Annotated in this window: 33 protein-coding genes and 2 pseudogenes (1 of these 35 only partly in view); 20 read left to right on the top strand and 15 right to left on the bottom strand. The window is 61.0% G+C overall.

From position 1 onward, the window contains the following. The first annotated feature begins 464 nt into the window (after positions 1-464). Entirely contained in the window at positions 465-680 is a 216-nt protein-coding gene (locus BFP95_RS07585) for a DUF6124 family protein (RefSeq protein WP_065879846.1), read from the top strand. 130 nt (positions 681-810) lie between these two features. Here BFP95_RS07585 and trxC read toward each other — a convergent pair whose 3' ends face one another. The 6 genes and pseudogenes from trxC to BFP95_RS30280 all read right to left on the bottom strand — a co-directional run. Further along, a complete protein-coding gene (gene trxC, locus BFP95_RS07580) occupies positions 811-1245 on the bottom strand; it encodes a thioredoxin TrxC (RefSeq protein ID WP_065909722.1) in 435 nt (144 codons plus the stop codon). Positions 1246-1457: 212 nt separating this feature from the next. Next, positions 1458-2921, bottom strand: a complete 1464-nt coding sequence (gene selO, locus BFP95_RS07575; RefSeq protein ID WP_065875285.1) for a protein adenylyltransferase SelO — start codon at positions 2919-2921, stop codon at positions 1458-1460. A gap of 48 nt (positions 2922-2969) precedes the next feature. Next, complete coding sequence (gene mscK, locus BFP95_RS07570; protein ID WP_065909720.1) at positions 2970-6353, bottom strand: mechanosensitive channel MscK; 3384 nt, start codon at positions 6351-6353, stop codon at positions 2970-2972. Positions 6354-6406: 53 nt separating this feature from the next. Next, positions 6407-8149, bottom strand: a complete 1743-nt coding sequence (locus tag BFP95_RS07565; protein WP_065909718.1) for a potassium/proton antiporter — start codon at positions 8147-8149, stop codon at positions 6407-6409. Between the two features lie 243 nt (positions 8150-8392). Then, positions 8393-8992 (bottom strand): annotated as a pseudogene (locus BFP95_RS30285) (methyl-accepting chemotaxis protein); the annotation flags it as partial. 303 nt (positions 8993-9295) lie between these two features. After that, a pseudogene (locus BFP95_RS30280) lies at positions 9296-9952 on the bottom strand (MCP four helix bundle domain-containing protein); the annotation flags it as partial. A 342-nt stretch (positions 9953-10294) separates the two neighbouring features. Between BFP95_RS30280 and BFP95_RS07555 the strand changes: the two are divergent. Both BFP95_RS07555 and BFP95_RS07550 read left to right on the top strand, forming a co-directional pair. Further along, the gene (locus BFP95_RS07555) at positions 10295-10525 is read left to right on the top strand and encodes a hypothetical protein (protein WP_049710369.1); all 231 of its coding nucleotides are present in this window, start codon (positions 10295-10297) and stop codon (positions 10523-10525) included. After that, complete coding sequence (locus tag BFP95_RS07550) at positions 10522-10815, top strand: cell division protein ZapA (protein WP_065875281.1); 294 nt, start codon at positions 10522-10524, stop codon at positions 10813-10815. The genes BFP95_RS07555 and BFP95_RS07550 overlap by 4 nt, the downstream gene beginning before the upstream one ends. Here the strand turns inward: BFP95_RS07550 and BFP95_RS07545 are convergent. Together BFP95_RS07545 and putA are read right to left on the bottom strand one after the other, a co-directional pair. After that, positions 10812-12614: an acyl-CoA dehydrogenase gene (locus BFP95_RS07545; protein WP_065875280.1), complete on the bottom strand. Its 1803-nt coding sequence runs from the start codon at positions 12612-12614 to the stop codon at positions 10812-10814. The genes BFP95_RS07550 and BFP95_RS07545 overlap by 4 nt on opposite strands. Before the next feature lie 214 nt (positions 12615-12828). Continuing rightward, a complete protein-coding gene (putA, locus tag BFP95_RS07540) occupies positions 12829-16782 on the bottom strand; it encodes a trifunctional transcriptional regulator/proline dehydrogenase/L-glutamate gamma-semialdehyde dehydrogenase (protein WP_065909714.1) in 3954 nt (1317 codons plus the stop codon). Positions 16783-17243: 461 nt separating this feature from the next. On the opposite strand from putA, the gene putP reads away from it, so the two are divergent. The 3 genes from putP (at position 17244) to BFP95_RS07525 (ending at position 21619) form a co-directional block, all read left to right on the top strand. Next, complete coding sequence (putP, locus tag BFP95_RS07535; protein ID WP_065875278.1) at positions 17244-18728, top strand: sodium/proline symporter PutP; 1485 nt, start codon at positions 17244-17246, stop codon at positions 18726-18728. A gap of 203 nt (positions 18729-18931) precedes the next feature. Continuing rightward, positions 18932-20908, top strand: coding sequence for a type VI secretion system Vgr family protein (locus tag BFP95_RS07530; RefSeq protein ID WP_065875277.1), 1977 nt, complete (start codon positions 18932-18934; stop codon positions 20906-20908). Positions 20909-20935: 27 nt separating this feature from the next. Next, positions 20936-21619 (top strand): DUF4123 domain-containing protein, encoded by a 684-nt coding sequence (locus BFP95_RS07525; RefSeq protein WP_065875276.1) that lies wholly within the window; start codon positions 20936-20938, stop codon positions 21617-21619. Here BFP95_RS07525 and BFP95_RS07520 read toward each other — a convergent pair. Beyond that, positions 21605-22882 (bottom strand): O-acetylhomoserine aminocarboxypropyltransferase/cysteine synthase family protein, encoded by a 1278-nt coding sequence (locus tag BFP95_RS07520; RefSeq protein ID WP_065875275.1) that lies wholly within the window; start codon positions 22880-22882, stop codon positions 21605-21607. The two genes, BFP95_RS07525 and BFP95_RS07520, sit on opposite strands and share 15 nt — an antisense overlap. A 174-nt stretch (positions 22883-23056) precedes the next feature. Between BFP95_RS07520 and BFP95_RS07515 the strand changes: the two genes are divergently transcribed. Then, positions 23057-23893: a 23S rRNA (adenine(2030)-N(6))-methyltransferase RlmJ gene (locus BFP95_RS07515; RefSeq protein WP_065889131.1), complete on the top strand. Its 837-nt coding sequence runs from the start codon at positions 23057-23059 to the stop codon at positions 23891-23893. Between the two features lie 171 nt (positions 23894-24064). Here the strand turns inward: BFP95_RS07515 and msrA are convergent, their stop codons facing one another. The 4 genes from msrA to aceE all read right to left on the bottom strand — a co-directional run bounded on the left by msrA (position 24065) and on the right by aceE (position 32122). After that, positions 24065-24712: a peptide-methionine (S)-S-oxide reductase MsrA gene (gene msrA / locus BFP95_RS07510; protein ID WP_065875274.1), complete on the bottom strand. Its 648-nt coding sequence runs from the start codon at positions 24710-24712 to the stop codon at positions 24065-24067. A 72-nt stretch (positions 24713-24784) separates the two neighbouring features. Beyond that, positions 24785-27469 carry a putative bifunctional diguanylate cyclase/phosphodiesterase gene (locus BFP95_RS07505; RefSeq protein WP_065875273.1) on the bottom strand — a complete coding sequence of 895 codons (2685 nt, stop codon included), beginning with the start codon at positions 27467-27469 and terminating at the stop codon, positions 24785-24787. Between the two features lie 316 nt (positions 27470-27785). After that, on the bottom strand, positions 27786-29465 hold the full coding sequence (gene aceF / locus BFP95_RS07495) for a dihydrolipoyllysine-residue acetyltransferase (protein ID WP_065909712.1): 1680 nt from the start codon (positions 29463-29465) through the stop codon (positions 27786-27788). 11 nt (positions 29466-29476) lie between these two features. Further along, positions 29477-32122 carry a pyruvate dehydrogenase (acetyl-transferring), homodimeric type gene (aceE, locus tag BFP95_RS07490; protein WP_065879860.1) on the bottom strand — a complete coding sequence of 882 codons (2646 nt, stop codon included), beginning with the start codon at positions 32120-32122 and terminating at the stop codon, positions 29477-29479. Between the two features lie 383 nt (positions 32123-32505). Between aceE and glnE the strand changes: the two genes are divergently transcribed. The 8 genes from glnE (at position 32506) to BFP95_RS07450 (ending at position 42615) form a co-directional block, all read left to right on the top strand. After that, entirely contained in the window at positions 32506-35445 is a 2940-nt protein-coding gene (glnE, locus tag BFP95_RS07485; RefSeq protein WP_065875269.1) for a bifunctional [glutamate--ammonia ligase]-adenylyl-L-tyrosine phosphorylase/[glutamate--ammonia-ligase] adenylyltransferase, read from the top strand. A gap of 220 nt (positions 35446-35665) precedes the next feature. Further along, on the top strand, positions 35666-36700 hold the full coding sequence (gene waaF, locus BFP95_RS07480; RefSeq protein WP_065879862.1) for a lipopolysaccharide heptosyltransferase II: 1035 nt from the start codon (positions 35666-35668) through the stop codon (positions 36698-36700). A 1-nt stretch (position 36701) separates the two neighbouring features. Beyond that, on the top strand, positions 36702-37763 hold the full coding sequence (gene waaC, locus BFP95_RS07475) for a lipopolysaccharide heptosyltransferase I (protein WP_065879864.1): 1062 nt from the start codon (positions 36702-36704) through the stop codon (positions 37761-37763). Then, complete coding sequence (locus tag BFP95_RS07470) at positions 37763-38887, top strand: glycosyltransferase family 4 protein (protein WP_065879866.1); 1125 nt, start codon at positions 37763-37765, stop codon at positions 38885-38887. Before waaC ends, BFP95_RS07470 begins: the two co-directional genes overlap by 1 nt. Then, positions 38884-39690, top strand: coding sequence for a lipopolysaccharide core heptose(I) kinase RfaP (gene rfaP / locus BFP95_RS07465; RefSeq protein WP_065909710.1), 807 nt, complete (start codon positions 38884-38886; stop codon positions 39688-39690). Before BFP95_RS07470 ends, rfaP begins: the two co-directional genes overlap by 4 nt. Next, positions 39690-40424, top strand: coding sequence for a lipopolysaccharide kinase InaA family protein (locus BFP95_RS07460; protein ID WP_049710351.1), 735 nt, complete (start codon positions 39690-39692; stop codon positions 40422-40424). Before rfaP ends, BFP95_RS07460 begins: the two co-directional genes overlap by 1 nt. Next, positions 40421-41173 (top strand): lipopolysaccharide kinase InaA family protein, encoded by a 753-nt coding sequence (locus tag BFP95_RS07455; protein ID WP_065875264.1) that lies wholly within the window; start codon positions 40421-40423, stop codon positions 41171-41173. Before BFP95_RS07460 ends, BFP95_RS07455 begins: the two co-directional genes overlap by 4 nt. Next, positions 41173-42615 (top strand): lipopolysaccharide kinase InaA family protein, encoded by a 1443-nt coding sequence (locus BFP95_RS07450; RefSeq protein ID WP_065909709.1) that lies wholly within the window; start codon positions 41173-41175, stop codon positions 42613-42615. The genes BFP95_RS07455 and BFP95_RS07450 overlap by 1 nt, the downstream gene beginning before the upstream one ends. 133 nt (positions 42616-42748) lie before the next feature. On the opposite strand, the gene BFP95_RS07445 is transcribed toward BFP95_RS07450, so the two are convergent. Together BFP95_RS07445 and BFP95_RS07440 are read right to left on the bottom strand one after the other, a co-directional pair. Beyond that, entirely contained in the window at positions 42749-44137 is a 1389-nt protein-coding gene (locus BFP95_RS07445; protein WP_065909708.1) for a hypothetical protein, read from the bottom strand. Between the two features lie 75 nt (positions 44138-44212). After that, complete coding sequence (locus tag BFP95_RS07440; RefSeq protein ID WP_065909706.1) at positions 44213-46300, bottom strand: TonB-dependent receptor family protein; 2088 nt, start codon at positions 46298-46300, stop codon at positions 44213-44215. Positions 46301-46497: 197 nt separating this feature from the next. Here BFP95_RS07440 and BFP95_RS07435 point away from each other — a divergent pair, with 197 nt between their 5' ends. The 5 genes from BFP95_RS07435 to BFP95_RS07415 form a co-directional block, all read left to right on the top strand. Next, positions 46498-46854 (top strand): YceK/YidQ family lipoprotein, encoded by a 357-nt coding sequence (locus tag BFP95_RS07435; RefSeq protein WP_065875260.1) that lies wholly within the window; start codon positions 46498-46500, stop codon positions 46852-46854. Between the two features lie 142 nt (positions 46855-46996). Then, positions 46997-48754: a carbamoyltransferase family protein gene (locus tag BFP95_RS07430; RefSeq protein WP_065875259.1), complete on the top strand. Its 1758-nt coding sequence runs from the start codon at positions 46997-46999 to the stop codon at positions 48752-48754. Then, positions 48738-49868: a glycosyltransferase gene (locus tag BFP95_RS07425; RefSeq protein WP_065909704.1), complete on the top strand. Its 1131-nt coding sequence runs from the start codon at positions 48738-48740 to the stop codon at positions 49866-49868. The genes BFP95_RS07430 and BFP95_RS07425 overlap by 17 nt, the downstream gene beginning before the upstream one ends. Beyond that, a complete protein-coding gene (locus BFP95_RS07420; protein WP_065875257.1) occupies positions 49868-50764 on the top strand; it encodes an antimicrobial resistance protein Mig-14 in 897 nt (298 codons plus the stop codon). The genes BFP95_RS07425 and BFP95_RS07420 overlap by 1 nt, the downstream gene beginning before the upstream one ends. After that, positions 50761-51779, top strand: partial view of a PIG-L deacetylase family protein gene (locus BFP95_RS07415; RefSeq protein ID WP_065909703.1) — the 5' portion only. The gene runs 367 nt beyond the window's last position; the window shows 1019 of its 1386 coding nt (coding positions 1-1019); its start codon is at positions 50761-50763; the stop codon falls past the right edge of the window. The genes BFP95_RS07420 and BFP95_RS07415 overlap by 4 nt, the downstream gene beginning before the upstream one ends.

Raw genomic sequence — 51779 nt, 5'->3', positions numbered from 1 at the left:
CTAAAGCAGTTACACGGAGTACAGCCGTGGGAGCGTTGCCGCCTCTGGAAAAAATGGCTTGATGAAAACCATCAAGACAGTTGCTCCCACATTTGCATTGCATTCCTGCAGGGGGATTTGGATTTGTCCCACAGAGGCTGTAGGAAGGGTCTGGCAATAGGGGGGGTGCCTTGTAACGTTGCCTACAGGTAAGCCAGAATCGCCCGGCTCGTGCGTCTGGATGGGCGTCTCTAAGGTTCTCGGGCCGCTGAATTCTCAGTGGCCGGGTTTAGTAGCCCAAACAGACGAAAGTATGTGCACTGCTCCTAAAGCATGGCGTTTTCTCGCCTATCTGATGGTGGCTGTGCGCAGGGCACCTTCGGGTGCGCCGGTTTTTGCTTTCGTTCCCGGTCTACTAACCTGCGTACAGCTGCCGCCCTCGTTTAGTAGCGAATAGGTGGTGGCCCTATCAGAGAACGAAAAGCATGTTATTCACCGTCACCCCCAACCTCCCCACCGAAACCCTCGTCCTCAACAGCTACGAAACCTTCTCCTCCGTCCGCACCCTATTACTCAACCTGTCCAACGACCTCAGCGGCGAACACCGTGACGTAGCCCTGGCCATCCACCAATTGAGCGAACTCGGCGTAATGCTCGTCGGCCAGATGATCGACCGAGAAGCACCCGTGGCCTCAAGGTAAAACGCGATCCAAATGTGGGAGCGGGCTTGCTCGCGAAGGCGGTGGTTCAGTCAGCTAATGCAGCGACTGACACACCGCCTTCGCGAGCAAGCCCGCTCCCACATTGGCCGGTGATGTTTTGACGATTTGGTTATACCCCCTGGCTACGCAACCAACTCATCAACTGCGGCAACGGAAACGCCCCGCTCTGACGCGCCACTTCGCGGCCATTCTTGAACAGAATCAGGCTGGGAATCGAACGAATCCCCAACTGCGCCGACAACTGCTGATTGGCCTCGCTGTCGAGCTTGGCCAACCGGCACTTGCCCTCCAACTGCCCAGCCGCCTGCTCAAACACCGGCGCGAACGACTTGCACGGCCCGCACCAGTCGGCCCACACATCCACCAGTAACGGCAGGTCGCCCTTGATCTGGCTGGCATAGTCGCCCTGCTTCAGCTCGAAAGGCTTGCTCAACAACACCGGCTGCTTGCAACGCCCGCATTTGGGCGCGTCACTCAGGCGTTCGCCGGGGGTGCGGTTGAGGCCGTTGCAATGTGGGCAGGGGATTACAAGCGATTCGGACATCAGGGGCTCCTAGGGTGTGGCCAATGGGTTCAATCTGGAGCCGGCGCTGACGTTTATCAAGGTAAGCGCAGGCCTGTAGTGAGCGGGCTTGCCCCGCGCTGGGCTGCGAAGCAGCCCTAAACCCAAGCACCGCGATCTTCATGAAACACCGTGGCGGCTCTATTGGGGCGGCTTCGCCACCCAGCGCGGGACAAGCCCGCTCACTACAGTGCTTATGAGGAACAGCTGATTTCCAGGTGTTTGCCCCAATCCGGCGGCCGCTGCGCGTATTGCTCCATCCCCGCTTGCTCCTCGAACGGCTTGGACAGCACCTCATGCAGCCGCCGGACTTCGCTGTAATCGCCTGACTCGGCGGCGGTGATGGCGTTCTGCGCGAGGTAGTTGCGCAGGATGTACAGCGGGTTCACCGCGTGCATCCGCTCACGGCGCTGTTCCTCGCTGTAATCCCCGTCCCGTTCAACACGAGCCTTGTACAACTCAGCCCAGGCATCAAACCCGGCCAGGTCGACAAAGTCGTCGCGCAGTCGTGCCACGGCCAGCGCCGCCGACTCATCTCCCAGGCGGCGGAAGAACAGCGTGTAGTCAACGCCACTGTTCTGCATCAGTTGCAACAAGCGCTCCACCAGCTTCTGGTCATCATCTTCGGCGGTGGTCAGCCCGAGACGGCGGCGCATCAAATCCAGGTAGTTCGCCTGATACAGCGGCAGGTACAAGCCCAGCGCTTCTTTCAACGCATCGACGCGGATAAACGGCGTCAACGCCTGTGCCAATGCACTGAGGTTCCACTGCCCAATCGGCACTTGGTTGCTGAAGGAGTAACGTCCTTCATGGTCGGAGTGGTTGCAGATGAAGTGCGCGTCAAAGTCATCCAGAAACGAAAACGGCCCGAAGTCGAAGGTGATGCCCAAGATCGACATGTTGTCGGTGTTCATCACGCCGTGGCAGAAGCCATACGCCTGCCACTTGGCGATCAATTCGGCGTTGCGCTCGACGATTTCGCGGAACATGGCCAAGTAAGGCTCTGGTTGTTCGCGGCACTCGGGGTAATGCAGGTTCAATACGTGTTCAGCCAAAAGTGCCTGCTGTTCGGGCTTTTTGGTGTAATAGAAATACTCGAAATGCCCGAAGCGGATATGGCTCGGCGCCATGCGCAGCAGCATCGCGCCTCGTTCCTGCTTCTCACGCCACACCGGGGTGTCGGAACCGATCACGCACAGCGCGCGGCTGCTGGGGATACCCAGCGCGTGCAGCGCTTCGGAGGCTAAAAACTCGCGGATCGAAGAGCGCAACACGGCGCGCCCATCGCCCATGCGCGAGTAAGGCGTCATACCGGCGCCCTTGAGGTGCAGGTCCCAGTGCTCGCTGGCCTCGTTATACACCTCACCCAGCAACAGCCCACGGCCATCGCCCAGTTGCGGGGTGTAGCCGCCGAACTGATGCCCGGAATAGACCATCGCCCTCGGCTCTGCCTCGGCCCACAGCTTGTGCCCGCCAAACAGCTCGGCAAACACCGGCGTTTCGGCCACGGCCGGGTCGAGGTCGAGCAACGCCATGGCAGCGTTACTCGCCACTACCAGGCGCGGTGCGTCGAGTGGTTCGGGCAGTACGTGGGTTGAGAACGCGTCGCCCAGGCGTGCGAAGCGGTTGTCGAAGGTCAGTTCGTCGAGGGCTTTCACCGGCCATCTCCAGCAGAATGTCCGAGCATTCTGCTGGGGATAGCGGCGTTAGTCGAGTTTGCTCGGCGGAGGCTCCGGCGCATCTTCGACTTTGGCGGCTGGCGGCTCGGGGGTGTCCTGCTCAGGGGCCGGCCCGACGATGGTCTTGCGCTCGTCTTCGACCGGCACCAGCTTGTACTCCTGGCCGTGCATGTTCTTGAGGTACACCTCCATCTGCCGGAACGAGATGTTGATGTGCTGCTTCTTGAACTCACGGTTGATGTAGCGGTTGACCTCATCCAGCACGGGGTTGCGGTCGCCCAGGTCGCGCACGTGCATGCGCAGCTCGTGGTCGAGGGTGCTTTCGCCGAAGTTGAGGAAGTACACCAGCGGTTCCGGTTCCTTCAACACGCGTGGGTTTTCCCTGGCAGCCTTGAGCAACAATTCCTTCACCAGGTCCAGATCGGAGCCGTAGTCCACGCCCAGCTTCAGGGTGACCCGGGTGATGGTATCGGTCAGCGACCAGTTGATCAGTTGCCCGGTAATGAAGGTTTTGTTCGGGACAATGATGTCCTTGCGGTCAAAGTCGGTGATCGTCGTGGCGCGGATGCGGATCTTGCTCACCGTGCCCGACAGGTTGCCGATGGTGATGGTGTCACCGATGCGCACCGGGCGTTCGAACAGGATCATGATGCCGGAGATAAAGTTGGCGAAGATCTCCTGCATACCAAAGCCCAACCCCACCGACAGCGCCGCCACCAGCCATTGCAACTTGTCCCAGCTCACGCCGAGGGTGGAGAGGGTGGAGACAAAACCGATGCCGGCAATCACATACGACAACAGCGTGGTCGTCGCGTAGGCGCTGCCCTGGGCCAGCTCCAATTTGGACAGCACCAGCACCTCGAGCAAACCGGGCAGGTTGCGCGCCAGTGCGAAGGTAATGCCGATGATGATCAACGCGCCGAGGAAATCGCCGATGCTGATCGGCACCATGCTGATATTCGCTCCGGTGCCGCTGGTGTATTCGTACAGGGTGACGTTGTCCAGGTAGGAAAATACCGAGATCAGGTCCGACCACACCCAGTACAGCGCCGCGATGAAGCCGCCGAGCAAGGCCAGGCGGATCAGGCGCATCGACTGCTCGTTAACCTGCTCGATGTCCAGGGTCGGCTCTTCGATCACCGCTTCGCCATCACCGGCTTCCTTGGCGGCCTGGCGTTTAGCCAGTGCCCGCGCATAGGCCAGTCGCCGTGCCGCAACACCCAGGCCGCGTACAAAGGTGGCTTCGATCACCAGCCAGAACATCAGCAGGTACAGGGTGTTGATCAGGCGGTCGCTGAGCTTGAGCGCGGTGTAGTAATAGCCAAAGCACACGGCGATAAACAGGGCGACGGGCAGGGCGGTAAACAGCAGGCCGATCGCCTTGCGAAACAGTGAGGCTTTTTCATGGGTTGGGCTGTTGAGCAGCAGGCGACCCAGCAACCAGGCCATCAGCGCGTAGCACGTGAGCACCACGCCAATGCCCAGCACATCGTCCGCCAGCGCCGCCGGCTGGTGCTCGGCGATCGCCACAACGGCCACCAGCGCCAGCACCACCAGCCCGAGCTTGCGTATCCAGCCTTGCAGGAATTCGACCTGGGGTTTTTCCCAGCGGAAGTGCAATTCCGCCACGCCACCCGGCGCCAGGATGCGATAAGCGGTGTAGAACACCAGCCAGGCCTGGGCGATTTGCAGCAACGCAGCGCCGAGGTTGGCGTTCTGCCCACGGGCGTCGATTTGCAGTGCATAGCCGCACAGCGCCAGGCCCAGTGCTACCGGCATCGCCAGCAGGATGTTGATCAGGATGGCCTGCGGCGTGTGCCACTGGCTGTCGCGTTTGAAGTGGCCGATATCCAGGTGGACCTTGCTCAGGCGCTGATACAGGGCTTTACGTCGCCACAGCAGGGCACCGATCACCAGCAGCAGCGGCAGGAACAGCAACGGGCGCTGGGTCAGGCCGTCATACAGTTCGCTGACGCTGGAGGCCCAGGGCAGGGTGGCGACTTGCTTGCTCAAGTGCGCCGGGACGGTTTCCAGCCACTCGGTGTCGAGCGGCTTGTTGCTCGGGATCCAGAACATCTGCTCATCCAGCGTCGCCCGTAGGGTGGTGGCGGTGCTGAGCAGTTGTTTCTGGTTCAGTTGCAACGTGATGGATTCATTCAGCAGCGAGCTCAGCTCTCGGCTCAGGCGCTCCAGCAGGTCGCTGCGGGTGATGGCCAGTTCCAGCAACGTGCGGCGCAGTTGCGGGGTGACATCCTCCGGCGCCTGGTTGGCCAGCAAGTTATCCACATAGGCACTGGGCGAGCTGATCAGCTCGCGCTGCTGGTTGACCTCAAACTGGTACAGGCGAATGTTGGCGATGTCATCCGCCAGGTCGCGGTCTACCGTCAGGCGCGGCAAGGCCTGCTTTTGTTTATAGAGGATCTTGGACAGCAGCAGGCTGCCCTTGAGCACGTTGATCTGCTCGTCCAGGGCAGAGTCGCTCTGGGTCACCATGTCCAACTGCTGCTTGGTTTGCAGGTTTTTCTGGGTCAGGTCGTTAAGGCGGTCAGTGCTTTTGAGCAGGTAGTCGGACAGCTTAAGGTTGGCCGCGCTTTCCGTGGCCAGCAAGCTGCTTCCGCCAGCTTTTTGCGCTTCGATGGACTGTTGGGTCACGGTCTGCTGGGATTGGGCCAGGCGCTTCTGGTTGATCAGGGTTTGCAGGTCCTGGATTTCTTGCTCCAGACGCGCGGTTTTTTCCTGGATCAGGTCGTGCTGGCTGTTGCCCAGGTCTTGCAGTTGGCTGTTGCCTGCCAGTTCCTGGCGGCGTAAGGGGATCAGCGCGTTCAGGGCGGCAAGTTCGGCATTGAGTTGGTTGCGCTGGTCGCCGCTGAGGGTTTTACCGTTGTCTTTGCCGGCCTTGAGGGTCGAATTGATCTGCAGGATGCGCGTCTGGCTGCTGCTGATTTCGGTCTGGGCACGCTCGGGGCGGGTTTGTGCGGCAATGGACAGGCTGTTGGCGTCGGCCAGTTCTTTCTGCAGGTCGCCCTGCTGGGTGCTGCGCTGCACCAATAGTTGCTCAAGCTGCGGCACCGGCAACGTGGCGTAGCGCTGGGCGACCGGGATGATCTTGGTGGCCTTGAGCCGGGTCAGCTCGCGCTGGTTGTCGATGGTCTGTCGCGGCGCGTCTTCCAACTGGCGTTTGAGGTCGACCAGGCGCTGCTCGTAATCCTGTTTGTTGCCCAGGTACGTCAGGGTCTGTTGCAGGATCGTCTGCAATGCCTTCATGTCAGCGTCGGGCAGCTTGCGGTCGGGCAGCTTGTCCAGGGTTTGCTGGATGGCGTCGGCGCTGGGCGGGTCGGCGGCGTGGACGGTGCCGACACAGAGGGTCAAGCCCAGCAGGGCAGTGGCGAGAAATGTGCGCAGAGTTGGCATAGAGACCGGTCGAGCGAAATGAAAAAAAAGGGGGCGAACTGTCGCCCCGCAGTTTAGAGGAAGAGTCCGGGGCCCGGGCGACTTCCTTCGGGGAATCTGACGCCGACTTTGCCGATCTTGTTCCCGTCCATGACCGCGACGGTCCAGATGGTGTTGTTCCACTCCACCTGGTCGCCTACGACTGGCGCACCGCCGACTTTCTGGGTGATGAAGCGGCTCAGCGGCATGTCCGGGTCAATGCCCTCCAGCTTCAAGCCGTACAGGGCGGAAACCGCGCCCAGCTGGGCGTCGCCTTCCAGTACGAAGTCGCCGAAGAAGCGCAAATCCAAACCGCGTTGCGGTGCCTGGCTGAACAGCTTGCCCAGGGCCGGCAGGTTGTGTTCGTGGCCGATCACGCAGAGCAGATCGCCAACTTCCAGCACCGTACTACCCGACGGATGGAGCAGTTGCTGGCCACGGAACAACGCCGCGATCCGCGTACCTTCGGGCATTTTCAGCTCACGCAGGGCGGCGCCGATGCACCATTTTTCTGCGCCCAGGCGGTAGACGAACAGCTCCCACTCGCTGGTGACATGCACTTCCAGGGCCGCACGGGAGATCGGCGCCGGGTCCGGCGGTACGGTGACTTTGAGCAGCTTGGCCACCCACGGCAGGCTCGTGCCCTGCACCAGCAGCGAGACCAGCACGATAAAGAACGCCAGGTTGAAGTACAGCTGTGCATGGGGCAGGCCGGCCATCAGCGGGAACACCGCCAGAATGATCGGGACCGCGCCGCGCAGGCCGACCCAGGCGATAAAGGCTTTTTCGCGGCCATGAAACGCCTTGAACGGCAGCAAGCCGACCATCACCGACAGCGGCCGAGCAAACAGGATCATCCACAGTGCCAGGCCCAACGCCGGCAGGGCAATGGGCAGCAAATCATGGGGCGTGACCAACAGGCCCAGCACCAAGAACATGCCGATCTGCGCCAGCCACGCCATGCCGTCGAGCATATGCAAAATGCCATGACGGCTACGCACCGGGCGGTTGCCGATCACCAGGCCGCACAGGTACACGGCGAGGAAGCCGCTGCCGTGCAGGGCGTTGGTCAGGGCGAAGACGAACAGGCCGCCGGCAATCACCAAAATCGGGTACAGGCCGTTGGCCAGGTTGATGCGGTTGACCATCTGCAGCATCAGCCAGCCGCCGCCCAGGCCGACGATACCGCCGATGCCGAACTCGCGGAGCAGGTGAGTGAGCAGGCTCCAGTGCAGGCCGGTCTGGCCACTGGCAATCATGTCGATCAACGTGACCGTGAGGAACACGGCCATCGGGTCGTTGCTGCCGGATTCAATTTCCAGGCTGGCGGTCACCCGTTCGTTCAGGCCCTTGCCGCCGAGCAGCGAAAACACCGCGGCGGCGTCCGTCGAACCGACGATGGCGCCAATCAACAGGCCCTGGATGATATTGAGGTCAAACAGCCAGGCCGCAGCCATACCGGTGAGGCCGGTGGTAATCAACACCCCCACCGTGGCCAGCGACAAGGCCGGCCAGAGTGCCACGCGGAAACTCGCGACCCGGGTGCGCAAACCGCCGTCGAGCAGGATTACGGCCAGGGCGAGGTTGCCCACCAGGTAGGCGGTCGGGTAGTTATCGAAGATGATGCCCCCGCCATCCACGCCGGCGACCATGCCCACGGCCAGGATGATCACCAGGATCGGAATACCCAGGCGGGACGAAAGAGAACTCACCAGAATGCTCGCACTCACCAGCAACGCGCCGATCAAGAACAGGCTGTTGATGGTCGTCGCATTCAAAGGCAGTACTCCATGAGCAAACAAGACAGGGCGCAAACTGACCATGCAGTCTGCGTGCCAGCGATTCTAACCTGTTGAATTGCTGCGCTGTCAAAAAGGTTTTTCTGATTTTCGCAAAGCCAAATGTGGGAGCTGGCTTGCTTGCGATGGCGGCGTGTCAGGCGCTAGAGGCGCTGGCTGACACATTGCTATCGCAGGCAGGCCAGCTCCCACAGGGATAGGCGTCGTCAGGCGAATCTTATTTCAGAGACGGAACCGCCCCACCATCCCATTCAAATCCACCGCCAACCGTGACAGCTCATTGCTCGCCGCACTGGTCTGGCTGGCGCCGGTCGCTGATTGCACCGACAAGTCGCGGATGTTCACCAGGTTGCGGTCCACTTCACGCGCCACTTGCGCCTGTTCTTCCGCCGCGCTGGCGATCACCAGGTTGCGTTCGTTGATCTCGATGATCGCGGTATTGATGGTATCCAGCGACATCCCCGCGCCTTTGGCGATGTTCAGCGTCGACTCAGCGCGTTCGGTGCTGTTGCGCATCGAATCCACCGCATGCTCTGTACCCGCCTGGATACTTCCGATCATCCGCTCGATTTCGCTGGTCGACTGCTGGGTACGATGGGCGAGTGCGCGTACTTCGTCGGCAACCACCGCAAAGCCTCGTCCGGCTTCACCGGCGCGCGCCGCTTCAATCGCGGCGTTAAGGGCCAGCAGGTTGGTCTGGTCGGCCAGGCCGCGAATCACGTCGAGCACCTTGCCGATATCGCGCGACTCATTGGCCAGGTCGCCGATCAGCGTGGCGGTTGCCTGTACGTCGCCGCTCATGCGTTCGATGGCGCTGACGGTTTCCTGCACCAAGTCACGGCCATCACCGGCGGAGGTGGTGGCGTTGCGCGAAGCTTCGGAGGTGCTCACCGCATTGCGTGCGACTTCTTCGACAGCGCTGGTCATCTCATTGACCGCAGTGGCGGCTTGTTCGATTTCGTTGTTTTGCTGGGTCAGGCCACGGGCGCTTTCGTCGGTGACCGCGTTCAGCTCTTCGGCAGCTGACGCGAGCTGGGTAGCGGAACCGGCGATGCGTTGCAGGGTGTCGCGCAGCTTGTCCTGCATCTTGGCCATGGCGGCCAGCAGGCGCCCGGCTTCGTCGTTGCCGTCGACTTTGATCGGGCGAGTCAGGTTGCCTTCGGCCACTTCTTCCGCCGCTTCCAGTGCCTGGGAAATGGGCAGGGTGATGCTGCGGGTCAGCAGCCAGGCGAACAGGAGGGTCAGCAGCGTGGCGATCACCAAGAGGCTCACCACCATGTTGAAGGCCATTGTGTATTGGTCTTCCGCCTCCTTGTTAGTCGCCAGGGCCATCTTGTTATTGATGTCCAGCAGGCGCGTGAGCACGGCGTTGACCTGTTCGGAGTTGCTCAGCAATTCGTTATTGAGCAGGCTGCGCAGCTCTTCCACCTGATTGGCCCGCGACAGGCTCTTCATGCGTTCTTCAATCTGATGGTACTGGCCAAGCAAGCGCACGTAGTCGTCGTAGGCCGTACGCTCTTCGCTGCTCTCGATCAGTTTTTCGTAGATGCCCTGGGCCGTGCGAATCTGCTGATTACGCACTTCAAAGGCTTCCAGCGTCTTTTGCTGAACCTCCGGCTCACGGTTAGTCAGCAAGCGGTACGACAGCACCCGTAGGCGCAACGTCAGTTGGGTGAACTCATCGAGGGCGCGAATGCTCGGCACGCTGGCCAGGGTGATGTCTTCGGTAGCGGCTCGTATCTTGCTCATCTGGTTCAGGGCGAACACGCCAAGAAACAACATCAACGCGCCGATAAACGCGAAGCCGAGGAAGGCCCTCGGAGCGATATTCATATTACGAAGCGACATGGGGGAATCCTGGGGGAGAGCGCGATCCGTGCGGCCATGAGACGGTGTGTCCCTCTCTATCGGTCGTACGACTAAAGTCTAAAGGGGCGTGTGCGTTTTTGTCGCACCTGACGAGGGGCTTGGTCGATTCAGGAACCAGATCGGGTAAATGCAGTCACTAAGGCTCGAAAGTGCGGCCCGGCCCTTAAAAATCGGGCTGCGCGCCAGGGATAACCCTGGCATCCGAGGTGAATTTTCTTTATCGTCACCGCCCTTTGAAAAGCCAGAGAAATCAAAATGTTAGAAGCATCCCTCAGCCAATTGGAACAACTCGTCAGCGACTTGGTACAACAAAATCAGGATCTGCTGGGCACCAACGAATCCCTCAAGGCGGAATTGGCCCGCGCCAAGGATGAGAACGACAGCCTGCAACTGAACCTGATGGAGCAGGAAGAAAAGCACGGCGCTACCGCCGCCCGTATCCAGGCGCTGGTTGAGCGTGTGAGCGCAGGGCCTGTCAGCGCATGAGTGAAGGGATAAAGGTCGTTTCGATTCTCGGAGAGGATTACTCGATCAAGGCACCGGCCGGGGAAGACAAAACCCTGATGCACGCCGTGACCCTGCTCAAGGCGTCCCTTGCCACCACCAAGAAAAAGTACCCGACCCTGATCGGTGACAAATTACTGGTGCTGGCGGCGCTGAACCTGTGCGCCGAGCAGATCGAAATGCAGCAGGCTCACCAGCAGGAACTCGACCGTTACCAAGAGCAAGTCAGCGCCACGGTCGATGTGATTGCCAAGGCGATCGGAACGCCTTAGAACCACTCATCCTGCATGCCGAGGCACGTGTCATCGCGTGCCTCCAGAATTGCCAGTTCATGATGGCAGCTCGGTACTTCCCAGGTCAGGAAGTACCGGGCGGCCTGGAGCTTGCCTTTATAAAAGGCCACATCCGCCGCATTGCCCCTGGCCAATCCTTCTTCGGCGCGAATCGCCTGCTCCAGCCAGCGCCAGCCAATCACCGTATGCCCGAACACCTTCAAGTACAGCGCCGAATTTGCCAGGCTGCTGTTGACCTTGCCTTGGGCGAGATCCGTCAGCAGGCCGATGGTGACGCTTTGCAGGCGGTTGACCAACTGTTCCAGCGGTTCCCTTAGTGCGGTCAGGCTTGGGTATTCCTGCGCCCGTGCACCGGTTTCGGCAATCAGTCGTATGAGTTGCTTCAACCCCGCGCCGCCGTTCTGCGCGAGCTTGCGCCCCAGCAAATCCAGGGACTGGATGCCGTGGGTGCCTTCGTGGATCGGGTTCAGGCGGTTGTCGCGGTAGTACTGTTCCACCGGGTACTCGCGGGTGTAGCCATGGCCGCCGAGAATCTGGATTGCCAGTTCGTTGGCCTTGAGGCAGAACTCCGAAGGCCAGGATTTGACGATGGGCGTGAGCAGGTCCAGCAGTTCGTGGGCGTGCTTGCGCTCGGCTTCGGTTTCCAGGGTGGTGGTGTCGTCGAACAGTCGTGCAGCGTAGAGGCCAAGGTCGAAGGCGCCTTCCACGTAGGATTTTTGGGTCAGCAGCATGCGCTTTATATCCGCGTGCTGAATGATCGAGACCGGCGCCGTTGTGGGGTCTTTGCTGTCGGGCAGGCGACCTTGTGGGCGTTCGCGGGCGTATTCCAGCGAGTAGAGGTAGCCGGCGTATCCGAGCATCACCGCACCCATGCCGACGCCGATGCGTGCCTCGTTCATCATCTGGAACATGCAGCTCAGGCCCTGGTGCGGTTTACCCACCAGATAGCCGACGCAACTACCGTTATCGCCGAAGTTGAGCGCGGTGGATGTAGTGCCGCGCCAGCCCATCTTGTGGAACAGCCCCGCCAGCAGCACGTCGTTGCGCTCGCCCAGGCTGCCATCGTCGTTGACCAGGAACTTGGGCACGATAAACAGCGAAATACCCTTCACCCCGGCGGGCGCATCCGGCAGCTTGGCCAGCACCATGTGCACGATGTTTTCCGACAGCGGGTGGTCGCCACCGGAGATGAAAATCTTGTTGCCCTTGAGCCGGTAAGTGCCGTCCGCCGCAGGTTCTGCGCGCGTACGGATATCCGACAGCGACGAGCCCGCATGGGGTTCGGTCAGGGCCATGGTGCCAAAGAAGCGGCCGTCGATCATCGGTTGCAGGAAGCGTTGTTTCTGATCGTCGGTGCCGAAGCTTTCGATCAGGTTGGCGGCGCCCATGGTCAGGAACGGATAGGAAGTGGACGCCGCGTTCGCTGACTGGAAATGCGCAAAACACGCTTGAGAGAGCAGGGTGGGCAGTTGCATGCCGCCCGCTTCAAAGCTTCGGGCTGCGTTGAGAAACCCGGCCTCAAGGAAGGCATCCACCGCCGGTTTGACTTCTGGAATCAGGATGGCTGCACCGTTCTCGTAGCGCGGTTCGTTCTCGTCGTTCTTGCGGTTGTGAGGGGCGAAATACTTTTCGGCGATGTTGCGCGCGGTACTGATGGCCGCATCGAAGGTTTCGCGGTTGTGCTCGGCAAACCGCTCGCGCTGGGTCAGGCCCTCGGCATCGAGGACTTCGTACAGCTCGAAAGCCAGATTGCGGGAACTGAGCAGCGTCTCGGACATGGCGGCTTACCTTTGGAGGAATTGGCCTGAGTCTAAGTGCGCGAATGGAGGCTGGATAGCAAGATTGATCTGGGTGATGGAGGGGCAAAACAACAGCGCAAGGCGTGCACAGTCCATGTGGGAGCTGGCTTGCCTGCGATGGCATCGCTGCGGTCTGTCAGTAGCACCGCGTCGCTTGCATCGCAGGCAAGCCAGCTCCCACAGGGGGAAGGGTTTAGCCGATGGTCATCAAACTGGCGTTACCGCCCGCTGCAGCAGTGTTGACACTCAGCGCACGCTCAATCACCAAACGCTCCAGCGCAATCGCCGTTTCGCCTTGCGACAAACCATGCACCCCAACAATCGCGCCACCACGCTGGGCCACTTGCTGGCACACCGCACGCAGCTGGTCGGAATCACCGTGATGCAGAACCGCGTCAAACACCACTTCATCCTTGGTCCAGTCGGCCACGCGCTTGATCTTCGCCTGAATTTCTTTAGGCAGGCGTGAGAACAACGCCTTGGTCAGCTCGGTTTCCGGCCATACCGCCGAACCGCCCACCGCCAATACCGCCGCCAGTTGAGTCAACAAATCGCCTTCCACGTCCGCCAGGCACAGTACGTGCTCGCGGGGCAGGATGGCGTAGCTGTTGCGCTCGCCGGTCGGCCCGGCCAGTTGGCGGGTGATACCGCTTTGCGATTGCGCGGCGTACTGGCTGCACAAGGCACTCAGTTCGCTGAACTTATTGCTGTCGGCCCAGGTTTTCAGGGCGGTCAGCGGCTGGCTCATGGCGTCGCGCAGGCGCACGTCCGGTGCAGCCAATGCGTCGCCACGTACGAAGGATTGCTCGATGGCATCCGTAGGACGCATTGACAGCAGGCGGTACAGGTACAGTGGGCCGCCGGCTTTCGGGCCAGTGCCCGACAGGCCTTCGCCGCCGAAGGGTTGCACGCCGACCACAGCGCCAACGATGTTGCGGTTCACATAGACGTTACCGGCATTGACGTTGTCGATCACCTTGGCGATGGTCTCGTCGATACGCGTGTGCACGCCCAGGGTCAGGCCATAGCCGGAAGCGTTGATCTGGCCGATGAGCTGGTCGATCTCTTTGCGCTTGTAACGCACCACGTGCAGTACCGGGCCGAAGATCTCGCGTTGCAGCTCGTCGAAGCTTTCCAGCTCGATCAGGGTTGGCATCACGAAGGTGCCGCGCTTGATTTCTTCGCCGTCGGCAATCGCCACTTGGTAAACGTTGCGACCTTTGTCGCGCATGGCCTGGATGTGTTTCTCGATGCCGGCCTTGGCTTCGGCGTCGATCACCGGGCCGATGTCGACGGACAGACGTTCCGGGTTACCCAAGCGGCATTCCGCCATGGCGCCCTTGAGCATTTCGATCACACGGTCTGCCGAATCTTCCTGCAGGCACAGCACGCGCAGGGCCGAGCAACGTTGGCCGGCGCTGTCGAAGGCCGAAGACACCACGTCGATGACCACTTGTTCGGTCAGCGCCGAGGAGTCGACGATCATCGCGTTCTGGCCGCCAGTTTCGGCGATCAGCGGGATCGGACGGCCCTGGGCATCCAGGCGACCGGCGACATTGCGTTGCAGCAGGCGCGCCACTTCAGTGGAGCCAGTGAACATCACGCCTTTGACGCGATCATCACCGACCAGGCGCGCACCCACGCTCTCCCCCTGACCCGGCAGCAATTGCAGCACGCCTTCCGGAATACCGGCTTCGAGCAGGATGCGCACGGCTTGGGCGGCCACCAGCGGCGTTTGCTCGGCAGGCTTGGCCAGTACCGGGTTACCGGCGGCCAAGGCCGCGGCGACTTGGCCGCTGAAAATCGCCAGCGGGAAGTTCCACGGGCTGATGCACACCACCGGGCCCAGTGGGCGGTGGGCGTCATTGGTGAAATCGTTGCGCGCCTGCACGGCGTAGTAACGCAGGAAGTCCACGGCCTCGCGTACTTCGGCGATGGCGTTGGCGAAGGTCTTGCCGGCTTCGCGAGCCAGCAGGCCCATCAGCGGTTGGATCTCGCCTTCCATCAGGTCGGCGGCGCGTTCCAGGATCGCGGCGCGTTCGGCGGGCGGGGTGGCCTGCCAGATCGGACCCGCGTTGATGGCGCACTGGATAGCGTTGTCGACGTCTTCGACAGTGGCTTCCTGCACATGGCCGACCACATCACGCAGGTCGGACGGGTTCAGTACCGGTGCCGCTGCTTCATTGCTGGAAGCGCAACCGAGCATCGGCACCGCTTTCCAGTTGTTGTGAGCGGTGGCCAGCAGGGCGCAGGACAAGGAGGCCAGGCGATGTTCGTTGGCCAGGTCGATACCGGCCGAGTTGGCGCGGTCGCTGCCATACAGGTCACGCGGCAAAGGGATGCGCGGGTGCGGCAGGCCGAAGCCGCCTTCCAGCGTAGCCATTTGCTCGATGCTGGCCACTGGATCGGCCACCAGCTCCTGAATCGAGATGGACTGGTCGGCGATACGGTTGACGAACGAGGTGTTCGCGCCGTTTTCCAGCAGGCGACGTACCAGGTAAGCCAGCAATGTTTCGTGGGTGCCGACTGGTGCGTACACGCGGCACGGACGGTTCAGCTTGCCTTCGGATACTTTGCCTACAACCTGCTCGTACAGCGGTTCGCCCATGCCGTGCAGGCATTGGAACTCGTACTGGCCGGGGTAATAGTTCTGACCGGCGATATGGTAGATGGCCGACAGCGTGTGGGCGTTGTGCGTGGCGAACTGCGGGTAGATGACTTCCGGCACCGACAGCAGCTTGCGTGCGCAGGCAATGTAGGAAACGTCGGTGTAAACCTTGCGGGTGTACACCGGGTAGCCTTCCAGGCCTTCAACCTGGGCGCGCTTGATCTCGCTGTCCCAGTACGCGCCTTTTACCAGTCGGATCATCAGGCGATGGCGGCTGCGGCGTGCCAGGTCGATGACGTAGTCGATCACATACGGGCAACGCTTCTGGTAGGCCTGGATCACGAAACCGATGCCGTTCCAGCCGGTCAGTTGCGGCTCGAAGCACAGGCGCTCCAGCAGATCCAGCGACAGCTCCAGGCGGTCGGCCTCTTCGGCGTCGATGTTCAAACCGATGTCGTATTGCTTGGCCAGCAGCGTCAGGGACAGCAGGCGCGGGTACAGCTCATCCATCACGCGTTCGTACTGCGCACGGCTGTAACGCGGGTGCAGTGCCGACAGCTTGATGGAAATGCCCGGGCCTTCATAAATCCCACGGCCGTGGGACGCTTTGCCGATGGAGTGAATGGCTTGTTCGTACGAGGCCAGGTACTTCTGCGCATCGTGCTCAGTCAGCGCGGCTTCACCGAGCATGTCGTAGGAGTAGCGGAAACCCTTGGCTTCGAACTTGCTCGCGTTAGCCAGGGCTTCGGCGATGGTTTCGCCGGTGACGAACTGCTCGCCCATCAGGCGCATGGCCATGTCGACGCCCTTACGGATCATCGGCTCGCCGCTTTTGCCGATGATGCGGCTCAAGGACGAGGTCAACCCTGCTTCGTTATGCGTGGCGACCAGTTTGCCGGTCAGCAACAGGCCCCAGGTGGCGGCGTTGACGAACAGCGATGGGCTGTTGCCCAAGTGCGGGTGCCAGTTGCCGGTGCTGATCTTGTCGCGGATCAATGCGTCACGGGTGCCTTTGTCCGGGATACGCAGCAGCGCTTCGGCCAGGCACATCAGCGCCACGCCTTCTTGGGAAGACAGGGAAAATTCCTGCAGCAGGCCCTGAACAATCCCGGCACGGCCGCCGGCACTTTTCTGGTTACGCAGTTTTTCGGCGATCGAGGCGGCGAGCTTGTTGGTGGCTTCGGCCATCGAGGCCGGCAGGCGAGCCTGCTCGATCAGCATCGGCACCACTTCCGGCTCAGGGCGGCGGTAAGCGGCGGTGATCGAGGCGCGCAGTACGGACTGCGGCAGGATGCTCTCGGCGAACTCAAGGAAGCACTGGTGGGCGTGGTCGTTCTGGACCTCGCCTGCGTCGTCTGCCTCCTTGCTGCTCAAGCCATTGAGTTCAGTCAGGGTTGCACCACCCTCCAGTTTCTCCAGGTAATTGAAAATCGCCTGCTTGATCAGCCAGTGCGGCGTGCGATCAATGGAGGTCGCGGCAGCCTTGAGGCGCTCGCGGGTTGGGTCGTCAAGTTTGACCCCAAGGGTGGTCGTAGCCATTTTCTTATCCTCATGGGTGCCACTACCGAGTGGCATCAGCTGGCGGCAAGATTAGCTTTGCGCATGCATAGGTGCAACCGGGTGCAACCCTTTTTATGCATGAAATTTTCGCACGGGTACCTGAAATAAAATGGACCTCAATGGAATCGGCTCTGCCTTGGTGCGTTTGCTTCTGAGTTTGGCTGTTCTTGCTCCGAAAAGTAGCAAAAACGGGGTGTTTTGCACTTTTCACATCAAGGTGCAACTTATTCTCACGAAACTGGTTGCACCTTATTTGCTTTGTTGAATAGCATTCGCGGCCAAGGTGCAACCACTCCCGCGAGTCGGTTCATCGGCTGACGGCTTTCCTGGGGAAACGTCAGTCATAAATGCGCGGCACGCAGCTACGTCTAACCTACTTGCAGTGGGTGGCCGTCTGACAGACCGTCGCTACATAAAAACAAAGCCAGGGCGTCACTCCTATGAGCGTTAGTAATCCAACCCTGATCACGTTCGTGATCTATATCGCAGCAATGGTGCTGATCGGCTTCATGGCCTATCGATCCACCAATAACCTTTCCGATTACATCCTGGGCGGCCGTAGCCTTGGTAGCGTAGTGACTGCCTTGTCGGCCGGCGCCTCAGATATGAGCGGCTGGTTGTTGATGGGCCTGCCGGGCGCGATCTACATGTCCGGCCTGTCGGAAAGCTGGATCGCTATCGGCCTGATCGTCGGTGCCTACCTCAACTGGCTGTTCGTCGCCGGTCGCCTGCGGGTCCAGACCGAGCACAACGGTGACGCCCTGACCCTGCCGGATTACTTCTCCAGCCGTTTCGAAGATAAAAGCGGCCTGCTGCGGATCATCTCCGCCGTGGTGATCCTGGTGTTCTTCACCATTTACTGCGCCTCCGGCATCGTGGCCGGTGCTCGCCTGTTCGAAAGCACCTTCGGCATGTCCTACGAGACCGCGCTGTGGGCCGGTGCTGCAGCGACCATTGCCTACACCTTCGTCGGTGGTTTCCTGGCAGTGAGCTGGACCGATACCGTACAAGCCACGCTGATGATCTTCGCGCTGATCCTGACGCCGATTATCGTGCTGCTGGCTACCGGTGGTGTTGACACCACCTTCCTGGCCATCGAAGCCAAGGACCCGACCAACTTCGATATGCTGAAAAACACCACCTTTATCGGCGTCATCTCGCTGATGGGTTGGGGCCTGGGTTACTTCGGCCAGCCGCACATCCTCGCGCGTTTCATGGCGGCGGACTCGGTGAAGTCGATTGCCAAGGCGCGTCGCATCTCCATGGCCTGGATGATCCTGTGCCTGGGTGGCACTGTGGCCGTGGGCTTCTTTGGTATCGCCTACTTCTCGGCGCACCCGGAAGTGGCCGGCGCAGTGACTGAAAACCCTGAGCGCGTGTTTATCGAGCTGGCAAAAATCCTGTTCAACCCATGGGTTGCCGGTGTTTTGCTATCGGCCATTCTCGCTGCCGTCATGAGCACGCTGAGCTGCCAGTTGCTGGTGTGCTCCAGCGCCCTGACCGAAGACTTCTACAAAACCTTCCTACGCAAAAACGCCTCCCAGCTCGAGCTGGTGTGGGTCGGTCGCCTGATGGTGCTGCTGGTTGCCCTGATTGCCATCGCCATGGCCGCCAACCCGGAAAACCGCGTACTGGGCCTGGTGAGCTATGCATGGGCCGGTTTCGGCGCCGCGTTCGGTCCTGTGGTGCTGATTTCGGTCATCTGGAAAGGCATGACCCGCGACGGCGCACTGGCTGGCATCCTGGTCGGCGCGATCACCGTGATCGTGTGGAAACACTTTGAGTTGCTGGGCCTGTACGAAATCATCCCAGGCTTCATCTTCGCCAGCCTCGCGATCTACTTCGTAAGCAAGATGGGCGCACCGACTGCTGGTATGGTCGAGCGCTTTGACGCGGCGGAAAAAGACTACAACCTCAATAAGTAATTCGCCGGGTGTGAAGCACCCTACGAACTGAAAAAAGGCCCGCGTCCTACGGATGGCGGGCCTTTTTTTGTGTGTGGTTTACGTGGGGCTGAAGAAAGTTCTGGCGCGTGCGTGTAGGGTTTTACTGATTTGTTTGGGGTGTGCTCAGCAAGGTGAAACGGTGGTGCAGAATCTGCCACCTATCCCTCGCAGAGAAACACCGGATGTTCGCTCCTGCCAATCAAAGTGCCTTCACCCTGACCCTCGATGGGGAGCCCAGTGAACTCAAGGTGTTCGAGTTCAGGGGTGTTGAGTCCATCAGCCAACCCTACTGTTTTGAACTCGAACTGGTCGCCGAGCAACCCGATCTTGACCTGGAAAGCCTGCTGCATCACCCGGTGTATCTCGGTTTTGATGATCGGGGCCATGGTGTTCATGGTCTGGTTCACCGAGTGGCGCAAGGTGATTCAGGACGCCGACTGACGCGTTATCAAATGACGCTTGTACCGCAGCTGGCCTATCTGGCGCACAGCAGTCACCAGCGTATTTTCCAGCACAAGACCGTACCGCAGATTGTTGCGCAGGTGCTGGAGGGGCAGGGGATCCAGAGCGACCGCTTTGAGTTCCGGCTCAGCGGCACCTACCCCGAGCGCGAGTATTGCGTGCAGTTTGGCGAAACTGATCTGGCCTTCATTCAACGGCTTTGTGCCGAGTTGGGCATTCACTATCACTTCCAGCATTCCGCCGAGGGGCATTTGCTGGTATTCGGCGATGACCAGACGGTGTTTGCCCAAGCGGATCAGCCTACTCCTTACACTCCCGGTTCAGGGATGGTCGCGGACACCCCGGCGATCAAGCGGTTTACGGTGCAGGTGCAGACCCGCGCCACGGCAATCAACCTGCGCGACTATGACTTTCGCAAACCCAGCCTGGCGCTGGAAAGCGCGGTGTCTGGCGAGCAGTTACCCAAGCTAGAAGCGCAGGATTATCCCGGCCACTTCAGCGACCGAGCCCATGGCAAATACCTCGCACAGCGTGGCCTGGAGCGTCATCGCAGCGACTATCGTGTCGCCTGTGGCAGTGGTGATGAACCTGCGCTGGTCAGCGGGCGGTTCCTCAGGCTGGCCGGTCACCCGCGCGAAGACTGGAACGCCTTGTGGCTGGTGACGAAAGTAACCCATGAGGGCAAGCAACCCCAGGTACTGGAAGAGCTTGTAACCGAGGTGTCGGGCGGGGATTTTCGCCAGGGCTATCGCAACGAATTCGCCGCCGCCCCGTGGGATGTGATTTTCCGGCCGCCAATGCCAGGGCAGCCTCGCCCGAGCATTGCTGGCTATCAAAACGCAACGGTGGCCGGCCCCGTCGACAGTGAAATTCATTGTGATGAATACGGCCGGATCAAGGTGCAGTTGGCGTGGGATCGCGCCGGAGAACATAACGACCATTCCAGTTGCTGGCTGCGGGTTGCCAGCGCTTGGGCGCATGACCGTTATGGTTCGGTCGTGATCCCGCGAGTCGGGATGGAAGTGCTGGTGGGCTTCGTCAATGGTGATATGGATATGCCGCTGGTGGTGGGCTGCTTGGCTAACGCGGCAACCCAGGTGCCCCTCGACTTGCCGGCGGACAAGACCCGCAGCATTTTCCGCAGCCAAAGCAGCCCAGGCGGGGGTGGCTACAACGAGCTACGCATTGAGGATCGCAAGGGGGCCGAGGAAATCTACCTGCGTGCCCAGCGTGATTGGACGCAGCATGTGCTGCATGACCATCGGGTGAAGGTGGGCGGTGAGTCGCACCATGAACTGCAGGGCGAAGAGCAGTGCATAACCCATGGCAACCGCTTGACCGACCTCAAGCAAGACGACCATCTAGTGGTTGGCGGCTCGCAGCAGGTGCGCGCCGGGCAGACCATCCAGATCGGTGCAGGGCAAAGCGTTGTCATCGATGCAGGCGCGACCGTCACGATTCAGGCCGGTGGGCAGTCGATCACGCTGTCTGCGGGCGGCATTTTCAGCAGCGTACCGATTCAGCTCGGCGGCTCGGCTGTTCCGACGTCCGCGCCGTTGATTCCTGGCGTGAAAGAGAAGTTGCTGGCCGTGATTCCTGCACCGCTGAGCCGCGTGCAGATCGCGAGTCTGAAGCGCAGCGCGCCGTTTTGCGAAGAGTGTGAGCGTTGTAAAAACGGCCAGTGTGATCTCACCTGACCTCCACCTTAAAAGGACTTTACGTCGATGCATCAACCCTTGCTTGCTGGTGAACAACTCTTCGCGGTATTGGGCGCTGCCAGCGACGCCAAGCCTTTGGAGGCTTGGCGGGCGCTTGCCGTCGGCGCCCCACTGCAACCCGTTTGGGCCGGCACCGCCTATGCAACATGGGAGGAGGTAATGCCCTACGTGGGTATCGTCGAACCGGGCAGCCCTTTCCTCGATTGGGCCGCCTCCACTGACGCAACGGATTGGGGGTGGCTGGCCATATCGTCGAGCCCGTTGGAAAGGGTGGTGGCACATCTGCAAGGCTTGACCAAGGTGTACCTGCCCGATGGCCAGGAGGTGTTTTTGCGTTTATGGGATGGCGATCAGATGCTACCGATCCTCCAGCAAGTAGGGGGGGAGGTGTTGCCGGTATTCCAGCGTTACCTGATCAATGGCCAGTCGCTGACCGTTGCGACTGGCCCGGTCACGGCGGCTAAAGCCAGCCCGTGGTGGCGGGTGCCTGCACCGTTATTGGAGCACCTGGCCGGGCAATCGCCGCAAACCCTTATCGGCAACTTGCTGCAGTGGCTGGAAGAGCAGCGCCCCGACCTCTACACCGCTTTCCCGCCGACGACCTTGCAGCACAAGGTCGCCTACTTCTCGCGCGGTCCGGATGTCAGCCATCAGGCGCTGGCCGACTATCTGGCCTCAGAGCTGAGTTGACCCCAGTGCCTGCTGCAGATCTTCGATCAGGTCTTCAATCGCCTCGATACCGACTGACAGGCGAATCATCTCCGGCTTCACGCCGGCCTTGGCTTGTTCCTGCTCGTTCATCTGCCGATGGGTGGTAGAGGCGGGGTGACAGGCCAGGGATTTGGCATCGCCGATGTTTACCAATCGCTTGAAGATCTGCAGCGCGTCGTAGAAGCGCACACCGGCCTCGTAACCACCCTTTAGGCCAAACGACAGGATCGCCGACGGTTTACCCTGCATGTATTTCTGCGCCAATACGTGATGTGGATGGTCTGGCAGGCCGGCGTAGCTGACCCACTCGACATCCGCGTGGTCTTGCAGGAATTGCGCAACTTTCAGGGCGTTTTCGGTATGGCGCTCCATGCGCAGGGCCAGGGTTTCCAGGCCCTGTAACAGCAGGAAAGCATTCATCGGTGCCAGCGCCGCGCCGGTGTTGCGCAGCGGCACGGTGCGAGCGCGGGCGATAAAGGCGGCGGGGCCGAATTTTTCCGTGTATACCACGCCGTGATAGGCCGGCTCGGGGGTGTTGAGGCCGGGGAATTTTTCTGGGTAGTCGGTCCAGGGGAAGGTGCCACTGTCGACGATCACACCGCCCAGGGAATTGCCGTGGCCACCGATGTACTTGGTCACCGAGTGCACCACGATATCGGCGCCGAACTGGATCGGCTTGCACAGGATCGGCGTGGCGACGGTGTTATCCACCATCAGCGGCACGCCACGGGCGCGGGCCACCTTGGCCAAGGCTTCCAGGTCGACGATATTGCCGGCTGGGTTGCCGATGCTTTCGCAGTACACCAGCTTGGTGTTGTCGTCGATCAGCGCGGCGATGGCTTCTGCAGAGTCATCCCGGGCGAAACGTACATCGACGCCGAAGCTCGGCAGCAAGTGCGCGAACAAGGTGTAGGTGCCGCCGTAGAGTTGCGGGGTGGTGACGATATTGTCGCCGGCACGGGTGAGGGTCTGGATCGCATAATGGATCGCCGCGCTGCCGGCCGACACCGCCAGGGCGGCAATACCCCCTTCAAGGGCGGCAATGCGCTGCTCCAGCACATCGTTGGTGGGGTTCATGATCCGTGTGTAGATATTGCCGGGTACGTCCAGGTTGAACAGGTCGGCGCCGTGCTGGGCGTTATCGAATTCGAAAGCGACATTCTGATAGATCGGCACGGCGACGGCCTTGGTAGTCGGATCGGACTTGAAGCCGTGATGCAGCGCGATGGTGGCGTCTTTCATGATTGTTATTGACCTCCCTGGATAGTGGATGGCCACAATAAATCTGCTCCAGTGCTGACATTTAGATTTTTTTCAACCAGCTTCCTGTCTTTACGATATAAGCACCGCCCGGCACGCCACCCTGCACCTGAGCCTGCGTAAAAGGTAAACTTCGCCCCCTGCGCAGGAGCAACCATGAATTATCGTCACGCCTTTCACGCCGGCAACCACGCCGATGTCTTCAAACACCTGACCTTGACCCGCCTCATCGCCCTGATGTCGCGCAAGGAGCAGCCGTTCGCCTACCTCGACACCCACGCCGGCATCGGTCTGTACGACCTGCAAGGCGACCAGGCCAACCGCACCGGTGAATACCTGGAAGGCATCGCGCGCCTGTGGGGCGAAAGCGACCTGCCGCCGCTGACCGCCGATTACATGCGTGTATTGCACGAAATGAACCCGGATGGCGAGTTGCGCTACTACCCGGGCTCGCCGGAGCTGGCGCGGCGCCTCACGCGTCCACAGGACCGCGTACTGCTCAATGAAATGCATCCGGAAGACGGTCTACTGCTCAAGGACAACATGAAAGGTGATCGCCGGGTCAAGGTGCACTTGGGCGAAGGCTGGCATGTGCCACGTGCCTTGCTGCCGGTGCCGGAAAAGCGCGCGCTGATGCTGATTGATCCGCCGTTCGAGAAACTCGACGAGATGCAACGTTGCGCGGCGTCCCTCAAAGAAGCCGTGAGCCGCATGCGCCAGACCGTCGCGGCCATCTGGTACCCGGTGAAGGACCAGCGCCTGTTGCGCCGTTTCTACCAAGACCTGGCCGGCACCGGTGCGCCGAAGTTGCTGCGTGTGGAGTTGCTGGTGCATCCGCTGGACACGCCCAACACCCTGACCGGCTCGGGCCTGGCAATCGCCAACCCGCCGTGGGGGCTGGAGGAGGAGTTGCGTGAGCTGCTGCCGTGGTTGTCCAAAAAACTTGGGCAGACCCAGGGTGGGTGGCAGATGGATTGGCTGATCGCTGAATAACTGCAGTGAAGGGCGTTGGTGTAGTGAGCGGGCTTGCCCCGCGCTGGGTTGCGTAGCGGCCCCAATAAATCCACTGAGATGTTTCAGGTAAACCGCAGTGTGAGGTTGTGGGGCTGCTACGCAGCCCAGCGCGGGGCAAGCCCGCTCACTGCAATAACCCTAGATATAGCGTCAGATCGGGCAGCTCACGCCCGTACCGCCGATCCCGCAATAGCCCTGCGGGTTCTTCGCCAGATACTGCTGGTGATACGTCTCGGCGAAGTACACCGTCGGCGCTTCTTCGATTTCCGTCGTGATCTCACCCAGGCCGGCCTTGGTCAATTCAGCCTGATAGGCATCAGCACTGGCCTGCGCCGCCGCCAACTGCTCCGGCGTGGTCGCATAGATCACCGAGCGGTACTGGCTGCCAATGTCATTCCCCTGGCGCATGCCCTGGGTTGGGTTGTGCAGTTCCCAGAACATCTTCAGCAGGTCTTCGTATTTCACTTTGGCTTGGTCATACACCACCAGCACCACTTCACTGTGGCCGGTCAGGCCCGAGCAGACTTCTTCATAGGTCGGGTTCGGCGTGTAACCGCCGGCGTAACCCACCACGGTACTGACCACGCCATCGCGCTCCCAGAACTTGCGCTCGGCGCCCCAGAAACAACCCAGGCCGAAGATCGCAAAGCCGACGTCATCGAGGAACGGCCCGAGCAGCGGGTTGCCGTTGACGAAATGAGTCTCTGGCAGCGTCATTGGGGTTTCACGACCAGGCAACGCTTGTTCTTGAGTTGGCAGCACGTTTTTGTTCACCAGAATTTCCGAGCGCAAGACCATGATCAGTCCTCTCAGTCAGGTTGAGTTAGATGCGAATTCAGACCGCCAGTGTGCCCGAGTGTTACAACGCTGTCAGGCGATTGGCCCGCGCGGATAGCGTTTGAGCTTATCAAGCAGCTCTGCGCCGGGGATTGGGCGGTCAAACAGGTAACCCTGGCCGACATCGCAACGGTGCCGGCGCAGGAACGCCAGTTGCTCGACCGTCTCGATGCCCTCGGCCACGACCTTGAGCTTAAGGTTGTGGGCCATGGCGATCACCGCTGAGGTGATTTCCATGTCGTCCTGGTTGTCCGGGATTTCGTGAATGAAGCTGCGATCAATCTTGATGATGTCGATGGGGAATTTTTTCAAGTAGCTCAACGAGGAGTAACCGGTGCCGAAGTCATCCATGGCCAATGTCAGGCCAAAGCTTTTCAGCTGATCGAGTTGCAAGCGCGTGTCTTCGGTGGCTTCGAGCAGCAAACCTTCGGTCAGCTCCAGTTCCAGCAGGTTGGCCGGCAGTTGTTCTTCCTTGAGGATCGTGGCAATCGACGCGACCAGGTCCGGGTCAGAGAACTGCTTGGGCGACAGGTTGATCGCCACCTGCAGATTGCCCATGCCGGCGGCACTCAGTTGCTTGCTCATGCGGCAGGCCTGGCGCGCAATCCATTTGCCGATGGGGATGATCAGCCCGGTCTCTTCAGCCACGCTGATGAACTGGTCCGGGCGGATCATGCCCTTTTCCGGGTGGTTCCAGCGCAGCAGCGCCTCCATGCCCAGCAAGCGGCCGCTGCGCAGGCACAGCTTGGGCTGGTAGAACACGTCCAACTCGTTCTGGGTGAGGGCGCGGCGCAGGTTGTTTTCCACGAACAGTTTGTAGCTGGCTTCGGCATTCAGGGCTTCGGTAAACACTTGCACCTGGTGTTTACCGTTGGCCTTGGCCTTGTGCAGGGCCAGGCCGGCGTTGCGCATCAGGGTTTGCGGATCGCGGCCATGCAGCGGCGCGCAGGCGAGGCCCACGGAGCCGGTGACGCTGATCAACTGATTATCGACGAACATCGGTTTGTCGAGGGTCGCGAGCAGTTGGCTGGCGACCTGCTGGCCGGTCTCCAGATCGGTGTCGTCGAGCAATACCGCAAACTCGTTGCTGGCAAAGCGGGCCAGGCTGCCGCTGGCGCTCAGGCTGTTGCGCAGGCGGCGCGCCAGGCTGATCAACAGTTTGTCACCGGTCTGGTGGCCAAGGCTGTCGTTGATTCGCTTGAAGTTATCGATGTCCACCAGCAACAGGCTGATCGGGCTGTCGCTGTCACGTGCAAAACGTTCATCCAGGTTGCGGATAAACGAGGGGCGGTTGCCCAGGTTGGTCAAGTTGTCGGTGTAGGCCAGGCGCTCGATGCGCTGCTGGGCCAGCTTGGTCTGGGTGATGTCTTCGTAGATGCCGATGTAGTGCGTCAGCTCACGGTTATCGCCATAGACCTTGGAAATCGACAGTTGGCCCCAGTAGGGTTCGAGGTTTTTACGCCGGCTTTTGAATTCGCCCTGCCAGCTGTTGCTCTTGGCCAGGCTCGACGGTGCGTCGAACAGTAATTCGCTGAGGTTTTCCAGCGCCGGCAATTGGGCCAGGCGGTGGCCGTGGACTTCTTCGGCGCTGTACTGGGTGATCGCGGTAAAGCTTGGGTTGACGTACTCCACCACGCCGTCGCAGTTGACCAGCAAAAACGCGTTGGCGCTTTGTTCCACGGCACGCTGGAACAAGTGCAAGGCACTGGTGGCGGTGCGGCGGTTGTGGTTGTTGATAACTTGCGCGAACTGATCGGCCAGTTCGCCGGCAAAGGCAATTTCGTCGGCCTGCCAGGCGCGCGTGCAGCTGCTTTGTTCCAGGCACAACACGCCGACGACCTGGCCATCGACGCGGATGCTCGCGTCGAGCATGGCGTGAATGTCTTTGTTCTCGGCCATTTCCCGGGTACGCGGGTCGCGCAAGGCGTTGGTGGCGTCAATGGCGCGGCTGGTGTGCAGGGCTTCGAGGTAATCCGGGAAGCAGCTTGCGTCAATGGGGTCGGGCAGGTGGTGCTGCTGGTCGTCGCGGTGGTAGGCCGAGATGGGCACCAGGCGCTGGCCTTCGAGGTTCCAGATGCTGGCGCAGTCGATCTGGTAGATATCACAGGCACTGCGGGTGATCAGCTCAGCGGCTTCTTGCAACGAATTGTTGGTGGTGTAGCGCTGCCGGGCCAGCAGCAGGATCAACTCCTGTTGGGCACGCACCCGCTCCAAGTGTTGCAACTGTTCCTGCTGGGCGCGCTGGTTGAGCTCCAGTGCGATCTGCAGGCGGCTGTTCTGGTTTTCCAGGTCTGCCGTGGGCACGGCAGCGGGGAGTTCGCTGAACAGGCCGTCGACCACCATCAGGTAGCCGCGCAGCAGGTGGCGATTATGTTGTTTATAGGCTTCGCCCATTTCCAGCAGGCTCAGCGGGCCATCATTGGTGTGCAGGGTATAGCGCACCAAGTAGTGAGGGCTCAGGGCCAGTTGCTGCTGGATGGTGTCGTGCAGTTCATAACGCGCCTGGGGTTCCATCAGGCTGGCGTAGGGCGTGCCGAGCAGGGCACACAACTCTACAGCCGACAGACCGAATTGGCGCTCGCAATTGGGGTCGAGGTAAAGGAGGGCCCAGCTTGCCTCATTAAGCCGCTCGAAACGCAGCATACCGAGGCGCGAAGGCACCGGTAACTGCGTCACTACCTCGGCCGCCATTCGGGCGACATCGGGTTGGCTTTTCATGGGGCAGACTCACTTGAAATAACGCGCACGGCGCCGGGCTTACGCCCTCTTTTCTGTTGCCTGCGGCAAGGTTGCATCATGCGGCGCAGGCTGACAAGAGAGGATGAAGGCTAAGTGCTATAAGGGGGTTATCGGCCGCGGGAGGGGTTTCTTCAATCGGAATGATGGAAGGTGTACAAACCTGTCTTCTTTATCCAGCTTCCTGCTGGAAAACAGGCAAAAAAAGCCCCGCCAAGTGGCGGGGTTGAGGTACGAGCGTGGCGCTCGGAAATCGGTGCAGCCAGGCCTCCTCGGTGAGGAGGAGGCCCGTTGAGACTTACAGCAGGATGGTGCGGATGTCGTTCAGCAGTTGGCTCAAGCGCTGCGTGAAGCGAGCAGCAGCGGCGCCGTTGATCACGCGGTGATCGTAGGACAGCGACAGCGGCAGCATCAGCTTAGGCTGGAACGCTTTACCGTCCCACACAGGCTGGATAGTGGCCTTGGACACACCCAGGATCGCCACTTCCGGCGCGTTGACGATTGGCGTGAAGCCAGTGCCGCCAATGTGACCGAGGCTGGAGATGGTGAAGCACGCGCCTTGCATGTCGTCTGCGGTGAGCTTCTTGTCGCGGGCCTTGGCAGCCAGTGCAGCGGCTTCGGCAGCGAGTTGCAGCAGGCTCTTCTGGTCGACGTTCTTGATGACCGGTACCAGCAGGCCTTCCGGGGTGTCGACGGCAAAGCCAATGTGCACGTATTTCTTGCGAATGATCGCCTTGCCGCTTGGCGCCAGCGAACTGTTGAAGTCCGGCAGTTCCTTGAGCAGGTGCGCACACGCCTTGAGCAGCAGTGGCAGCACGGTCAGTTTCACGCCGGCCTTCTCGGCCACGGCTTTCTGCGCAACGCGGAAAGCTTCCAGGTCGGTGATGTCGGCCTGGTCGAACTGAGTCACGTGCGGGATGTTCAGCCAGCTCGCGTGCAGGCTCGACGCGCCGATTTGCATCAGGCGGGTCATCGGCACTTCTTCGGTTTCGCCGAAGCGGCTGAAGTCCACGGTGCGGATTGGCGGAATGCCCGAACCACCGGTAGCGCCACCGGCAGCCGGCGCTTCCTTGGCTTTCTGCATCATGGATTTGACGTAGACCTGAACGTCTTCCTTCAGCACGCGGCCGTGAGGGCCGGTTGCCGACACAGCATTCAGCTCAACGCCGAATTCACGGGCCAATTGACGCACGGCAGGACCGGCGTGAACCTTGGCACCACTTGGCGCAGGTGCGGCAGCAGCAGGGGCCGGAGCGGCCTCAGCAGGGGCCGGAGCGGCCTCAGCTTTTGCAGCAGGCGCAGGGGCGGCAGCAGCCGGAGCAGCCTCAGCCTTGGCAGCCGGAGCGGCGGCAGGTGCTGGAGCGGCTGCAGGCGCAGCGCCTTGTACTTTCAGCTTGAGGATGAAGTCACCGGTGCCGACTTCGTCTTCCAGCTTGACCGCGATGCTTTCCACCACGCCGGCAGCCGGCGAAGGGATTTCCATGGAGGCCTTGTCGGACTCCAGGGTGATCAGCGACTGGTCGGCTTCGACGGTGTCGCCGACCTTGACCAGCAGCTCGATGATCTTGGCCTTGCCCGACGAGCCGATGTCCGGGACGTGGATGTCCTGAACGCTGGCAGCGGCAGGTTCTGCAGCCGCAGGGGCTGCAGGGGCTGCAGGGGCCTCGGCAGCAGCAGGCTTTTCAGCAGCAGGCGCGGGTGCGGCAGCGGCAGCAGGCGCCGCCGCAGGCGCTGCATCAGCAGCCCCTTCGATTTCCAGTTCCAGCAGTTCGTCGCCTTCTTTCAGGCGGTCGCCCAGCTTCACTTTCAGGCTCTTGACCACGCCGGCCTTGGGAGCAGGGATTTCCATGCTCGCCTTGTCCGACTCCAGGGTCAGGATGCTCTGGTCGGCTTCGACGGTGTCGCCGACCTTCACAAACAGCTCGATTACTTCACCTTCACCGCTGCCGATGTCAGGTACGCGAATGAGTTCGCTCACAAAAAATCTCCTCAGCAGTCCAGTGGGTTGCGTTTTTCCGGGTTGATCCCGAACTTGACGATAGCGTCAGCCACCACCTTGGGTTCGATCTCACCACGGTCAGCCAAGGCTTCCAGGGCTGCCAACACCACGAAGTGACGGTCGACTTCGAAGAAGTGACGCAGCTTCTTGCGGCTGTCACTGCGGCCGAAACCGTCGGTGCCCAGGACTTTGAATTCCTTGGACGGGACCCACTGGCGAATTTGTTCAGCAAACAGCTTCATGTAGTCGGTGGACGCGATGACCGGACCTTTACGGCCGTTCAGGCATTCTTCGACGTAGCTCAGTTGTGGCTTCTGGCCAGGGTGCAGGCGGTTGTTGCGCTCAACGGCCAGGCCGTCGCGACGCAGTTCGTTGAAGCTGGTAACGCTCCACACGTCAGCGCCGACGTTGAACTCGTCACGCAGGATCTTCGCCGCTTCACGCACTTCACGCAGGATGGTGCCGGAGCCCATCAGCTGCACGTGGTGCGCCGCTTCCTTGGTGTCTTCTTCGAGCAGGTACATGCCCTTGATGATGCCTTCCTCAACACCGGCCGGCATGGCAGGTTGCTGGTAGGACTCGTTCATCACGGTGATGTAGTAGAAAACGTCCTGCTGTTCTTCGGTCATCTTCTTCATGCCGTCCTGGATGATCACCGCCAGCTCATAGCCGTAGGTTGGATCAAAGGTGCGGCAGTTCGGGATGGTGGCAGCCAGGATGTGGCTGTGACCGTCTTCGTGTTGCAGGCCTTCGCCGTTCAACGTAGTCCGGCCGGCGGTACCGCCGATCAGGAAGCCACGGGTACGGCTGTCGCCTGCTGCCCACGCCAGGTCGCCAATACGCTGGAAGCCGAACATCGAGTAGAAGATGTAGAACGGCAGCATTGGCTGGTTGTGGCTGGAGTACGACGTACCGGCAGCGATGAAGGAGCTCATGGCGCCCGCTTCGTTGATGCCTTCTTCGAGGATCTGGCCCTTCTTGTCTTCCTTGTAGAACATCACCTGGTCTTTATCGACTGGCTCGTAGAGCTGGCCGACGGAGGAGTAGATGCCCAACTGGCGGAACATGCCTTCCATACCGAAGGTACGGGCTTCGTCCGGGATGATCGGGACGATGCGCGAACCGATTTCCTTGTCCTTGACCAGCTGCGCGAGGATCCGCACGAAGGCCATGGTGGTAGAGATTTCACGGTCGCCCGAGCCGTCCAGGATAGCCTTCAGCGTATCGAGTGGCGGGGTCGGAATGCTTACGCTCTTGGCTCGACGCTGCGGCACGAAACCGCCCAGTGCAGTGCGACGCTCGCTCAGGTAGCGGGCTTCGGCGCTGTTTGGCTCCGGCTTGAAGAACGGCAGGTTTTCCAGCTCTTCGTCCTTGACCGGAATGTCGAAGCGGTCGCGGAACAACTTCAGGCTGTCGACATCGACTTTCTTGGTGTTGTGCGCAGTGTTCTTCGCTTCGCCGGCACCGGTGCCATAACCCTTGATGGTCTTGGCCAGGATGACGGTGGGTTGTTCTTTGTGGTTGACCGCTTCGTGGTACGCCGCGTAGACCTTGTACGGGTCGTGGCCGCCACGGTTGAGTTTCCAGATCTCGTCGTCGGACAGGTCTGCAACCATCGCCTTGAGTTCTGGCGTGTTGAAGAAATGTTCACGCACGAATGCGCCGTCTTTGGCTTTGTAGTTCTGGTACTCGCCGTCGATGACTTCGTCCATGCGACGTTGCAGGATGCCGTCGACGTCCTTGGCCAGCAGTGGGTCCCAGAAACGGCCCCAGATGACTTTGGTCACGTTCCAGTGAGCGCCGCGGAACACGCCTTCGAGTTCCTGGATGATCTTGCCGTTGCCGCGAACCGGGCCGTCGAGGCGCTGCAGGTTGCAGTTGATGACGAAGATCAGGTTGTCGAGCTTCTCGCGGCCGGCCAGGGAGATGGCGCCCAGGGATTCCGGCTCGTCACACTCGCCGTCGCCCAGGAAGCACCAGACTTTCTGCTTGCCTTCAGGGATGAAGCCACGGGCTTCCAGGTACTTCATGAAGCGTGCCTGGTAGATCGCTTGAATTGGACCCAGACCCATGGAAACGGTCGGGAACTGCCAGAAATCAGGCATCAGCCAAGGGTGCGGGTAGGACGACAGGCCCTGGCCGTCGACTTCCTGGCGGAAGTTGTTCATCTGCTCTTCGGTGATGCGGCCTTCCATGAACGCACGGGCGTAGACGCCTGGCGAGGTGTGGCCCTGGAAGTAGATGAGGTCGCCGCCGTGTTCGTCGGTCGGCGCCTGGAAGAAATAGTTGAAGCCGATGTCATACAGGGTTGCGCTGGAGGCGAAGCTGGAGATGTGACCGCCCAGGTCAGAATCTTTCAAGTTCGTGCGCATTACCATCGCCATGGCGTTCCAACGTACCAGCGAGCGAATGCGGCGTTCCATGAACAGGTCGCCAGGCATGCGTGCTTCGTGGGTAACGGGGATGGTGTTGCGGTATGGCGTAGTGATGGCGTAAGGCAGTTGCGAGCCGCTGCGGGTCGCGAGTTCGCCCATACGGGTCATCAGGTAGTGAGCACGGTCTTCGCCTTCTTTGTCGAGAACCGATTCCAGGGCGTCCAGCCATTCCTGGGTTTCGACGGGATCGAGGTCTTGCATGGCTTGCTCCAGGGCGGAAAGGCTACCAGAATCGGTTGCCTGAAGTTTGCGACTGGCCTTGTGGGCAGACGACATAAATTCTTGGATGGCCGAAGGTTGCTTCGGCGTCCTGTAGTTTTACTACAAATCGTCGGCCATTTCAGCCTTTCGAATGTATATACGAGTAGTAAAACTACACAAGACTGAGCGTATGGCTCGGTCTGGCTGGTGAGCATAATCGTTATTGTTGATCTTTTGCGAACAAGAAAAGGTAGAAGTTTAATGTTCCCTGCCAACAACTATGAATTTTCAGCTATTTATAACCTTTGTTCGACAGTCCTTCATGTAGCGCCGGTATCACGTCCACCGCAACCCGCCATTTACGCGCTGATCAAGGATAGACCATGAGCCTTCCAACGCTGGCCGAACTGCCGGCCATTCTCTTGCCAAAAGCCCAGCGGGCCGAGCAGTCATTTCGTGACGCCGTGGCCGCGCTGGACGACGATCATGGACTTTCTGCGTGGACGCCGCAACGGTGGGCCGACTTCGTCCGCGTGTGCGCCGCCAGTGATTTCGTGATTGAACAGAGTGTTCGTGACCCTTTGATGTTGCTCGAATTGGTGGCCTGGGGCGAGCTGGACCGGGGGTTCGCCCCTGGCGAGCTGTGCGGGCAAATTGCTGGCGCAGTGCAACAAGCCGAAACAGAAGACGAGCTGGGCCGTGTGTTGCGTCGCCAGCGTACCCGCCAGCAAGTACGCATCATCTGGCGCGATTTGACCCGCCAGGCGGACCTGGTGCAAACCTGCCGCGACCTTTCCGATATGGCCGATGCGAGCATCGACCAGGCCTACCAGTGGCTGTACCAGCGCCACTGCGCGCAGTTCGGCACGCCTACCGGCCGGCGCAGCGGCGAGCCGCAGCACATGGTCATCCTCGGCATGGGCAAGCTCGGCGCGGTGGAGCTGAACCTGTCGTCGGATATCGACCTGATTTTCGCGTATCCCGAAGGCGGCGAAACCGTCGGTGTTAAACGCTCGCTGGACAACCAGGAATTTTTCATCCGCCTTGGTCAAAAACTGATCAAGGCCCTCGACCCGATGACGGTTGACGGCTTTGTGTTCCGCGTCGATATGCGCCTGCGCCCCTACGGTTCAGCGGGCGCGTTGGTGCTCAGCTTCAATGCGCTGGAGCAGTACTACCAGGACCAGGGGCGTGACTGGGAGCGCTACGCCATGATCAAGGCGCGGGTGGTGGCGGGCGACCAGGTGGCGGGTGCGCAACTGCTCGATATGCTGCGACCGTTCGTTTATCGGCGCTATCTGGACTTCTCCGCCATCGAAGCGCTGCGCACCATGAAGCAGTTGATCCAGCAGGAAGTGCGGCGCAAAGGCATGGCCGACAATATCAAGCTGGGCTCGGGCGGTATCCGCGAAGTGGAATTTATCGCCCAGGCCTTCCAGCTGATCCATGGCGGCCGCGACCTCAGCTTGCAACAGCGGCCGCTGCTCAAGGTGCTCGGCACCCTGGAAGGCCAGGGCTACCTGCCGCCGGCGGTGATCGCCGAATTGCGCAATGGCTACGAATTCCTGCGTTATACCGAACATGCGATCCAGGCGATTGCCGACCGCCAGACGCAAATGCTCCCGGACGACCCGCAAGATCAGGCGCGCATTGCCTTTATGCTGGGCTTCGCCGACTGGGCCGCGTTCCACGAGCGCCTGATGTACTGGCGCGGGCGCGTGGACTGGCATTTCCGTCAAGTGATTGCCGATCCAGACGAAGAAGAGGGTGAAGAAAGCGAGCTGGTCGTGGGCGGTGAGTGGTTGCCGTTGTGGGAAGAATCCCAAGACGACGAAGCGGCCTGCCGCCAATTGGCCGAAGGCGGGTTCACTGACGCGACCAAGGCGCTCAAAGCGTTGGCCGGCCTGCGCAACAGCCCGCAACTGCGTGCCATGCAGCGCCTGGGGCGCGAACGCCTGGATGCATTTATTCCGCGTCTGCTCGCCCAGGCTGTCGAACACGCCAACCCGGACCTGGTGCTGGAGCGCGTGTTGCCGCTGGTGGAAGCGGTCGCCCGGCGTTCTGCCTACCTGGTGCTGCTCACGGAAAACCCCGATGCCCTGCGTCGCCTGTTGACCCTGTGCGCCGCCAGCCCGTGGATCGCCGAACAGATCACCCGCTTCCCGCTGCTGCTGGATGAATTGCTTAACGAAGGCCGTTTGTTCAAGCCGCCATTGGCGCCGGAGCTTGCGGCTGAACTGCGCGAGCGCCTGACGCGAATCCCCGAGGACGACCTTGAGCAGCAGATGGAAGCCTTGCGGCACTTCAAGTTGGCTCACCGCCTGCGCGTGGCCGCGTCGGAAATCGCCGGCAGCCTGCCGCTGATGAAAGTCAGCGACTACCTGACCTGGCTTGCCGAGGCCATTCTTGAGCAGGTGCTGGCCCTGGCCTGGCGCCAGACCGTCGCGCGTCACGGCTCGCCACAGCGGTTGGACGGTACGTTGTGCGATCCTGGGTTCATTATTGTCGGTTACGGGAAAGTCGGCGGGATCGAACTGGGGCATGGTTCGGACCTGGACCTGGTGTTTATCCATGACGGCGATCCGCAGGCTGAAACCGATGGCGCCAAGCCGATTGATGGCGCGCAGTTCTTCACGCGCCTGGGCCAGCGCATCATTCACTTGCTGACCACCCAGACCAACTCCGGCCAGCTGTATGAAGTGGACATGCGCCTGCGGCCTTCCGGGGCCTCCGGGCTGTTGGTCAGTTCACTGGGAGCGTTCGATCGCTATCAACAAAATGAAGCCTGGACCTGGGAGCACCAGGCATTGATCCGTGCGCGGGTGCTGGTCGGTAGCCAGGATGTGGGGCATGCGTTTGAACACGTCCGGGCTAAAGTGTTGGGCCGGGAGCGGGACCTGGCGAAGCTGCGTCAGGAGGTCAGCGAGATGCGCGCGAAGATGCGTGACAACCTGGGTACCAAGACCACGGCGGCCGGCACCGGCGCCAATGCCTTCGAAGCCACGGCGGCGTTCGACCTCAAGCAGGACGCCGGAGGTATCGTCGATATTGAATTTATGGTGCAATACGCGGCTTTGGCGTGGTCTGCGCAACATCCATCGTTGCTGCGCTATACCGACAATATCCGCATTCTGGAAGGCCTGGAGCAGGTGGGCTTGATGCCCGCCACCGATGCCCACCTGCTGCGTGAGGTGTATAAGGCCTACCGTTCCGCCGCGCACCGCCAGGCCTTGCAAAACGAGGCCGGTACGGTGGCCGGGGATCAGTTCGCCGACGAACGGCGCCAGGTGATGCGAATCTGGAAAGAACTGGGGTTAAGCTGAAACTTGATGAATTGAGCGACGCCGATCTGATGTGGAAACCGGCTTTATGTGGGAGCGGGCTTGCTCGCGAAGCAGGCGCTGCGGTCTGTCTATCGGACCGCGGTGATGCCTTCGCGAGCAAGCCCGCTCCCACACAAACCGGTGTTCACACAAACCCGGTCTTATAGTCATTATCGAGGCGGGGAGGCATAGGCCTCCCCGTATCGTTTGTGGAAACTACATGAATATTCTGATCGTTGGGCCCAGTTGGGTCGGTGACATGGTGATGGCGCAGACACTGTTCCAGTGCCTGCGCATGCGCTACCCAGACTGCCAGATCGACGTGCTCGCCCCTGAGTGGAGCCGGCCGATCCTTGAGCGCATGCCCGAGGTGCGCAAGGCCTTGAGCTTCCCGCTCGGTCACGGTGCCCTGGAGTTGGCGACCCGCCGCCGCATCGGTAAATCCTTGGCGGGCGAATACGACCAGGCGATCCTGTTGCCCAACTCGCTCAAGTCGGCGCTGGTGCCGTATTTTGCCGGCATCCCCAAACGCACCGGCTGGCGCGGCGAGTTTCGCTACGTGCTGCTCAATGATGTGCGCAGGTTGGACAAAGCCCGCTACCCGCTGATGATCGAGCGTTTCATGGCCCTGGCGTACGAGCCGGGTGCCGAGTTGCCCAAGCCGTATCCGCGCCCGAGCCTGCAGATCGACCCGGTCAGCCGCGACGCCGCCCTGGCCAAGTTCGGCCTGCAACTCGACCGTCCGGTCCTGGCGCTGTGCCCAGGGGCCGAGTTTGGCGAGTCCAAGCGCTGGCCATCGGAACACTACGCCAAGGTCGCCGAGGCCAAGATCCGCGAAGGTTGGCAGGTGTGGTTGTTTGGTTCGAAGAAGGATCATCCGGTGGGTGAAGATATTCGCCAGCGCCTGATTCCCGGTCTTCGCGAAGAGTCGGTCAACCTCAGTGGCGACACGTCCCTGGCCGAGGCCATCGACCTGCTGTCCTGCGCTGATTCGGTGGTGTCCAACGACTCCGGCCTGATGCACGTCGCCGCCGCGCTGAACCGCCCATTGGTGGCGGTGTACGGCTCCACTTCCCCTGGTTTCACCCCGCCTTTGGCCGATAAGGTCGAAGTCGTGCGCCTGGGCCTGGAGTGCAGTCCGTGCTTTGAGCGCACCTGCCGTTTCGGTCACTACAACTGCATGCGCCAATTGCTGCCGCAGCCGGTGAACGAAGCCTTGCAGCGGTTGCAGGGCTCTGTGGTCGAGGTCCGATAGTTTGCGCGTACTGGTAATCAAGACCTCATCCCTGGGCGATGTGATCCACGCGTTGCCGGCACTGACCGACGCAGCGCGGGCGATCCCCGGCATTCAATTCGACTGGGTCGTGGAAGAGGGCTTTGCCGAAATTCCCACCTGGCATCCGGCGGTCGACAAGGTCATCCCGGTGGCGATTCGCCGCTGGCGCAAAAACATCTGGCAGACCCTCAAAAGTGGCGAATGGCGGCGCTTCAAGCAGCAGGTCCAGTCGACCAAGTACGACTTGGTGATCGACGCCCAAGGCCTGCTTAAAAGCGCCTGGCTGACCCGCTATGTACGTGCCCCGGTAGCCGGTTTCGACAAGCACTCGGCCCGTGAACCGTTCGCAGCACGCTTTTACTCCCGGCGCCTGGCCGTGGCCCGCGGGCAACATGCGGTGGAGCGTTTGCGCCAACTGTTCGCCGTGGCGCTGGGTTATGACTTACCCAAAGGCCTGGGCGACTATGGCCTGGGCGTCGATAAGCTGCTCGGCCTGCCGCCGAAAAAACCCTTCGTCCTGCTGCTGCACGGCACCACCTGGGACACCAAGCACTGGCCAGAAACCTACTGGCGTGAGTTGGCCGAACGCATGGGCCGCCTGGGTGTGGACGTGAAATTGCCCTGGGGCAACGCCGCCGAAAAAGCCCGCGCCGAACGCCTGGCGCAGGGCCTGCCAAATGCCGAAGTGCTGCCCAAGCTGAACCTGGCCGGTGTCGCCCGCGTATTGGCCGGCGCACGCGCCTGCGTGGCGGTTGACACCGGTCTCGGTCACCTGGCTGCTGCGCTGGACGTGCCGACCATTTCCCTGTTCGGTCCGACCAACCCAGGGCTCACTGGCGCCTATGGCAAGGGCCAGATTCACCTGGCGAGCGACTTCCCCTGCGCGCCCTGCCTGCAAAAACACTGTACCTATCAACCGACGGCCGACGACCTGCGTCGGTTCGACATCACGCGCGAGTCGCCCCTGTGCTTCACGCGCCTGAACCCTGAGCGTGTGGCAAGCCGACTGAGCACGTTGTTACTGGCTGAGGAGCTGCACTGATGCAACTGGCTTTTGTTCTGTACAAATATTTCCCCTTTGGCGGCCTGCAGCGTGACTTCATGCGCATCGCCCTGGAATGCCAGCAGCGCGGCCACCAGATTCGTGTCTACACGCTGATCTGGGAAGGCGATATCCCGCCCGGTTTCGAAGTGCTGGTGGCGCCGGTCAAGGCGTTCTTCAACCATCGGCGCAACGAGAAACTCAGCGCCTGGATGGAGGCCGACCTGGCCCAGCGCCCGGTGGACCGCCTGATTGGTTTCAACAAAATGCCTGGCCTGGACGTGTACTACGCCGCCGACGGCTGCTTTGAAGACAAGGCGCAAAACCTGCGCCATTCGCTGTACAAAAGCTTTGGCCGGTATCGCCACTTTGCCGAGTACGAGCGCGCGGTGTTTGCCAAGGACGCCAAGACCGAAGTCTTGATGATTTCCGAAGTGCAGCAGCCGCTGTTCATCAAGTATTACGACACCCCGCTGGAACGCTTCCACTTGCTGCCGCCGGGCATTGCCCAGGACCGCCGCGCGCCGCCGAATGCCGCCGAGATTCGCGAAGGTTTCCGCAAGGAGTTCAACCTGGGCGCAGACGATCTGTTGCTGGTGCAGATCGGCTCCGGCTTCAAGACCAAGGGCGTCGACCGCAGCCTGAAGGCCGTGGCCGCTTTGCCATCGGCGCTTAGAAAGCGCACGCGCCTGTTTGTAATCGGCCAGGACGACCCCAAGGTATTCCAGTTGCAGAGCGCCACGTTGGGGCTGGGCGATAACGTGCAGTTCCTCAAAGGCCGCAGTGATATCCCACGTTTCCTGCTGGGCGCCGACCTGCTGATCCACCCGGCGTACAACGAAAACACTGGCACCGTATTGCTTGAAGCCCTGGTGGCCGGGTTGCCGGTGCTGGTCTCGGCCGTGTGTGGTTATGCGCATTACATCAATGAGGCCGACAGCGGCCTGGTGCTGGATGAGCCGTTTGAGCAAACGCAGCTGAACCAGTATTTGGCCCAGATGCTCACCGACACTGCACAGCGCGCGGCCTGGAGCCGCAATGGGTTGGCCTTCGCCGAGACGGCCGACCTCTACAGCATGCCGCAGCACGCGGCAGATGTGATTCTGGCGGAGCCAAAACGATGAAGTTGATTCTTGCCGAACCGTTCAAGACGTTGTGGGCCGGGCTTGATGCCTTTGCCGAAGTCGAGAAACTGCAAGGCCAGGTATTCCGTGAGCTGGCGGCGCGTCGCACCTTGCGCACCGAGGTCGATGGCCGCCCGTATTTCGTGAAAATCCATCGCGGCATTGGTTGGGCGGAAATCTTCAAGAACCTGATCACCGCCAAGTTGCCGGTGCTCGGCGCCGGCCTGGAGTGGGACGCCATCCACCGCTTGCAGGCACTGGGCGTGCCGACCATGACCGGCGTGGCGTTCGGAGAAAAGGGCAGCAACCCGGCGGACCAGCATTCGTTCATCATCACCGAAGAGCTGGCGCCAACGATCAGCCTGGAAGACCTGACGATCAATTGGGTGGCCGATCCGCCTGCACCTGCATTGCGCCACGCCCTTACGGCTGAGCTGGCGCGGATGGTCGGTGATATGCACCGAGGTGGCGTCAATCACCGCGACTGCTACCTGTGCCACTTCCTGCTGGACACCTCGAAGCCCATTGATGCCAGCACTATCAAGCTGTCGGTGATCGACCTGCACCGCGCCCAATTGCGGGCCCATCTGCCGCTGCGCTGGCGCGACAAGGACCTGTCGGCGCTGTACTACTCAGCGCTGGAAATCGGCCTGACCCGCCGCGACAAGCTGCGCTTTCTCAAGGGCTACTTCCGCCAACCGCTGCGCCAGATCCTGGCCGAGCAATCGGCGTCGTTGAGCCTGATGCAGCGCAAGGCCGACAAGCTCTATGCGCGCAAGCAACGTTACGGGGATGCAATCTGATGGCGGGTTGGATTCTGGAGCCTGCCTACGCCCACCTGGCGGATGATTTTGGAAGCCTCGAAGCGGTTTTTGCCCTGCAAGGTGAGCGGCTGACCCGCGACCCGCTGTCGGAGGTGATCCGGGTGGAGCGCGGCGGGGTCAATTACTACGTCAAGCGTTACGTCGGCGCCGGCAAGGGCTTGCGGCGTTACCTGGGCAAGCCCCGGGTCAAGTCCGAATGGCAGAACCTCAAGCGCTTCGCCAAGTGGGGCATTCCCACTGCCGACGTGGTTGCCTGGGGCCTGGAACGCAAAGGCCTGGCCTACGACCGTGGTGCGATGATCACCCGCGAGTTGCCGAGGACGGAAGACCTGTCGGTGCTGGCCGAGCGTAAGGATGCTCGCCTGCGCGATCCGAAGTGGGTCGACGCGGTGAGCCGCCAGCTCGCTGAATACACGCGCACCATGCACGATCATCGGTTTACCCATAACGATTTGAAGTGGCGCAACCTGCTGATCGACGACCAGACAACGCTGTACCTGATCGATTGCCCCAACGGCGATTTCTGGCGTGGCTTCTGGCTCAAGTACCGTATTACCAAAGACCTGGCCTGCCTGGACAAGGTGGCCAAGTATCACCTGTCCGCCACCCAGCGCCTGCGCTTCTACATGCAGTACCGTCAGCGCCGGCACCTGAGTGCGTCGGACAAGCAGCGTATTCGCCACGTGGTGAAGTTTTTCGAGGGACGCGAATGAGTGATTTCCTGGCGGCTGAAGACCGTGCGCTGCTGGAGCGCAACGGCCTGGCGACGTTCGATGCCCTGTGGGCCAAACAACTGGATGCGGTGGACGAGCCGAATACCAGTCGCGGCGGCTGGAGCAGCGTGTTTCGCCTGGAGCTCGACGGCCACGGTTACTACCTCAAGCGCCAGAGCAATTACCTGACGCGTAGCCTGCACCGCCCCTTTGGCGAGCCGAGTTTCTCCCGCGAATTTCGCAATATCAGCCGTTATCGCAAGCTCGGTATTCCAGCTTTGCAAGCGGCGTTCTACGGGGAGCGAAAAGTCGCTGGCGAACACCGCGCGATGCTGCTGACCCGCGCCCTGGACGGCTGGAATGACCTGGATTCGTTGCTGGAGCAGTGGCCTTCACTGAGCGATGCCCAGCACCGCGCGATCCTGCTGGCCTGTGGCCAACTCGCACGCCGACTGCACAGCGTCGGCCAGGTGCATGGCTGTTTCTACCCCAAGCATATTTTCCTGCGGGCCACCGGTGACGGTTATGCCGCGCAGTTGATCGACCTGGAGAAAACCCGCCCGCTGCTGTTCGGCTGGCGTGATCGGGTCAAGGATCTGGAGCCGTTGTTGCGTCGCGCACCACAATGGTCCGATGCGCAGGTCCGCCAACTGTTGGCGGCGTATCTGGAGCAGCCTGAGAGCAGCGAGTTGGTCGCCACTTGGTTCCAGCGCCTTGGCGCCCGTCGTAGTCACAAGGAAAACCGTTGATGCGTTTGTCCGAGCTGAAAACCGCCGGCCGTACTCCCACCCTGCCGCTGACGATTGAACTGGCCGATGCGGCGGGCCCAGGCCAGTTGCAACTGCTGAGCCTGTTGCGCGTGCTGCCGGGCGAGCGCTACGTAGGCGCAGCGGTGTGGCGCGGGCGTCCAGTACTGGCCAAGTTGCTGGTGGGCAGCAAGGCGGCGCGGCACTTTCAGCGTGAACTCAATGGCGTGCGCCTGCTCGCCGAGCAAGGCCTGACCACACCGTTGTTGCTGGCCGATGGCTTGCAGGAAGGCGAGGGCGGTTGGCTGTTGTTCGAATTTATCGAAGGCGCCGAGAGCCTGGCGGATGCCTGGCACGCGGTCGAAAGCCTGCCGCCCTTGGCTGACGAGCAAACTGCGGTGCTTGCCGAGGCATTGGGTGCGATTGCCCTGATGCACACCAAAGGCCTGTGGCAGGAAGACCTGCACCTGGACAACTTGCTGCGTCGGGACGGCAAGCTGTATTTGATCGATGGTGCCGGGATTCGCGTCGAAGAGGCGGGCAAGCCCCTGTCGCGCAACCGCGTACTGGAGAACCTTGGGGTGTTTTTCGCCCAGTTGCCGAAGAATCTCGAGCCATTTACCGAAGAGCTGCTGGTGTACTACCTGCTGGGCAACGGCGAGCACGCTTTGCCCTTGGAGGCTTTGGAAAAACAGGTGCGCAAGGTCAGCGCTTGGCGCCTGAAGGACTTTCTCAACAAGGTCGGTCGCGAATGCACGCTGTTCAGTGTGCTGCGCGGGCCGTTTGCCCTGCGTGCAATCCGTCGCGAGGAAGAAGTCGCGATGCTGGCGGTGCTGGAACAGGCCGATGCCTTGCTCGAGCAGGGCCACTTGTACAAGACCGGTGGAACCGCCACGGTGGCCAAGGCCGAAGTGGCGGGTCGCCCATTGGTGATCAAGCGTTACAACATCAAGAGTTTCGCCCACTGGTTCAAGCGCTTCTGGCGCCCAAGTCGTGCCTGGCATTCCTGGCGTGAAGGCAATCGCCTGGCGTTCCTCGGTATCGCTACGCCCAAGCCGCTGGCCGTGCTGGAAAAGCGCTTTTTCGGCTTGCGCGGTCGCGCTTACCTGATTACCGAATTCCTGCCGGGGCCGGACATCATCGAGCGCTTTGCGCCTTACGTTGAGAACGGTGACGCGCCGGAAAACGAACTGCTCGCCCTGGATCACCTGTTCGCCGAGCTGATCCGCGAGCGCATCAGCCATGGCGACTTCAAGGGGCATAACCTGTTCTGGGACAAGGATCGCTGGTCGTTGATCGACCTGGATGCCATGCGCCAACACAGCACCCCAGCCAGCTTCGCTCCAGCGTTTGCCAGGGACCGCGCGCGGTTCATGCGTAATTGGCCTGAGAGCAGTGCGTTGTATCAGCTGATTGATCAGCGCCTCCCCAAGCAGACCGCCTGATCCCTGACACCGCTTTTTACTTGAAAAAACGCTAGGGCCGCTTCGCAGCCCAGCGCGGGGCAAGCCCGCTCACTACAGGTGTTGCGTGGGCAATAGTGTTTGGGGGGTGGAGCTTCAGCGTTGCCAGTCGACGTTATTGTGCGTTGATCAGCGTCGTATGGGTTTTGTATTTGCCCTGGATCACGTCCTCGGTAGCAAAGAAATACCCGTAGTCCTTCAGGTACATGACGGTGCTGGTGGCCTGGTAGTTATCACCTGCGGCAGTGCAATTGAGCTCCTTTGCATTGCCACTCAGCGTCGAGTTGATGCTGCTGGCTGGCAGTTCGCGCGCCACTACACAGGTGGTATTGCGGGACAGCACGCGATCCTCTTCAGCGGTGTTGCGATTCAGCTCTTTGAGTTTGAACCCCAGCGTTGCACCGATCGGCATCTGCTTCCAGTCGCCGGTGAAGCTGAGTTGCTCAACATTGCTGGCGGCCGAGACTTTCATCCCGTGCAGTTCGAAATCGCTTTGGAAGGTCAGGCTGAACAACCCTCGGAATGTGGTGATGTGGGTGCTTGAGAATTGGGTAGCTCGGCGGATTTTAAGCTGACCGTTTCCGGTTCCGGGCTCAATGAACACGTCAGTGCGCAAGCTGGAAGAACCCAAGTCGCGCTTCTCCATAAGGTGGCGCAGAGGTTTGGCTGCGGGGGGCATTCCCAGTGCGGAGATCGCCTCTGTCACCGCTGTCGGGACAGGTGCGGGTGTCAGGGTTTGCTCAAGCTTGGTACGCGCGACGGCTACCGGCAGTTGCGCCACTGTTGGCGAGCACGCGGCCTTGAGCAGGGTCTGGGTGTCCGCCTCGGCGCTGCTGAAAGGCTGGTCGATGGGGACCGCTACCACGTTGCCGAAGGTCACGACGTTTTTCGGGGTGAGGCTAAAAGTGGCCAGAGTGCGATAGGTCTGGCGGCTGCAACTGACCTCCCAGTGCATGCGGGTCTGGGCGTAGGGCATCTTTTTCAGTTTGTTGGTCAGGATGAGCGGTTCATCGTAGGCGCCCCAGAGCTCTACTTTCTCACCCACGGTCTTGAGGCTGGCACGGTCGATCAGCAATTGGCGTTGAGTGGCTGTACTGCTGACGAGGCGCCAATCCGGGCGTGGCGTGCGCGCGCAAGCGTCGGTAAAGCTGGTGTTCTGTTGCAGTTCGCCAACCACGGCCGGCGTCAGGTTGCGCATGACGGTAATGCGCGTGGGCTGGCCGTCGGGCTTCGGGGTTCCGGGCGCTTCCAGATACAGCAGGTTCCCGCTCGGCGTGGTGCAGGACGCCTGAAGCTGCGCGATATCGGGTACGGCGAGATTGTTGGTCAGCGTGACTTGAACCTGGTAACTGAGGTCGTCGCCATCGCGCATGATCGAGTCGGCCAGTAGCGGTTTCTTGAGCATGTCTTTATACGGGGCGTCGGCCTTGTCGCCGCTCTTGATGCCTTGCGTGCCGCAACCACTGAGTACGCCTAGGGCGATGATAACCGCGATGTGTTTCATGAGCGTTCCTTGCAGGCTAAAGGGGGATCAGGGCCTTTCGACCGTCCGCATCGCGTTTTGTGCGGGGCGGGCTGATCAGAACTCGTACTCCGCGCCTGCACCCGCATACCAGGAGCGCCCTGGCGCCGCTTCGTAATAGCGGTTGTTGCCATCGCCGACGATCACCGAACCGACGTACTGGCGGTCGAGCAAGTTATCCAGGCGCAGGGTCTGATGGAAGGTCCAGTGTTCGACCTTCTGCTCGAAGCGCGCACGCCAGTTAAACACGCTGTAGGCCGGTGCGGCGTGTTGGCTGTTGGTGTCCTCGACGTAGACCTTGCTGCGGTAAATGCCTTCGATGGCGGTGCTGACCCAGTCGCGGGGCTTCCAGTTCAGTTCGGTGAACAGCGTGGTTTGCGGCACGCCGGGCAGGTAGTTGCCCTTGTCGACGGCGTTGTTGCCGCCGCTGACGAAGTCGCTGTCGTAAGTGGCCTGCAGGCGGGTGTAGGCGAGGCTGCTGCTCCACTGCTCGCTGAGCTGGCTTTCGAGGCCCAGTTCGAAACCGCGGCGCAGGGTGCGGCCGGCGTTTTGGTAGCTGGTACGGCCGTCTTTGGATTGAGCCACCACTAACTCATCTTCTGTGGTGATCTGGAATATGGCGGCATTGATCCGGGTGTTGTTCACCTGGGCCTTTAATCCCACTTCGTACTGGGTACTTTCTGACGGCTTCAATCCGAAGTTGAACCCTTCCACATTTCCCGGTGCATAGGCCAGCTCAGCCTGTGTCGGCGTTTCGAAGCCTTTGCCCGCACTGACGTAGCCATGCAGCTCGGGCGTGAATGCGTACATCACGCTCATCGATGGCGTATTTTTCTGATAACGCTTATTGCCGCTGGCATCGCCGTTGCTCAGGAATTGATCATCAACGTCCAGTTCCATGGTGCTATGCCGAACACCGGCTTGCAGGGTCCAGCGGTCTAGCGCCCAGTTGGCCTGGATATAGGGATCGAGGCTGCGGGCGGTGTCAATTTCATCTCGGCGTAGCTGGCCTTTTACGCCAAGGGTGTTGCCGCTGAAGTTCTGGTAGCCGTGGCGACTGTCTTCGCTCTGATCGAAGTCCAGGCCGGTGATGATCATCAGTTCGCCCGGCGCACGTTCGATGGGCTGCATCCAGCGCACGCTGCCGCCGTAGAACTTGCGGTCGAATTGCACAACGCCACCGCCGCGTTCATTAGCGGGTGTGCCTTTGGGAATCGACAAATACTGAATCACACTCCGCCGTCCCGTATACGCATTCACCTGCAACGTCGCATCGCCGATATAGCGCTCGTAATTCAGCCCCAATTGCTGATGATCGATACTTTTGCGCGTGTTGTATGTCAGCGCATTCGCACTCACCGAGCGTGGATCGGCCTTGTACGCCGACCACGTCTGCCCGAGCGGGTCCTGTGTGCCGTTCTGCTCCAGGCTGCTGTAGATCAGCGCCAGCTTGCTGTCGTCATCCGGCTGGAAATTGAGCTTGGCGAAGGTCTGGTCACGTCGCGCGCTGCTGTGGTCGCGGTAGCCGTTGGTGTCCATGCGCGAGGCGTCGAGCACGAAGCCAGCGCCGTTGGTGGCGCCCTCGGCGGTCAGGTGGTTTTTGTTCAGGCCGTCGCTGCCCACCAGGGTTTCGGCGCCGATGCGCGGCGGGCCTTCGCCGTCGCGGGAGAACATCTGGATCACCCCGCCGGCATTGCTGCCATACAGGGTGGCCGCCGGCCCACGCAGTACTTCGATGCGCTCTGCGGTGTCGAGGTTGAAAGTGGCGGCCTGGCCCTGGCCGTCCGGCGTGCTGGCCGGGATGTCGTCGGCGATCAGCTTGATGCCGCGCACGCCGAATGCCGAGCGGGCACCAAAGCCTCGGGAGGAAATCTGCAGGTCCTGAGCATAGTTCTGGCGGTTCTGCACCACCAGGCCGGGCACGCGGGAGAGGGCTTCGGAGGCATTGATGCCGAGTTGACCGTCACTGATCTGTCCACGGCTGATGCCGTCCACCGAGTAGGGCAGGTCGAAGGTCGGGCTGGCGCTGCGTGAGCCGCTGACCACACTGGGGTCGAGAACCAAAGGCGTGTCCTCGGCCAGTGCCGTATTGCTCAGCGTGAGCAGGCCTGGCAGCAATAGGGTGAAGCGAGCGAGGGTGTTCATCAGTCAGGCGAAATCCGTGGCGCGCGTAGGAGGTAAACGCGCAAAGGGGCGCGAGTTTAGTGAATCAGGCGATTTTTATCATTTAGGAATCGTCTTACGCTGCAAATCGTGCTCCCGCCCTGGGTCGTCAGGCTATGCGATGTTAGCGTGGCCCGCCTTGGCAATAACAATGTCTGTTGGGGCAGAGGGAGGGGGTCATGAGGATTAGGTCGAAAGTGTCATGGCTTGTGGTGTCGTGTTCGTTGGCCGGTTGCGGAACCATCAATACCGTCTTTCGTCCAGACGCCGTAGCCAGCCAGAACCTCAAGGACTCGCGCAGTCACTGCGAAAACGTGCCACGCATCTACAGCGGGGTGATCTACGGCTTTTGCACGCTCAATGGCGAGCCAGCGCCTGACAAGAGCCTTAAGGACAAGAGCCTGATAGACCATGGGGGCAGCGTGTTGCCTATCGTCGCCGTGGAGTTCGTCGCCTCCGGCGTGCTGGACACCCTCGTGCTGCCCTACACCATTTACCGCCAGAATAGGGACGGCAGCATCGAGATCTTCCGCTGATCCCTCTTGCCACGTGCCGCTAACAGCTGCGCACTGCTTTTAAGCTATAATCCCGCCCTTTAGCTGTTTCCTGCCCAGGCAGGGGGCACACTTTTTTCAGGCGTAACCCGCCTGCATGCAGACTAAAAGAGGCTAGACCCCTGTGGCATTGACGATTCTTGGCCTGTCCGGCGCCCTTAGCCATGATCCTTCCGCAGCCTTGTATATCGACGGCAAGCTGATTGCGGCCGCCGAAGAAGAGCGCTTCGTACGCGACAAACATGCAAAGAACCGCATGCCCTACGAATCGGCGAAGTTCTGCCTGGAACAGGCCGGTATCAAGCCTTCCGACGTTGACGTGGTCGCGATCCCGTTCGCCCCCATCAGCCTGTTCGGCGAGGCGCGCTGGCACTACGCCAAGCGTTACTGGTACGCCCCGGACCGCGCACTCGACGCGATCCTGATGGGCAACCGTCGCTACAAGCGCTACCGCAACAAGATCGTCTGGTGCCTGGAGCAACTGGGCTTCGATCCTAAGAAAATCAAGATCGAACCGGTTGAACACCACCTGGCCCACGCTTCCAGCGCCTACCACTGCTCTGGTTTCCAGGAGAAAACCGCGATCCTCGGGATCGACGGTAAAGGTGAGTACGCCACCACGTTCTTCGGCTACGGCGAAAACGGCAAGATCCACAAGATCAAGGAATTCTACGATCCAGACTCCCTCGGCGGCCTGTATGGCGCGATCACCGAGTTCCTCGGTTTCGAGATGCTCGACGGTGAGTTCAAGGTCATGGGCATGGCGCCGTACGGCGATGCCAGCAAATACGATTTCTCGCGCCTGGCCTCCTTTGAGAATGGCGAGTTGGTGATCAACACCGACTACGCCAACGTCATCGGCCTGCGCCGCTACAAAGAGAAGGGCAAGGGCTTCTACTTCTCGCCAAAACTGATCGAGTGGCTGGGTCCAAAGCGCGAAGGCGATATCGCCGACGAGCCGTACATCCACTACGCCGCCAGCATGCAAGCGCTGTTCGAGAAACTGGCCCTGCAGATGATCGACCACTACCTGGGCGACATCCTCAAGGACACCGGCAAACTGGCCTTCGCCGGCGGTTGCGCGCTGAACGTCAAGCTGAACCAGAAGATCATCGCCCGTGACGACGTCAAAGAGCTGTTCGTGCAGCCGGCGTCGGGCGATGCTGGCACTGCGGTCGGTGCGGCGGCGTATGTGTCCCACGCCCGTGGTGTGCCGGTCGAGAAGATGGAACACGTCTACCTCGGCCCGTCCTACAGCAACGAAGACGTGATTGCCGCGTGCGCCAAGCACGAGAGCAAGCCGAACTGGCGCAAGATCGAGAACATGCCCCAGCGTATCGCCAAGATCATGGTCGACGGCAACCCGGTGGCCTGGTTCCAGGGCCGCATGGAGTTTGGTCCGCGCGCCCTGGGCGGTCGTTCGATCATCGGTTGCCCGAGCGCCACCGGTGTGGCCGATCGCATCAACCACCAGATCAAGTTCCGCGAGCGCTGGAGGCCTTTCTGCCCGTCGATGCTCGACACCGTGGCCCCGCAGATGATCAAGGTCGATCATCCGGCGCCGTTCATGACCTTCACCTTTGAAGTGTCCGAAGAGTGGAAGACTCGCGTGCCGGAAGTGGTCCATGAAGATGGTACCTCCCGCGCCCAGGTGCTCAAGCGCGAATACAACCCGCGCTACTACGACATGATGAAAGAGCTGGAAGTGCTCACCGGCAACGGCGTGTCCCTGAACACCTCGCTCAACCGTCGTGGCGAAGCGATGATCTGCTCGCCGACCGACGCGCTGAACATGTTCTTCGGCTCCGACCTGCAGTACCTGATCATGGAAGACATCCTGGTCGTCAAGGACGGCGTGGACCCTTATGACGCGCTCGGCTGACCGCCACGTCCTGCAGTTCTGCCACGGCTATGACGGGCCGTTCCTAGACTGTGCGCGGCAGTACGCCAGTGTGTTTGCAGGCTCCGGCTACAAGGTGACCACGGTGTTTCTCACCGGGGTCGCCGACCCTGAGGTGGCGGCCGGTTGCGCCAGTGATGAAGTGTTGTTCATGGAGTACAGCTCGAAGGCCATCCGTGGCCTCAAGCTGGGCGCCATCGCCGAGATGCGCAAGATTGCCGCGTCGCGCAACTTCAGTTTCTGCATCGCGCACCGCGCCAAGCCGATCTACATCGCGCTGCTCGCCACGCGCTTGCAGGTGATTGGCGTGCATCACGCTTTTGGCGACTATCAGCGCCGGGGGCGTCGGCTGTTTGCAAATATTTTCCGCAAGCGCCTGAGCTTGTTGGGCGTTTCCGATGCCGTGCGCGATGACATTCGTCGCTGCCTGCCGAAATGGCCGGCGGCGCGTATCCAGACCTTGTACAACCGCATTGATGTCGAAAACCTGCAGGCCCAGCAGGTTTCGAAGGATGAGGCGCGCGACGCCCTTGGCTTGTCGCCGGATGAATGGGTGGTCGGCAATGTCGGCCGTCTGCACCCGGACAAGGATCAGGCCACGCTGCTCAAAGGTTTTGCCCTGGCATTGCCAACGTTACCGGCTGAAAGCCGTCTGGCGATCCTCGGCACCGGGCGCCTGGAGCAGGACCTGAAAGCGCTGGCCCGCGAGCTGGGGATTGCCGACAAGGTTGTGTTTCTCGGCCAAGTACCGGAGGCGCGTCGCTTTTTCCGTGCGTTTGATGTGTTTGCGTTGAGCTCCGACCACGAACCCTTTGGCATGGTGTTGCTGGAAGCCATGGCGGCCGGCGTGCCCTTGCTCGCCACTGCCTGTGGCGGCGCGCGGGAAGTGGTTGAGGGCGTTGGTATCCTGTTTCCCTTCGGCGACGCCGAGCACCTGGCCCAAGGGCTGGGGCACTTGGCCACGATGGATCAGCACCAGCAACGCCAGTGCGCTGATTTGATGCTGGAGCGCCTGCACGCACGATTCTCGGATCAGGCGGTGCGCACTACTTTCTGGCAACTGCCGCATGTCATTGAACTGACCGCGAGGGCTTGATGCTCAATCGATTCCAAGGCTGGCGCGAGCGCGGCTGGTCCGTCGTCGATGCGCCTGTATACAGCGAGGCCTGGCAGCGTTTTGGCGGCAGCGTCGCGACGCATCCGCAAGTGGTCGAGCGCCTGGCCGGGTTGGCGCAGATTCCGGTGCGTTACCTGGCCTGGGAGCAGGCGGGTGAGCTCAAGGCGTGCATTGCCACCTGGGGGCGCGACCTGGCGCTGTCCAAGGACGTGCTTAAGCGCAGCGGCAAGAAAGGCCTGTTCGATCTGGGCAATGCCGAGCTGATCCTGCCGGCCGCCGCCGACGCGCAGGCGCCGCTGAGGCAGCGTGCGCGCTACCTGTCTGCGCTGAACGAAGGGCGTTTCAGCGGCCTCAAGCTTCAGGCCGAACAGTTGGCCATGGCGCGCACGCCCGAAGAACTGTCGAAGAAGTTTCGCTACAACCAGCGCCGCGAACTGCGTTTGCTGGAAGAGGCGGGCGGCGTGGTGCGGTCGGTCAGTGAGTTTTCCAGTGCGGAGCTGGCGTCCATCTACTGTGACCTGTTCCTGCGCCGTTGGGGCTTTACCGCCACGGGCGCCGAGCGCTTGGCGGAAGTGATCGAACTGATGCGCGAGTGGTTGATCGGCTCGGTGATTTTTCTGAATGACGCGCCCATCGCAATCCAGTTGGTGTATCGGGTCGAGTCACCGGAATGGATCAGTGTGGAATACGTCAACGGTGGGGTCGATCCTGAAACCCGCGCCTTCAGCCCCGGCAGCGTGCTGAGCTTTCTCAATACCCAGGGCGCTTGGGAGCAGGCACGCGAAGTCGGCAAGCCACTGCGCTTTTCCTTTGGTCGCGCCGACCGCGAATACAAGGACCGTTGGTGCAATCCTGTGCAGGTATTCAGCGTATGACCCGCAAGCAGCAATTGCTCAAACGTCACCGGCGCAACAAGCGTACGGTGCTGATCATTGGTGTGTTGCTGCTGTTGCTGGTCGGCATCCTGGTGGTCTGGTGGTTACCGTTGCTGTTGGCCCTGCTGGCCTGGGTGGCCCATGAAGCGTGGTTTGCCGACCACCTGTTCTACGCGTCCAACGAAGATTATCAGTACCGTTTTTCGGCGGATGCCGAGCTGGCGGGCGTGCGCTTGGAACATGGGCGCTTGCTGCTGGATCAGGCGGTGGACGCGGACGCAACGGTGGTGCTGGCGATCAAGGTCAAGAGCACTTGGCTGGGTCGTTTTTTTGACCCGTGCGTCGAGCTGGCGGGCGATCGGCAAACGTTTGAGCGTGGCGTCAACGGCGTGCGTTACCTGAACCTCAGCGGTTTGGCGCTGAGCGACTTAACGTTGCGCGGTCGCCATTGCCGATTGCTCGGCACGCCCCGTCTGTGGGCCTGGACCCATCCGGACTACCGCGCGCAGCGCGTGATGGTGATCGCGCCCCACGCCGACGATGCTGAATTGGCGGCCTTCGGCCTGTACAGCCAGGCCGAAAATCCCTGGATCGTCACCCTGACGGCGGGGGAGATTGAAGCTGAGCATTATCAGCAGATGGGCCTGGACGCGGTCGAAGCCGCACGCATCAAAGGCCGCCTGCGCGCCTGGGACAGCATCGCTGTGCCGTTGTGGGCGGGTGTGCCGCAGGCGCACTGCGTGCAATTGGGCTATTTCTGCCTGCAGTTGCAGGCGATGCAGGCCGCGCCGGACCTGCCGTTTGCTTCCCGTGAAGCAGAGCTGACGGACGTTCGTCCATTCCGGCAATTCAACCCGTTTCCATTGCCCGCGGACAGCGACGGCTTGCCCACCTGGAACAACCTGTTGGCCGACCTGCGCGAGGTGCTGATGATGGCTCGCCCGGACGTGATCGTGTTGCCGCATCCGGTATTGGACCCGCATCCAGACCATGTCTGTGCACAGCAAGCCGTTTT

It is taken from the genome of Pseudomonas sp. 58 R 12 (assembly GCF_900005865.1).
GTDB classification, from domain to species: Bacteria; Pseudomonadota; Gammaproteobacteria; order Pseudomonadales; family Pseudomonadaceae; genus Aquipseudomonas; species Aquipseudomonas tritici.
This window is presented reverse-complemented; position numbering and strand designations above follow the sequence as displayed.

What these genes read in the sequence shown, in the direction of transcription:
- BFP95_RS07520 (WP_065875275.1), bottom strand. Translation starts at nt 22,882, where the DNA reads ATGAAAGACGCCACCATCGCGCTGCATCACGGCTTCAAGTCCGATCCG.
- mscK (WP_065909720.1), bottom strand. Translation starts at nt 6,353, where the DNA reads ATGCCAACTCTGCGCACATTTCTCGCCACTGCCCTGCTGGGCTTGACC.
- msrA (WP_065875274.1), bottom strand. Translation starts at nt 24,712, where the DNA reads ATGGTCTTGCGCTCGGAAATTCTGGTGAACAAAAACGTGCTGCCAACT.
- BFP95_RS07435 (WP_065875260.1), top strand. Translation starts at nt 46,498, where the DNA reads ATGAGGATTAGGTCGAAAGTGTCATGGCTTGTGGTGTCGTGTTCGTTG.
- BFP95_RS07525 (WP_065875276.1), top strand. Translation starts at nt 20,936, where the DNA reads ATGCATCAACCCTTGCTTGCTGGTGAACAACTCTTCGCGGTATTGGGC.
- BFP95_RS07530 (WP_065875277.1), top strand. Translation starts at nt 18,932, where the DNA reads ATGTTCGCTCCTGCCAATCAAAGTGCCTTCACCCTGACCCTCGATGGG.
- BFP95_RS07550 (WP_065875281.1), top strand. Translation starts at nt 10,522, where the DNA reads ATGAGTGAAGGGATAAAGGTCGTTTCGATTCTCGGAGAGGATTACTCG.
- BFP95_RS07460 (WP_049710351.1), top strand. Translation starts at nt 39,690, where the DNA reads ATGGCGGGTTGGATTCTGGAGCCTGCCTACGCCCACCTGGCGGATGAT.
- waaF (WP_065879862.1), top strand. Translation starts at nt 35,666, where the DNA reads ATGAATATTCTGATCGTTGGGCCCAGTTGGGTCGGTGACATGGTGATG.
- aceE (WP_065879860.1), bottom strand. Translation starts at nt 32,122, where the DNA reads ATGCAAGACCTCGATCCCGTCGAAACCCAGGAATGGCTGGACGCCCTG.
- BFP95_RS07515 (WP_065889131.1), top strand. Translation starts at nt 23,057, where the DNA reads ATGAATTATCGTCACGCCTTTCACGCCGGCAACCACGCCGATGTCTTC.
- rfaP (WP_065909710.1), top strand. Translation starts at nt 38,884, where the DNA reads ATGAAGTTGATTCTTGCCGAACCGTTCAAGACGTTGTGGGCCGGGCTT.
- trxC (WP_065909722.1), bottom strand. Translation starts at nt 1,245, where the DNA reads ATGTCCGAATCGCTTGTAATCCCCTGCCCACATTGCAACGGCCTCAAC.
- BFP95_RS07440 (WP_065909706.1), bottom strand. Translation starts at nt 46,300, where the DNA reads ATGAACACCCTCGCTCGCTTCACCCTATTGCTGCCAGGCCTGCTCACG.
- BFP95_RS07450 (WP_065909709.1), top strand. Translation starts at nt 41,173, where the DNA reads ATGCGTTTGTCCGAGCTGAAAACCGCCGGCCGTACTCCCACCCTGCCG.
- BFP95_RS07455 (WP_065875264.1), top strand. Translation starts at nt 40,421, where the DNA reads ATGAGTGATTTCCTGGCGGCTGAAGACCGTGCGCTGCTGGAGCGCAAC.
- BFP95_RS07420 (WP_065875257.1), top strand. Translation starts at nt 49,868, where the DNA reads ATGCTCAATCGATTCCAAGGCTGGCGCGAGCGCGGCTGGTCCGTCGTC.
- BFP95_RS07505 (WP_065875273.1), bottom strand. Translation starts at nt 27,469, where the DNA reads ATGAAAAGCCAACCCGATGTCGCCCGAATGGCGGCCGAGGTAGTGACG.
- BFP95_RS07585 (WP_065879846.1), top strand. Translation starts at nt 465, where the DNA reads ATGTTATTCACCGTCACCCCCAACCTCCCCACCGAAACCCTCGTCCTC.
- putA (WP_065909714.1), bottom strand. Translation starts at nt 16,782, where the DNA reads ATGGCTACGACCACCCTTGGGGTCAAACTTGACGACCCAACCCGCGAG.
- BFP95_RS07470 (WP_065879866.1), top strand. Translation starts at nt 37,763, where the DNA reads ATGCAACTGGCTTTTGTTCTGTACAAATATTTCCCCTTTGGCGGCCTG.
- BFP95_RS07555 (WP_049710369.1), top strand. Translation starts at nt 10,295, where the DNA reads ATGTTAGAAGCATCCCTCAGCCAATTGGAACAACTCGTCAGCGACTTG.
- glnE (WP_065875269.1), top strand. Translation starts at nt 32,506, where the DNA reads ATGAGCCTTCCAACGCTGGCCGAACTGCCGGCCATTCTCTTGCCAAAA.
- putP (WP_065875278.1), top strand. Translation starts at nt 17,244, where the DNA reads ATGAGCGTTAGTAATCCAACCCTGATCACGTTCGTGATCTATATCGCA.
- BFP95_RS07545 (WP_065875280.1), bottom strand. Translation starts at nt 12,614, where the DNA reads ATGTCCGAGACGCTGCTCAGTTCCCGCAATCTGGCTTTCGAGCTGTAC.
- BFP95_RS07445 (WP_065909708.1), bottom strand. Translation starts at nt 44,137, where the DNA reads ATGAAACACATCGCGGTTATCATCGCCCTAGGCGTACTCAGTGGTTGC.
- BFP95_RS07425 (WP_065909704.1), top strand. Translation starts at nt 48,738, where the DNA reads ATGACGCGCTCGGCTGACCGCCACGTCCTGCAGTTCTGCCACGGCTAT.